At 46.5% G+C, this 53,867-nt stretch carries 72 protein-coding genes (2 of these 72 only partly in view); 39 read left to right on the top strand and 33 right to left on the bottom strand.

Going from position 1 to position 53,867, the window contains the following annotated elements; genetic code table 11:
- Nucleotides 1-247: the 5' portion of a hypothetical protein gene (locus N179_RS05310; RefSeq protein WP_075642439.1), read on the bottom strand. The gene continues 110 nt to the left of window position 1, outside the view; only the first 247 of its 357 coding nucleotides appear in the window; it begins with the start codon at nt 245-247; its stop codon lies off the left edge, out of view.
- A gap of 74 nt (nt 248-321) precedes the next feature.
- On the opposite strand from N179_RS05310, the gene N179_RS05305 reads away from it, so the two are divergent.
- The 5 genes from N179_RS05305 to N179_RS05285 are packed head-to-tail and all read left to right on the top strand — an operon-like array spanning nt 322 to nt 2,148.
- A complete protein-coding gene (locus tag N179_RS05305; RefSeq protein WP_075642438.1) occupies nt 322-726 on the top strand; it encodes a MarR family winged helix-turn-helix transcriptional regulator in 405 nt (134 codons plus the stop codon).
- The gene (locus tag N179_RS05300; protein ID WP_035397105.1) at nt 707-1,051 is read left to right on the top strand and encodes a DUF3147 family protein; all 345 of its coding nucleotides are present in this window, start codon (nt 707-709) and stop codon (nt 1,049-1,051) included. Before N179_RS05305 ends, N179_RS05300 begins: the two co-directional genes overlap by 20 nt.
- A 19-nt stretch (nt 1,052-1,070) precedes the next feature.
- On the top strand, nt 1,071-1,526 hold the full coding sequence (locus tag N179_RS05295; protein WP_075642437.1) for a GNAT family N-acetyltransferase: 456 nt from the start codon (nt 1,071-1,073) through the stop codon (nt 1,524-1,526).
- 56 nt (nt 1,527-1,582) lie between these two features.
- Nucleotides 1,583-1,798, top strand: a complete 216-nt coding sequence (locus tag N179_RS05290; protein ID WP_035397109.1) for a helix-turn-helix transcriptional regulator — start codon at nt 1,583-1,585, stop codon at nt 1,796-1,798.
- Entirely contained in the window at nt 1,795-2,148 is a 354-nt protein-coding gene (locus tag N179_RS05285) for a hypothetical protein (RefSeq protein ID WP_075642436.1), read from the top strand. Before N179_RS05290 ends, N179_RS05285 begins: the two co-directional genes overlap by 4 nt.
- 50 nt (nt 2,149-2,198) lie before the next feature.
- Here the strand turns inward: N179_RS05285 and N179_RS05280 are convergent, their stop codons facing one another.
- The 3 genes from N179_RS05280 to N179_RS05270 form a co-directional block, all read right to left on the bottom strand.
- Nucleotides 2,199-2,543: a DUF1048 domain-containing protein gene (locus N179_RS05280; protein ID WP_338083375.1), complete on the bottom strand. Its 345-nt coding sequence runs from the start codon at nt 2,541-2,543 to the stop codon at nt 2,199-2,201.
- Nucleotides 2,540-2,881: a PadR family transcriptional regulator gene (locus N179_RS05275; protein ID WP_023468462.1), complete on the bottom strand. Its 342-nt coding sequence runs from the start codon at nt 2,879-2,881 to the stop codon at nt 2,540-2,542. The genes N179_RS05280 and N179_RS05275 overlap by 4 nt, the downstream gene beginning before the upstream one ends.
- 122 nt (nt 2,882-3,003) lie before the next feature.
- Complete coding sequence (locus N179_RS05270) at nt 3,004-3,402, bottom strand: VOC family protein (protein WP_075642435.1); 399 nt, start codon at nt 3,400-3,402, stop codon at nt 3,004-3,006.
- Between the two features lie 101 nt (nt 3,403-3,503).
- On the opposite strand from N179_RS05270, the gene N179_RS05265 reads away from it, so the two are divergent.
- The gene (locus N179_RS05265) at nt 3,504-4,478 is read left to right on the top strand and encodes a phosphotransferase (protein ID WP_158024753.1); all 975 of its coding nucleotides are present in this window, start codon (nt 3,504-3,506) and stop codon (nt 4,476-4,478) included.
- A 46-nt stretch (nt 4,479-4,524) separates the two neighbouring features.
- Here N179_RS05265 and N179_RS05260 read toward each other — a convergent pair whose 3' ends face one another.
- The gene (locus N179_RS05260) at nt 4,525-5,388 is read right to left on the bottom strand and encodes an NAD-dependent epimerase/dehydratase family protein (RefSeq protein WP_075642433.1); all 864 of its coding nucleotides are present in this window, start codon (nt 5,386-5,388) and stop codon (nt 4,525-4,527) included.
- A gap of 288 nt (nt 5,389-5,676) precedes the next feature.
- Here N179_RS05260 and N179_RS16930 point away from each other — a divergent pair, with 288 nt between their 5' ends.
- The gene (locus tag N179_RS16930) at nt 5,677-5,826 is read left to right on the top strand and encodes a hypothetical protein (RefSeq protein ID WP_023468457.1); all 150 of its coding nucleotides are present in this window, start codon (nt 5,677-5,679) and stop codon (nt 5,824-5,826) included.
- 44 nt (nt 5,827-5,870) lie between these two features.
- On the opposite strand, the gene N179_RS05250 is transcribed toward N179_RS16930, so the two are convergent.
- Entirely contained in the window at nt 5,871-6,569 is a 699-nt protein-coding gene (locus N179_RS05250; protein ID WP_075642432.1) for a DUF3169 family protein, read from the bottom strand.
- Nucleotides 6,566-6,772: a helix-turn-helix transcriptional regulator gene (locus N179_RS05245; protein WP_023468455.1), complete on the bottom strand. Its 207-nt coding sequence runs from the start codon at nt 6,770-6,772 to the stop codon at nt 6,566-6,568. Before N179_RS05245 ends, N179_RS05250 begins: the two co-directional genes overlap by 4 nt.
- 159 nt (nt 6,773-6,931) lie before the next feature.
- Here N179_RS05245 and N179_RS05240 point away from each other — a divergent pair, with 159 nt between their 5' ends.
- The 5 genes from N179_RS05240 (at nt 6,932) to N179_RS05220 (ending at nt 11,024) form a co-directional block, all read left to right on the top strand.
- Nucleotides 6,932-8,530: a M3 family metallopeptidase gene (locus N179_RS05240; protein ID WP_075642431.1), complete on the top strand. Its 1,599-nt coding sequence runs from the start codon at nt 6,932-6,934 to the stop codon at nt 8,528-8,530.
- A gap of 55 nt (nt 8,531-8,585) precedes the next feature.
- Nucleotides 8,586-9,026, top strand: coding sequence for an NUDIX domain-containing protein (locus tag N179_RS05235; RefSeq protein ID WP_083639916.1), 441 nt, complete (start codon nt 8,586-8,588; stop codon nt 9,024-9,026).
- Between the two features lie 96 nt (nt 9,027-9,122).
- Nucleotides 9,123-9,824, top strand: coding sequence for an ABC transporter ATP-binding protein (locus N179_RS05230; RefSeq protein ID WP_075642430.1), 702 nt, complete (start codon nt 9,123-9,125; stop codon nt 9,822-9,824).
- A complete protein-coding gene (locus N179_RS05225; RefSeq protein ID WP_075642429.1) occupies nt 9,821-10,591 on the top strand; it encodes an ABC transporter permease in 771 nt (256 codons plus the stop codon). Before N179_RS05230 ends, N179_RS05225 begins: the two co-directional genes overlap by 4 nt.
- Before the next feature lie 10 nt (nt 10,592-10,601).
- On the top strand, nt 10,602-11,024 hold the full coding sequence (locus N179_RS05220; protein ID WP_075642428.1) for a cytidine deaminase: 423 nt from the start codon (nt 10,602-10,604) through the stop codon (nt 11,022-11,024).
- 64 nt (nt 11,025-11,088) lie between these two features.
- Here N179_RS05220 and N179_RS05215 read toward each other — a convergent pair whose 3' ends face one another.
- Entirely contained in the window at nt 11,089-12,657 is a 1,569-nt protein-coding gene (locus N179_RS05215; protein ID WP_075642427.1) for a serine hydrolase domain-containing protein, read from the bottom strand.
- Between the two features lie 183 nt (nt 12,658-12,840).
- Between N179_RS05215 and N179_RS05210 the strand changes: the two genes are divergently transcribed.
- From N179_RS05210 to N179_RS05190, 5 genes are all read left to right on the top strand, one after another.
- A complete protein-coding gene (locus N179_RS05210) occupies nt 12,841-13,584 on the top strand; it encodes an ABC transporter ATP-binding protein (protein ID WP_075642426.1) in 744 nt (247 codons plus the stop codon).
- Nucleotides 13,581-16,025, top strand: coding sequence for an ABC transporter permease (locus N179_RS05205; RefSeq protein ID WP_075642425.1), 2,445 nt, complete (start codon nt 13,581-13,583; stop codon nt 16,023-16,025). The genes N179_RS05210 and N179_RS05205 overlap by 4 nt, the downstream gene beginning before the upstream one ends.
- 29 nt (nt 16,026-16,054) lie before the next feature.
- Nucleotides 16,055-16,372: a hypothetical protein gene (locus N179_RS05200; RefSeq protein WP_075642424.1), complete on the top strand. Its 318-nt coding sequence runs from the start codon at nt 16,055-16,057 to the stop codon at nt 16,370-16,372.
- A gap of 31 nt (nt 16,373-16,403) precedes the next feature.
- A complete protein-coding gene (locus N179_RS05195) occupies nt 16,404-16,874 on the top strand; it encodes a hypothetical protein (RefSeq protein ID WP_075642423.1) in 471 nt (156 codons plus the stop codon).
- A gap of 105 nt (nt 16,875-16,979) precedes the next feature.
- Complete coding sequence (locus tag N179_RS05190; protein WP_075642422.1) at nt 16,980-17,903, top strand: DMT family transporter; 924 nt, start codon at nt 16,980-16,982, stop codon at nt 17,901-17,903.
- A 53-nt stretch (nt 17,904-17,956) separates the two neighbouring features.
- Here the strand turns inward: N179_RS05190 and N179_RS05185 are convergent, their stop codons facing one another.
- Nucleotides 17,957-21,190 (bottom strand): FtsX-like permease family protein, encoded by a 3,234-nt coding sequence (locus N179_RS05185; protein WP_075642421.1) that lies wholly within the window; start codon nt 21,188-21,190, stop codon nt 17,957-17,959.
- Nucleotides 21,191-21,260: 70 nt separating this feature from the next.
- Nucleotides 21,261-21,848 (bottom strand): hypothetical protein, encoded by a 588-nt coding sequence (locus N179_RS05180; RefSeq protein ID WP_075642420.1) that lies wholly within the window; start codon nt 21,846-21,848, stop codon nt 21,261-21,263.
- A gap of 166 nt (nt 21,849-22,014) precedes the next feature.
- Between N179_RS05180 and N179_RS05175 the strand changes: the two genes are divergently transcribed.
- Genes N179_RS05175 through N179_RS05165 form a run of 3 tightly spaced genes read left to right on the top strand, consistent with a single transcriptional unit; the run spans nt 22,015 to nt 24,228 of the window.
- Nucleotides 22,015-22,998 (top strand): quinone oxidoreductase family protein, encoded by a 984-nt coding sequence (locus N179_RS05175; protein ID WP_075642419.1) that lies wholly within the window; start codon nt 22,015-22,017, stop codon nt 22,996-22,998.
- Complete coding sequence (locus N179_RS05170; RefSeq protein WP_244150212.1) at nt 22,991-23,521, top strand: nucleotidyltransferase family protein; 531 nt, start codon at nt 22,991-22,993, stop codon at nt 23,519-23,521. The genes N179_RS05175 and N179_RS05170 overlap by 8 nt, the downstream gene beginning before the upstream one ends.
- 20 nt (nt 23,522-23,541) lie before the next feature.
- Nucleotides 23,542-24,228, top strand: a complete 687-nt coding sequence (locus tag N179_RS05165) for a hypothetical protein (protein WP_075642418.1) — start codon at nt 23,542-23,544, stop codon at nt 24,226-24,228.
- A 274-nt stretch (nt 24,229-24,502) separates the two neighbouring features.
- Here N179_RS05165 and N179_RS05160 read toward each other — a convergent pair whose 3' ends face one another.
- The gene (locus N179_RS05160) at nt 24,503-25,378 is read right to left on the bottom strand and encodes an alpha/beta hydrolase (protein ID WP_075642417.1); all 876 of its coding nucleotides are present in this window, start codon (nt 25,376-25,378) and stop codon (nt 24,503-24,505) included.
- Nucleotides 25,379-25,522: 144 nt separating this feature from the next.
- On the opposite strand from N179_RS05160, the gene N179_RS05155 reads away from it, so the two are divergent.
- Complete coding sequence (locus N179_RS05155; protein ID WP_075642416.1) at nt 25,523-26,137, top strand: histidine phosphatase family protein; 615 nt, start codon at nt 25,523-25,525, stop codon at nt 26,135-26,137.
- A gap of 36 nt (nt 26,138-26,173) precedes the next feature.
- Here the strand turns inward: N179_RS05155 and N179_RS05150 are convergent, their stop codons facing one another.
- The gene (locus N179_RS05150; protein ID WP_035397151.1) at nt 26,174-26,752 is read right to left on the bottom strand and encodes a hypothetical protein; all 579 of its coding nucleotides are present in this window, start codon (nt 26,750-26,752) and stop codon (nt 26,174-26,176) included.
- Nucleotides 26,753-26,869: 117 nt separating this feature from the next.
- Here N179_RS05150 and N179_RS05145 point away from each other — a divergent pair, with 117 nt between their 5' ends.
- The 3 genes from N179_RS05145 (at nt 26,870) to N179_RS05135 (ending at nt 28,868) form a co-directional block, all read left to right on the top strand.
- Nucleotides 26,870-28,150: a right-handed parallel beta-helix repeat-containing protein gene (locus N179_RS05145; RefSeq protein WP_075642415.1), complete on the top strand. Its 1,281-nt coding sequence runs from the start codon at nt 26,870-26,872 to the stop codon at nt 28,148-28,150.
- Between the two features lie 2 nt (nt 28,151-28,152).
- Nucleotides 28,153-28,371, top strand: coding sequence for a hypothetical protein (locus N179_RS05140; protein WP_075642414.1), 219 nt, complete (start codon nt 28,153-28,155; stop codon nt 28,369-28,371).
- Nucleotides 28,372-28,457: 86 nt separating this feature from the next.
- Nucleotides 28,458-28,868: an SRPBCC family protein gene (locus N179_RS05135; protein ID WP_075642413.1), complete on the top strand. Its 411-nt coding sequence runs from the start codon at nt 28,458-28,460 to the stop codon at nt 28,866-28,868.
- On the opposite strand, the gene N179_RS05130 is transcribed toward N179_RS05135, so the two are convergent.
- The 7 genes from N179_RS05130 to N179_RS05100 form a co-directional block, all read right to left on the bottom strand.
- Nucleotides 28,843-29,070, bottom strand: a complete 228-nt coding sequence (locus tag N179_RS05130) for a helix-turn-helix domain-containing protein (RefSeq protein ID WP_075642412.1) — start codon at nt 29,068-29,070, stop codon at nt 28,843-28,845. The two genes, N179_RS05135 and N179_RS05130, sit on opposite strands and share 26 nt — an antisense overlap.
- 23 nt (nt 29,071-29,093) lie before the next feature.
- Nucleotides 29,094-29,924 carry a carbohydrate ABC transporter permease gene (locus tag N179_RS05125; RefSeq protein ID WP_058704674.1) on the bottom strand — a complete coding sequence of 277 codons (831 nt, stop codon included), beginning with the start codon at nt 29,922-29,924 and terminating at the stop codon, nt 29,094-29,096.
- Nucleotides 29,921-30,919, bottom strand: a complete 999-nt coding sequence (locus N179_RS05120) for a carbohydrate ABC transporter permease (RefSeq protein ID WP_075642411.1) — start codon at nt 30,917-30,919, stop codon at nt 29,921-29,923. The genes N179_RS05125 and N179_RS05120 overlap by 4 nt, the downstream gene beginning before the upstream one ends.
- A gap of 17 nt (nt 30,920-30,936) precedes the next feature.
- Nucleotides 30,937-32,187 carry a type 2 periplasmic-binding domain-containing protein gene (locus tag N179_RS05115; protein WP_075642410.1) on the bottom strand — a complete coding sequence of 417 codons (1,251 nt, stop codon included), beginning with the start codon at nt 32,185-32,187 and terminating at the stop codon, nt 30,937-30,939.
- Nucleotides 32,188-32,242: 55 nt separating this feature from the next.
- On the bottom strand, nt 32,243-32,566 hold the full coding sequence (locus N179_RS05110) for a hypothetical protein (protein WP_075642409.1): 324 nt from the start codon (nt 32,564-32,566) through the stop codon (nt 32,243-32,245).
- 105 nt (nt 32,567-32,671) lie between these two features.
- Nucleotides 32,672-33,376, bottom strand: a complete 705-nt coding sequence (locus N179_RS05105; protein WP_075642408.1) for an AAA family ATPase — start codon at nt 33,374-33,376, stop codon at nt 32,672-32,674.
- A 10-nt stretch (nt 33,377-33,386) separates the two neighbouring features.
- Nucleotides 33,387-34,094, bottom strand: coding sequence for a hypothetical protein (locus N179_RS05100; RefSeq protein ID WP_075642407.1), 708 nt, complete (start codon nt 34,092-34,094; stop codon nt 33,387-33,389).
- Nucleotides 34,095-34,256: 162 nt separating this feature from the next.
- Between N179_RS05100 and N179_RS05095 the strand changes: the two genes are divergently transcribed.
- A complete protein-coding gene (locus N179_RS05095) occupies nt 34,257-34,919 on the top strand; it encodes a Type 1 glutamine amidotransferase-like domain-containing protein (protein WP_075642406.1) in 663 nt (220 codons plus the stop codon).
- A complete protein-coding gene (locus N179_RS05090) occupies nt 34,916-35,473 on the top strand; it encodes a histidine phosphatase family protein (protein ID WP_075642405.1) in 558 nt (185 codons plus the stop codon). The genes N179_RS05095 and N179_RS05090 overlap by 4 nt, the downstream gene beginning before the upstream one ends.
- A gap of 5 nt (nt 35,474-35,478) precedes the next feature.
- Here the strand turns inward: N179_RS05090 and N179_RS05085 are convergent, their stop codons facing one another.
- Nucleotides 35,479-35,751: a hypothetical protein gene (locus N179_RS05085; protein ID WP_075642404.1), complete on the bottom strand. Its 273-nt coding sequence runs from the start codon at nt 35,749-35,751 to the stop codon at nt 35,479-35,481.
- A gap of 147 nt (nt 35,752-35,898) precedes the next feature.
- Between N179_RS05085 and N179_RS05080 the strand changes: the two genes are divergently transcribed.
- Together N179_RS05080 and N179_RS05075 are read left to right on the top strand one after the other, a co-directional pair.
- Nucleotides 35,899-36,435 carry a PadR family transcriptional regulator gene (locus N179_RS05080; RefSeq protein ID WP_075642403.1) on the top strand — a complete coding sequence of 179 codons (537 nt, stop codon included), beginning with the start codon at nt 35,899-35,901 and terminating at the stop codon, nt 36,433-36,435.
- Nucleotide 36,436: 1 nt separating this feature from the next.
- Nucleotides 36,437-36,901 (top strand): DUF4188 domain-containing protein, encoded by a 465-nt coding sequence (locus tag N179_RS05075; RefSeq protein WP_075642402.1) that lies wholly within the window; start codon nt 36,437-36,439, stop codon nt 36,899-36,901.
- Nucleotides 36,902-36,936: 35 nt separating this feature from the next.
- Here the strand turns inward: N179_RS05075 and N179_RS05070 are convergent, their stop codons facing one another.
- The gene (locus tag N179_RS05070) at nt 36,937-37,095 is read right to left on the bottom strand and encodes a DUF1272 domain-containing protein (RefSeq protein WP_075642401.1); all 159 of its coding nucleotides are present in this window, start codon (nt 37,093-37,095) and stop codon (nt 36,937-36,939) included.
- 136 nt (nt 37,096-37,231) lie between these two features.
- On the opposite strand from N179_RS05070, the gene N179_RS05065 reads away from it, so the two are divergent.
- The 3 genes from N179_RS05065 to N179_RS05055 are packed head-to-tail and all read left to right on the top strand — an operon-like array spanning nt 37,232 to nt 39,070.
- Entirely contained in the window at nt 37,232-37,657 is a 426-nt protein-coding gene (locus tag N179_RS05065) for an Lrp/AsnC family transcriptional regulator (RefSeq protein ID WP_075642400.1), read from the top strand.
- Nucleotides 37,654-38,412 (top strand): aminoglycoside phosphotransferase family protein, encoded by a 759-nt coding sequence (locus N179_RS05060; protein ID WP_075642399.1) that lies wholly within the window; start codon nt 37,654-37,656, stop codon nt 38,410-38,412. Before N179_RS05065 ends, N179_RS05060 begins: the two co-directional genes overlap by 4 nt.
- 25 nt (nt 38,413-38,437) lie before the next feature.
- Complete coding sequence (locus tag N179_RS05055; protein WP_075642398.1) at nt 38,438-39,070, top strand: Type 1 glutamine amidotransferase-like domain-containing protein; 633 nt, start codon at nt 38,438-38,440, stop codon at nt 39,068-39,070.
- Here N179_RS05055 and N179_RS05050 read toward each other — a convergent pair.
- Both N179_RS05050 and N179_RS05045 read right to left on the bottom strand, forming a co-directional pair.
- Complete coding sequence (locus N179_RS05050) at nt 39,063-39,524, bottom strand: VOC family protein (protein ID WP_075642397.1); 462 nt, start codon at nt 39,522-39,524, stop codon at nt 39,063-39,065. The genes N179_RS05055 and N179_RS05050 overlap by 8 nt on opposite strands.
- Nucleotides 39,521-39,892: a winged helix-turn-helix transcriptional regulator gene (locus N179_RS05045; RefSeq protein WP_075642396.1), complete on the bottom strand. Its 372-nt coding sequence runs from the start codon at nt 39,890-39,892 to the stop codon at nt 39,521-39,523. The genes N179_RS05050 and N179_RS05045 overlap by 4 nt, the downstream gene beginning before the upstream one ends.
- 119 nt (nt 39,893-40,011) lie before the next feature.
- Between N179_RS05045 and N179_RS05040 the strand changes: the two genes are divergently transcribed.
- From N179_RS05040 to N179_RS05025, 4 genes are all read left to right on the top strand, one after another.
- On the top strand, nt 40,012-40,692 hold the full coding sequence (locus N179_RS05040) for an NAD(P)H-dependent oxidoreductase (RefSeq protein WP_075642395.1): 681 nt from the start codon (nt 40,012-40,014) through the stop codon (nt 40,690-40,692).
- A gap of 192 nt (nt 40,693-40,884) precedes the next feature.
- Nucleotides 40,885-41,319, top strand: a complete 435-nt coding sequence (locus N179_RS05035) for a MarR family winged helix-turn-helix transcriptional regulator (protein WP_075642394.1) — start codon at nt 40,885-40,887, stop codon at nt 41,317-41,319.
- A 59-nt stretch (nt 41,320-41,378) separates the two neighbouring features.
- Nucleotides 41,379-42,362 (top strand): ring-cleaving dioxygenase, encoded by a 984-nt coding sequence (locus N179_RS05030; RefSeq protein WP_035397186.1) that lies wholly within the window; start codon nt 41,379-41,381, stop codon nt 42,360-42,362.
- 54 nt (nt 42,363-42,416) lie between these two features.
- Nucleotides 42,417-42,959: an NADPH-dependent FMN reductase gene (locus tag N179_RS05025; protein ID WP_075642393.1), complete on the top strand. Its 543-nt coding sequence runs from the start codon at nt 42,417-42,419 to the stop codon at nt 42,957-42,959.
- Nucleotides 42,960-43,018: 59 nt separating this feature from the next.
- Here the strand turns inward: N179_RS05025 and N179_RS05020 are convergent, their stop codons facing one another.
- From N179_RS05020 to N179_RS05015, 3 genes are all read right to left on the bottom strand, one after another.
- Complete coding sequence (locus tag N179_RS05020; protein ID WP_075642392.1) at nt 43,019-43,228, bottom strand: hypothetical protein; 210 nt, start codon at nt 43,226-43,228, stop codon at nt 43,019-43,021.
- A 75-nt stretch (nt 43,229-43,303) separates the two neighbouring features.
- Nucleotides 43,304-43,474, bottom strand: coding sequence for a hypothetical protein (locus N179_RS16925; protein ID WP_158024752.1), 171 nt, complete (start codon nt 43,472-43,474; stop codon nt 43,304-43,306).
- A 12-nt stretch (nt 43,475-43,486) separates the two neighbouring features.
- On the bottom strand, nt 43,487-43,831 hold the full coding sequence (locus N179_RS05015) for a DUF2200 family protein (RefSeq protein WP_075642391.1): 345 nt from the start codon (nt 43,829-43,831) through the stop codon (nt 43,487-43,489).
- An 82-nt stretch (nt 43,832-43,913) separates the two neighbouring features.
- Between N179_RS05015 and N179_RS05010 the strand changes: the two genes are divergently transcribed.
- Nucleotides 43,914-44,618, top strand: a complete 705-nt coding sequence (locus N179_RS05010) for a hypothetical protein (protein WP_075642390.1) — start codon at nt 43,914-43,916, stop codon at nt 44,616-44,618.
- On the opposite strand, the gene N179_RS05005 is transcribed toward N179_RS05010, so the two are convergent.
- Together N179_RS05005 and N179_RS05000 are read right to left on the bottom strand one after the other, a co-directional pair.
- Entirely contained in the window at nt 44,619-45,647 is a 1,029-nt protein-coding gene (locus N179_RS05005; protein ID WP_075642389.1) for an ABC transporter permease, read from the bottom strand.
- On the bottom strand, nt 45,647-46,363 hold the full coding sequence (locus N179_RS05000) for an ABC transporter ATP-binding protein (RefSeq protein WP_075642388.1): 717 nt from the start codon (nt 46,361-46,363) through the stop codon (nt 45,647-45,649). Before N179_RS05000 ends, N179_RS05005 begins: the two co-directional genes overlap by 1 nt.
- 154 nt (nt 46,364-46,517) lie before the next feature.
- On the opposite strand from N179_RS05000, the gene N179_RS04995 reads away from it, so the two are divergent.
- Together N179_RS04995 and N179_RS04990 are read left to right on the top strand one after the other, a co-directional pair.
- Nucleotides 46,518-47,105: a TetR/AcrR family transcriptional regulator gene (locus tag N179_RS04995; protein ID WP_075642387.1), complete on the top strand. Its 588-nt coding sequence runs from the start codon at nt 46,518-46,520 to the stop codon at nt 47,103-47,105.
- A complete protein-coding gene (locus N179_RS04990; protein WP_075642386.1) occupies nt 47,102-47,632 on the top strand; it encodes a nucleotidyltransferase domain-containing protein in 531 nt (176 codons plus the stop codon). Before N179_RS04995 ends, N179_RS04990 begins: the two co-directional genes overlap by 4 nt.
- Before the next feature lies 1 nt (nt 47,633).
- On the opposite strand, the gene N179_RS04985 is transcribed toward N179_RS04990, so the two are convergent.
- Nucleotides 47,634-48,893 (bottom strand): hypothetical protein, encoded by a 1,260-nt coding sequence (locus tag N179_RS04985; protein WP_075642385.1) that lies wholly within the window; start codon nt 48,891-48,893, stop codon nt 47,634-47,636.
- A 265-nt stretch (nt 48,894-49,158) separates the two neighbouring features.
- Here N179_RS04985 and N179_RS17230 point away from each other — a divergent pair, with 265 nt between their 5' ends.
- The gene (locus N179_RS17230; protein WP_276327333.1) at nt 49,159-49,281 is read left to right on the top strand and encodes a hypothetical protein; all 123 of its coding nucleotides are present in this window, start codon (nt 49,159-49,161) and stop codon (nt 49,279-49,281) included.
- A gap of 201 nt (nt 49,282-49,482) precedes the next feature.
- Here N179_RS17230 and N179_RS04980 read toward each other — a convergent pair whose 3' ends face one another.
- The 4 genes in view from N179_RS04980 to N179_RS04965 are tightly spaced (at most 52 nt apart) and all read right to left on the bottom strand, a layout consistent with a single transcriptional unit that may run on beyond the window.
- Nucleotides 49,483-50,010 (bottom strand): HAD-IIIA family hydrolase, encoded by a 528-nt coding sequence (locus tag N179_RS04980; protein WP_075642384.1) that lies wholly within the window; start codon nt 50,008-50,010, stop codon nt 49,483-49,485.
- 17 nt (nt 50,011-50,027) lie between these two features.
- Nucleotides 50,028-52,664, bottom strand: coding sequence for an ABC transporter permease (locus tag N179_RS04975; RefSeq protein ID WP_075642383.1), 2,637 nt, complete (start codon nt 52,662-52,664; stop codon nt 50,028-50,030).
- A 14-nt stretch (nt 52,665-52,678) separates the two neighbouring features.
- The gene (locus N179_RS04970; RefSeq protein ID WP_075642382.1) at nt 52,679-53,095 is read right to left on the bottom strand and encodes an NUDIX hydrolase; all 417 of its coding nucleotides are present in this window, start codon (nt 53,093-53,095) and stop codon (nt 52,679-52,681) included.
- Nucleotides 53,096-53,147: 52 nt separating this feature from the next.
- Nucleotides 53,148-53,867: the final stretch of an ABC transporter permease gene (locus N179_RS04965; RefSeq protein WP_075642381.1), read on the bottom strand. It continues 1,923 nt past the right edge of the window; only the last 720 of its 2,643 coding nucleotides appear in the window; the start codon falls outside the window, past its right edge; the stop codon is at nt 53,148-53,150.

Below are 53,867 nucleotides of genomic sequence, written 5' to 3'. Positions count from 1 at the left end.
TTGCCATGCCGTCCTTGAGCGTCTTTTCGGATGCTATTTTTTGAACACGTGGTCCGGGAGTCAAAGAAAGACTCGAGACGGTTACGACCTGATCTAGTCGATACACGCGATCGTTCAAGCGGATGACGTCTTGATCTTGTTCAATGAATTCCGCCGCGATGAGGTCCGTCGTTGTCAACGTCGTCTCCGCTAAGCATCCACTGAGAAAAAGAATGACCAATACGATAGTAGCTAACACTTTTTTCATGAAAATACCTCTTTCTCTGGTTATATATCGTAATTTACGATATATTCGGATTATACGATATAAGGGGGAGCATTATGATTTCAGCTGATTTTGCAAAAATTTATTATCAACTACATCCACGGTTCGAAGAAAACCTGTCTCACCAAAGTGTGCGTATTTTGCAATACATTCAATTTGCGGTGAATCCGACGATCAAGCAGGTTGCCGAGGCATTTCGCCTCTCACATAATACGACGTCTGAGCACGTCAAAAAGTTGGACAGATTAGGCTATATCGAAAAAAAACGGAATCCAGAAGACCAACGCCAAGTGACGATTGGTTTGACAGACTTAGGAGATACAATCGTTCGTCGTCATACGGAACTCGATCCTGAACGGTTAAATCAAGTCCTTGCTACGATGTCAAAAACAGAACAACAGACGATTGAACAGGCGTTTCGATTGTTGCGGGAGGCGGCAGATGACTGCTTTTCTCGTTAAGGTGCTGTCGAGCGCACTGGTCATCGGTCTCGTCACGGAAGTCGCCCGGCGTTCACCGTCACTGGGTGGTGTGTTGTCTGCATTGCCCGTCGTCAGTCTGATCAGCTTTGCCTGGCTCGTTAAACAGGGAAGTGAACGGGCAGAACTGAGTACATTCTTAAAGAGTGTGTTACTCGGATTACCAGCGACGTTCTTATTGCTTGCCGTCTTATATGGGTTAATTCGCTTAGGGATTCCTGTTTTTTACAGTATACTTGGTGCAACAAGTTTTTTTATCGTTTGTTGGTATGTTCAACGTCAACTACAACATTGGTGGCAAACGTAATCAAAAAGGAGCGAAAGCGATGGTAATCCTTCAAACGGAGCGCTTGACGATTCATCCGTGTACGGCGAATGACGTGACACGGCTACAACAACAGCACTACGATAACGGACCGGAAGTTCAGCATCATTTGATGTCAGTAGCGTCAGATCCTTCGATGCTATACTGGGGCAGCTGGCTCGTCATGACAAAGGATGGTCAGGTAATCGGGGATATCGGATTCAAGGGGAAGCCGGACATACGACAAGCGGTCGAAATCGGTTATGGTCTGTTACCAGCGTATCTCAATCAAGGGTTTGCGACGGAAGCAGTTCAAGCATTGATCGAATGGGCGTTCGAACAAACGGAAGTGACAGGAGTACTTGCGAAGACGGAGTCGACGAATCAAGCATCAATCCGAGTACTCGAAAAAGCGGGATTGATTCAGGTCGGGAGAGACGATCGGTATATCATGTGGGAGCGTATGAAGAGGGTGTAAAGGAAACTTGACAGGTAGAGTGTTATTTACATATAGTGGAAGCGTGAGGTGGGATCATGAAAAATAAGGTCAGAGAGATGCGCGAAGAACGTGGCTGGTCGCAAGGCGAACTGGCAAAACGATTGAACGTGTCGCGTCAGACGGTCATTTCTATCGAAAAAGAGCGGTACAATCCGTCACTCGACCTCGCGTTTACACTAGCTGATCTGTTTGAACGGCGAATCGAAGACATCTTTACACCGAATCGAATGAACGAGGAGGGAACAGAATGAAGCGAGTCAATGTGTTACTAGACATCATTTTAATTGGAGTAGGTCTGTACTTAACGATGACAGATTCGGCGGCTAAAACTCTCGGGATCATCCTCGTTTTAGCTGGCGTCACGTCACGTATCACAGGAACGGTATTCTCGCCAACGGAACCGTATGATGAGCGCCAAGGAATTGTTAAAATTCGTAGTGGACATATCGCTTATCTCGTAAGCATCGGATATCTTTTCTTAATCTTGCTACTCGTTAATCTGTCGATCATAAAAGACATTCAATTTGCTCTGTTGCTAGCATTAGGAGGGCAAATCCTGTTCTTTCCAATCGTATTAATATTTATCAATCGACGGATTTGATGAATACAAAAAAGGGATGTGTCTGACACATCCCTTTACTCCATACGTCATCATGAATTCTGACGAATGGTTTCATTCAATTTATGACGGTACGATGTTTGCCAAGACTGCTCGTCCTTCACTAACTCATCACAAAACGCAGCAACATCCTCTCCAGTGAAATCTGTCACTGGTTTTTGCTCGAAGGCGGCTTGTTCCATCAACTCGAGGACGACGGTCAGTACACGATGACTACTTTGCCAACTCGTTAGTCCACCCGTGACATTTAAATAGCGTTGAATCGCTTGATAAGCCTCATAGTAGCGAGGAGGAAGAGATTTAGCCCGCTTCTCCATCGACCGCCATTCTCTTTTAGCTTCCATACTACCGGTGATCCGCTCGAATATTCCCATCATCTCGTACTCCCTTCTTGTTTTAACTGCTGCAGTTCTTGCATTTTGTCAGATACGAACGCCCATTTTTCCCAAAAGATACGTAAACGATCGTGGCCTGCTTCGTTTAGCGTATAAAATTTTCGAGGAGGTCCCATTGTTGATGCTTTTTTTTCGATATGAACGAGCTGCTGCTTTTCTAAGCGCATCGTGATTGTATAGACTGTACCTTCCACGACATCTGAGAATCCGAGTTGACGTAACTGTTGAGTGATTTCATAACCATAAGTTTCACCGCGGCTGATGATCTCAAGTACACATCCTTCAAGTATACCTTTGAGCAATTCTGTGATATTTTCCAAATTATTCACCTCGATACTTAATAAATCAGCTACTTAGTATTAACGACTACCACTATATAGTAACACAAAGTACTGGTTTGGACAATATAAAAACCGCCTTATTATGGGCGGTTGAATGGAAATTAAGAGATCGCAAACGTATCCCGTAGTTCAATGATTGTTCCTTCGGGTGCTTTTAATTTGCTAAGATGACCATCGACGACGAAGTAGATGTTTCCGCCGTGTTTCGGTAGGAAAGGCATCCCGAGTCGTTCCAAGCGTGCTACTTCTTCTTGCAAGTCGTCAACGTAAAGTGCGAAATGGACGGGACCCGCTGCTTGTTTCGTATAATCGGTGAACGGCTGACCCGATTTGGGTGTTTGCAATTCGATATAGAAATCACCGAGTCGTAACCAGCTGTTAAAGGCGCGGTCGTGAAAACCAGGTGATTCTTGAACGAGGGAGAACCCAAGCTGTTCATAAAATTGTTTAGACGCAGCGTAGTCCGTCGTCTGAATACAGATGTGATGAATTTGTTTCATACTAAAACCTTCCTTCGTGTTCAATGAAATCATGCAAAACTAGTGTAGCATTTCATGGATCGGTTGGAACGAACGAAATGGAGAATAGGATGCAACAAACGATGAATTTGATTTGTGAACGTTTTTTATTAGGGCAAATGATTAGCGAACCTGTACGATTGACAGGGGGACTCCTGCATGAGACATGGCGACTACATACGACGACTGGATCATACGTCTTAAAACGATTGAATCCCGACATCATGCGACGACCTGAAGCACGAAATAATTTTAAGATGTCAGAAGAGGTCGCCATGCAAGCGTCATTTCACTTAGCAGCATTACCGGCACGTCGCGTAAACGATCAAGCGGTACAAACGATTGACGGCTCGGATTACCTTTTATTTGATTGGATCGATGGCAAGACGTTATCAACCGATCAACTTCGACCGGCACATGCACGACAAATCGGAGTTCAATTAGGACGGTTGCACGGTCTTTCTATAGCGACGACTGACTTTATAAAGCCGGATACCTCAAGTACTTCAATCGATTGGAACGGTCATGTAGAAGAAGGAAATCGGCAGCAAGCAAAGTGGCTGCAGCTATTCATGGAAGAGCAGGAACAGCTGCAACGAATTGAAAGATTAGCACAGGGAGCGCAAAAACAATTGCCAGTAGACTGGATCGTCAGTCATCGTGATCTCGATCCAAAGAACGTCCTCTGGACACCAACGGGTCCAGTCCTGATTGACTGGGAGTCTGCGGGTCTGATCCATCGAGCCGTCGACGTGTTCGAGACAGCCTGTTATTGGTCGAAGCTGAAAAACAATACGTTTGACCGCGTTCGATTTAACGCATTTCTTGACGGTTACGCGACAAACCAACGTTTGCCTGATGTCCACTGGACGCACGTCATCGATAGCAGTATTCAAGGAAAGCTGGACTGGCTGGATTTTAATCTCAATCGCTCACTTGGGAAAAGTGGGATCCCTGAAGCGGAACGAGTACTTGGAACAGAACAAGTCCTTTTAACAATAAAAGAATTACGAGCGCACGACCGGAATCTCTGGATCAAGTGGATGTCGGTAAGATAAGCATAAAAAGAGGCACCGAATCACTCGATTCGATGCCTCTTCGTTATTAAAACGATTTGACCAACTGTTCAATAGTTGATTCAGGAGTACGAATCGGAACATATCCGAGTCGTTTGATTCGTTCGTTTGAGAAAGTAGCGCATTCCGCCGGACGATTCGGTGTTTGGTACGGCTTGTCACTTGCTGTGATCAACTTCATCCGGAAATCCGTCTCAGGTAGATTCGCATCAATCGCATTGAAGGTGTCTCCATTATGCGCATTCTTTGCGGCGATGACGATCATCTCGACTAGATTATCCGTATGGACCCACGGGACGACATCGTCCGGATGCACCCAGGTAATCACATCCGCCTCCTTCATCCGCTCGACTTGACGATCTCCCCAGTAGGACTGCTCCTCGGCACAAATTGATCCTGGACGTAAGATGATTAAGTCGGAAGCGGGTGTGTTTTCCTGTAACAGTCGTTCGGATTCCTGTTTTGTATGGATATAGACGTGTTCGGACGGTAGGAGTGGTGACGTTTCCGTAAAATGTCCACTCACGACTTCGCCGTACACGGAAGTCGTCGAGATGTGAACGATGCGCTTGACACGAGCTTTTGTCGCAGCATCCGCGAGATGTTGTACACCAGTGACATTTGCTTCCTGTGCTAAATCGGGATCATCTCCGAGATAGGCAGCACAGTGAATCAACAGATCGACGCCTTGAAGTGCTGTAAGAAGCGAATCCGGATCACCGAGCTCACCGATGACTGCGTGGACATCTTTGAAAGCGTATTGATCCGCTTGTTCCTGAGAGCGATACAAACCGCGCACTTCACGCGCTACTTCTAGAAAACGTCGCGCAACACGAGAGCCAAGCGTTCCGGTCATTCCTGTAACTAAAATCGTACTCTCTTTCAGGTTCATAAGTGCTTACCCCTTTGACTCTGTCTTTTCTGCGAAACATTGCTCACAAATGAAACGTCCTTCGCTTTTTAGGTATGCTTTGACTTCGGTCATCCCGCGATGTTTCGGATAGCGCATCTGGATGTAGACTTTTTCGTTTCCTTCAATCGTTTTCCGCAATGCATACATGTCGGTTCTTTGCCGAACATCCTAACGCCCCCTATAAATTAATATCTTCTATCTTATCGTAAAGGAAAAACCAGGGTGTTGGAAGAATAAAGTAAAAAAGGAATCTAAAGGAGGGTGTCTATGATCTTCATTGCTATTTTTCTCGCCGTTGGTGGAGTCGTTTGGTTCATTTCAGCGCGGAGTCAATCGAAACATCGCTCGCTCGACGATCAGGAATATACATTGAATCAACATGATGTCCATCAGCAACAAAATCATCGGGATTTTTGAAGGCAAGTAAAGGAGCATCAGGTCGAGGGACCGGATGCTCCTGTTTAGCGATTGCGTACATGGAGAAAATATTTCGCATTGCTCCAAATCAAGGCGATAATCAATAAGCTGATCGCAAAGATCTGAGATTGACCGGTCTCATACGAATACACGACCAATACGACGATGATCCCCATCAATAGGAGTTGCAAAGAAGACTGTGAACGGATGAGTCCCTCTAACACGACGTGTCGCTCGCCGTCATCTGAAGCAGCGAACAGCTTTTTGATATAGTTTGTTTCCGAGTACTTCGGGAACTGACGGTCCGGATATATATGATGCATGAGATTAAGATAAAAAACAGAGGCAAGACTACTGATGATAAAAAAGAGTCCGCTCAGTATCAAATGAAGTCCGAACTGGTTTTCAATGATGCTAAACGATGCGAGCCCGATGCTGAGAAGAGTAGAAACCTGAACTATCATCATGCCATCTGCATAGTAGCGATTCACTTGATCGTCAATCGCGTCCTCTTCGTCGGAAGAAACAGAGTGTTGAGTCAATTGACGAATTTGCGAATAGCGTACGATGTAACTGAGAGTCAAGAGCGTCAAGATAACGAAAAGACCAATAAATATGTAATCAAGATAGAGCGATCGTTCAAACTGTGACAACTGGATATTTTTTAGGACAAACATGACGAAATAACTGCTAATAAAACCGAGTAACGCTGCGATGATGACCTTGACTGCTTCCTTGTTCATGTTAATTCCTCCTCATCGAAATAAAAGATGTCTTCTAGCGGTGTGTCAAACACACGAGAAATTTTGACAGCGATCAATAGCGACGGCATGAATTCTTCGCGTTCGATTAAGCTGATCGTCTGGCGCGAAATGTTCGCACGCCGTGCCAGTTCAGACTGATTCCATCCGTGACGGGCACGTAATTCTTTTAAACGGGATTTCATATAGGGATTCACCTCCTATATAATGTAACTTATCATTGTCTTTATGACAATGATAATAGTCAAAAAAGACAATATAATAGTCAATTATTCGTAAAACGATCATATCGTTGGCATAAACTGTATACTAGAATAAGTTGAAAGGAGATGTGAAATCCGTCGATGAAATCTCAGTCACGTGTAAATAACGTTATTTATCATGATGAGAATGTTACGCACCAGATTGCTTCGATTCTCCAAATGGAAGAGACATTGCTCAAACAAAAAATCGCGTATCTCCAGGACGTCACAGACCCCGGTACCACTTCTGAATACGAACAAGGGCGTCAGCAGCTATCGGATAAGCTCGATACGTTGAGACGTTCCGTAAAAATGGATCTCGTCTCGCGTGATGACGTCACACTTCGAACGAGAGCACGTTTTGAACAATCACTCAGAGCAACAAGTGTGACAGAAGAGGAAGCTTGTCTTATTCAAGACTATCTCCGAATTGAGGCGACGATGCTGACAAAGTCGGGAGAGTCGGTTTCGGATCTCTATGCTGCTTTATTTGACGCGGATGAATCCACTCGAAAACAAGCGCTCTTATCGATTGAGGAAGCGTTCCGCACGAAAGAATCCGTCATTCAACCGTTGTTTTCACGACTCGTTGAGTTACGACAAGCGCGTGCCACTGCAAGTGGTAAGATCGGATACGAGGAACTAGCTTTTGCAGAACTCGGACGCGTCGATTATACGAGTCAAGATGTCGATCATTACGCCACCATCATTCAATCTGACTTTCTACCAATCAAACGGCGATTTCAGCGCGAACAACAAACGTTTCTCGGCAAACAGGCGCTCCATCCATGGGACGTCCGGCAATCGGCCTATACACAGATTGATCATCACGTGACCGGTTCTGATACTTCATTCTTAGATCAGACTCAAGCCATCCTCGAGAGCGTTCACCCCTATTTTGCGGACGTATTAAAAGACATGCGACAGATGAATCATCTCGATATCGATGCCCGGTCAAACAAAGCGGGCGGAGGGTTTTGTGAGTATTTACCGGTCGAACAACAATCGTTCTTATTCATGAATCGTATCCATACGTTTGATGATCTCGTCATCTTTATGCATGAGATTGGTCATGCCGTCCATCATGATGCGATGAAAGAAACGTACGACGGACTACAACCGATTCCGCTTGAAGTAGGGGAGTTCGCTGCCATGTCGCTCGAGTTGTTGACGATGAACGAATGGCATCAGGTGATTTCGGATAAAAAAGACGTTGCCCGGGCAAAACTCGAACAGATTCGTTCCATTGTCGAGTTCTTACCCGAGACGATCATCGTCGATCGTTTTCAATCATGGCTCTATGCTCACCCGGGTCATGATCCAAAAGAACGACATGCCTATTATGCCGATCTCCGAGAATCATACGATACGGACGTCATCGATTGGTCGGAAACACCCGATTGGAAAGGTCATGCATGGATGAGTGTCATCCATCTCTTTGAGACACCTTTTTATTACATCGAGTACGCGATTGCTCAAATCGCCGCTCTCCAGGTTTATCAACATTTCACGAAAGACCCTGACCAAACGCTGAAAGATTTCATCGCAGCCTTGGCGCTTAGTCAAACCCATTCGATCCAAGACGTCTATGCGAGAGCGGGCGTATCCTTCTTACCAAGTGATGCGGAAATGAGAGAGTTGATGGCGTTCCTAGAAGGTCAAATTGAAATTTGGACAAATGAGTTAGAAAAGGCATATTAAAAACAACACGCTTTGATCAGAAATAGCAGATGTACAAAACGATAGGAGGACGAACATGAATATCCGTAAAAACATCGTCTATGCGACATTATTTAACGAAACAGGCGATCAATTATTGATGGTCGAGAATCGTGGTGATCACGGTGACTACCATACATTGCCTGGTGGGACAGTCGAACGTGACGAAACTTTACATATGGCAATCACGCGTGAAGTTTTGGAAGAGACAGGATTTACTATTATTCCAGGTGACATCGTCCATGTGGCAGAAGCATTCTTTCCGCAAGCGGGGGAACATTGTCTCTTTTTCTTCTTCGTGGGAGAAATCACTTCTGGTCAATTAAAGACGAATGTTCCGGAAGAAATTTCCGGACTCGTCTGGATGGACCATGAAGAAGCGTTCAAACACCTCAACTTACCGGAAGCATCAAAAGAAGCGTTCTTTGCTGGTCGAACGGTACCGTATGATTTTGCTGGAGAAATCATCCATACGTAAGGAAGTGTTGCTTGACGTAATAAGGTGACGAATTTTCGGGTACAACTTTACAGGAGTATTACTCGAAACTTGTAGAAAGTCAGGTGAACACACAGTATGTCGATTCTTACGTTTCACGAAGTCAGCTATCAACACATCTTACACGAAATAACAGGTGAGTTCCGCGAAGGTGTCATTACGACGCTCGTCGGACCAAGTGGTGCCGGGAAATCCACGACCTTGAAGCACATCAATGGACTGATCTCTCCCGATCGCGGCGAAATTTGTTTTCGAGGCGAACCACTTGAACAGATGGATCTGCTCGAGGTCCGCAAACGAATCGGGATGGCGTTCCAAAGTGCGCCGATGATTCCGGGTACCGTCTATGATAATATCAATTTGCCGAAATCGATCTTCGGTGAATCGTTGCCACGCGAAGAGGCGAAACGTTTGCTGCAACAAGTCGATCTATCGGTCGAACTTGAGCGAACGGTCAAAGATTTGTCCGGTGGTGAACGGAGCCGACTCGGAATCGCACGGACACTTGTCAATCGACCAGACGTCCTGTTGCTTGACGAAATCACGGCAAGTCTCGATTACCGGATGGTACAGGAGATTGAGAAGCTGATTCTTGATTTGCAGCAGGAGTTACAGACGACAATCATTTGGATTACACATGACTTAGAGCAAGCCAAGCGGGTCAGCGACGACGTCTGGTTTTTAAAAGACGGTCGATTGATCGAGTCTGGTGCTTTTAAAGAACTCGCTTCAAGTGATCAAGCCGAGACACAAGCGTTCTTGAAGGGGGAATCGATATGAGTTACCTCCAACTGGCAACTTCGCTCATCTTCATTCTGATCCCTCTTGTCTTAGCGCGGACGTTACGGCTGGGTCTAGAGAAGGACATCATCATCGCAACCATTCGATCGATTGTACAGCTGTTGATCATCGGTTATATTTTGACGTTCGTCTTTGAAAACGGAAGTCCAATTTTCATGTTATTGATGATTCTGTTGATGATCGGCGCAGCGACACTGAACGTCATCCGTAAAGGGGACGGAATTCCCGGGATTCAGTGGATCATCTTGTTCACACTGATTGCGGTTGAAGCATTGACGATGGGCATTTTGCTCGGGCTACAGATCATTCCGTTCGAAGCCCAGCAAGTCATTCCAATTAGCGGGATGGTCATCGGAAACTGTATGATCTTGTCCTTATTGTTTCTCAATAAGTTCAAGGACGAGGTCGAACGAAGCGACGAGGTCATCGAACTGATTCTTTCACTCGGTGGAGATGCGAAGACAGCGATTGATACGAGCTTAAAAGGCGCAATCCGGACAAGTATGATTCCAACGATCGAAGCGCAAAAAACGATGGGGCTCGTCCAACTGCCTGGGATGATGAGTGGGTTGATCATCGGTGGCGCGGATCCAATGGAAGCGGTCCTTTATCAACTATTGATTCTATTCCTGATCTTGACGACGGCGGCGATGGCATCGGTCCTCGTTGGTTTTCTATCCTACCGTCGACTATTCAATGAAAAAGCACAATTCATCGGTTTGACCTATAAGAAAAAAGACACGTAAGGAGCACATTATGCAGACTTATCCGATTACAGAAGCCGACCTGCAACTGGTCGAACGAGCAACTGAAACGATTCAAAGCCGTTACGCTGACGATAAACATCACGTCGCAGCTGCGTTGCGGACAAAAGATGGCGCGACGAAAACGGGTGTTCATGTCGAAGCCTATATCGGACGGGTGACGGTGTGCGCGGAAGCCATCACGATCGGTTCCGCCATCACGGATGGATTGACGGATTTTGAGACGATCGTCGCCGTCCGACATCCCTATTCGGATGAGACGGACCGAACGATTCGCGTCGTCAGTCCGTGCGGTATGTGTCGCGAATTGATTTTCGACTATGCACCGGACGCATTTGTCCTCTTGACGATCGACGATCAGTTGACGAAAGTCCGGATCGCGGATTTGATTCCATTGAAATATGTCCGACAGTAAACAGGACCTCCTTATCATTCGGTAAGGAGGTCCTTTCGTATTTACGAGGTAAAAGACGATTGACTTAGATAAGGCTCGATTTGTTTCCGAGTTGTTCGAACTCCCAATTGCCTTGGACAATCAAGATATTGCGATGTTTGTTCTCCCTTATTTCGAGTAACCCCTGTTCTTTCGTAAAGAAAAGTGGTCCAAATAAGGGATGACAGGCATATTCCTGATCTTCATCGAGCATGAAGAGTTGGTTGTTGACGACTTTAAGTCCAAAGGAAATCGAACCATTGGAATAGATTCCTTCAATCTCAGACCACTCGATATTTGGTTGAGAGACACGTTCCTGTTCAATTCGTTTGCAGGTTTGTCCATTTAGAATGATATAATAAACATCTTTGTTATCATCCTCTACGAAACCAACTGTCACAGTAGGATGCCCATCCGCATCCTGCACGAAATAGAGTTTTTCCTGATGCGCATGCAGCGTCATCTCTGTTCCGTTTAGATACATCTTAAGTTGTTGACTGTCGATGATAATCTGCACCAGCCCATTTTGATTTCCTAAAAAGTAGCCTGTATATCGCTCCAGATCAGAACGAATCGGAACCATTTGTTCCGGTTTCACAGGATTGTTCGTAGTATCCATGAGCTGATCAAAGATTTCATAAGCGAGATCGATTCCATAATCTTGGCTTGCGAGCGTCACGATAGCAAGTTGTTGCTCTGGAGCAGCTAACATGAAACTCGTATACGTTCCGATTGCGCCACCATGACGAATCGTTGGTGTTCCATTGTAGTCTTCCGTGATGAACGATAATCCACATCCAAGTTGTTGCAGATTGTAACGGCTAACTTGCAATGTGTGCATCTCGCGAATCGCTGTTGTTGACAGGAGCGTTGTAGTGTTCAAATGCATCAAGAGAAATTTGGCATAATCCGTTGCGGTCGACATCGCAAACCAGGATGGATAATTCGCCGCATTCTCATAAAACGGTCTGACGACGGTGTGACCAGTCTCTGTTTTTTCATGACCTAACGCGAGTGGGAAGGTCATCGCCATGAGAGGATCGTAAAACGTACGTGACATTCCTAACGGTTTGAACAAAAGATTTTGCATAAGCTCTGGAAAATAGGTTTGAGTCACGTATTCTGCAACGTATCCCGCAATATTAAATCCGTGGTTACTGTACGAAAAGAGGAGACCCGGAGGAGCAATCAATGATAACTCTAGCACGTCACGGCGGATGTATTGTTCTAATGCGTCGACGTTACGACTACCGGTGAAATCCGTCCCGTCAGGAAGCCCAGACGTATGACTTAGCAGCATACGAAGAGTGATTTTACGCGCAGCACCTAGATCTTTTAAAGAAAAGAACGGCACATAGTCGATGATGGGAACATCTAAATCTAACTTACCTTGATCGACAAGAATCATAATCGCTGTTGCGGTCAACGGCTTGCTTAATGAACCAATTCGAAAGAGTGTATTCGCTGTGACGGGAACCCCGCCATCTTCGAGATGTGTTACCCCAAAGCCATTGGAGTAGACGATTTTCTGACCTTTGATGATCGCTAACGAAAATCCGGGGACCGCCTGAGAAACGACTTGTTCTTGAATGTAGTGCTCTAACGTAGAAATCATCTGTTCACTCGCTTCCTATTTTGTATATTTTTCCTTTTAATTTGTAGGACTAGTTCGTTGAAATGATTATAATCCCTTTTATTCCCTTTGAAAAGTGTGTATATCCGCTATTTTTATGTATTTACTTCTAAAAAAACCTTATATTGGTTATCATAATGACATTAAGTTGCAGGAGGGGTCTAAATGGACAGTTTATTAGAAATAGAACGATTATCCAAAACCTATACGCGGGGAACAGAAACGGTCGAAGCATTAAAACAAGTCTCCTTCACGTTAGAAGAGGGTGGTTTCATTGCCATCATGGGAACAAGTGGATCCGGAAAAAGTACCTTATTAAATATTTTAGGGGCGCTTGACGTACCAACCGGCGGAACGTTGACGCTAAAGGGGAAACGACAACGCGACATTTTTACGGAACCTGCAGCGACCTTATACCGACAACAGCACATCGGGTTCATCTTTCAATCGTTTCACCTGCTCGATGATTTGACGGTTCAGGAGAACATCGCTTTACCGTTGATGCTGAAGGGGATGGATGATAAAACGATCAATCAAGAGGTAGACACTTGGCTCAAACGAGTCGGACTGACGAAGTGGAACAATCATCGACCGCAAGAGCTGTCGGGAGGACAACAACAACGTGTCGCCATCGCACGTGCCTTGATCAGTCGACCACCGATCATCTTAGCGGATGAGCCGACGGGGAACCTCGATTTCAAGACATCTGCTGAAATCATGCAGTTGCTTCAAGAACTCAATCGCGAACAATTAACGAGCATCCTGCTCGTGACCCATGATGCGACCGTAGCTGCTCATGCGAAGCGGGTGCTGTATTTCCATGACGGACAGATTGTTGCCGATCAGCTGTCGACCGGAGACGTGGCGCCGATCTTAGAGACATACGAGCAGTTCGTGGGGGCTGTATGAAACGACAACATCTCTTCCGTCTTTCCCACCGACTGTACCGTAAAAGTCCGATGATTTTAGTGACCTCAATCGGAAGCGTCATGATTTCGATTGGTCTTGTCTTAACGATGGTCATTTTTTTATTACATAATCAAGCCGCTATCGAGACAGATCGTGTACAAAGATATGGTCAAGTCGATCTGACGGTCAAATATACACCTGAAGACGAGCGGACGGATCAGTCCGTGTTTGAGCAACTTAAAAAGGATCACGATGTCTTGGGCGCAGAGTCGATCATACAGACGACAGCGCGCGTCGCTGGTCAAACGATGGTCGACGTGGAGACGATAGGAGTTCATTCGGATGCCCTGACGAAAAGTCGGTATCATTTCACGAACGATTTGAAACAGGGAGAAGCGATCGTGTCAGCTAGACTCGCGACGTCGCTTGATCGTAGTGTCGGGCAAACGCTTCGCGTCGGAGAAGCGACGTATCGAATCCGTGAGATTTTACCAAGTGCGACAACATCTGAAGCTACGCAAGATCAAGTCTTTCTTTCGTATGCTGATCTGAAGAAGTATCATCCGATCGAAACGAAAGCCGTCTTGCTCAATCTAAAAAAAGAGGCGGATCTCGTCCACTATGCCGATACACTCGTCAAAGCGAATCCGAAGCTCCGGATTGAACTTTCGGAAGGGCAAACGCTCTCACCGGCGCTGAACGGTTACATCGGAATCTTGTCAGTACTGATCCTTGTCGTGTCCGCCTTCATCTTGATGGCGAATTTCGACTTGTATTTACGTAAACATGCTGTCCAATTTGCCATCATGCGGACGCTTGGGGCGACGACACGGCAACTGTTTCAGCTGTTCTTCGTTCAATCTGGATTGATTGTCTTAGCGGGCACGGTGCTTACGATTCTAGGCAGTATTTGCTTCCCGTTACTCGGTCAACTCGTATGGCCGACAGAGGGTAAAATGATCGTCTCCCTCATGATCGAACAGGGAGCGTTCTTGGTGCTCATCACGACCGGTAGTGCCTTGTTGATTCTGCTGTTGCTCGCGAGTACGGCTTATCGAAAACGGGATGTGTTACCACTCCACGTCTTGCGAGAAAATCTGAAAACGGCGTCACGACCGACCCGGCGAAAACGTCTCGTCCTGTTCAGTAGTGGATTGACCGTCAGTTTGGTGTTGTTCGCTGAAGTGATTGCCAGTACGGAGGGGGCACGGGCAATCGCCTGGCTCGGTGCAACCGTCGCCTTTTTACTGACGATGTATCTTGCGACGCCACTCCTCTTGAAGGGAGTGCTGCATCGAGCGGAACCGATCGTTCGTCGGTTAGCGGGACCGACAAGTTTCGTCGCCTTCCGGGGCGTGTTACCGCAACTTCGGAAAAATGCCTGGTTGATGCTGATTGTTCAGGTCTTGATGATCATCGTCGTCATCGGCTCGACGTTCCTTGAGACGGTGCAACAAAACGAACGGAAGTACATCATCAGCCAATATCCGACGGAGGTCGTCTTAAAGAGTCGTTTAGATGAAGGATCGCAAGGAGACCCGCTACAATTGATTCGACAAATTGAAACGGACCTACCTGGCGCAAAAGCGACCTTCCTGTCGTCTCGAAATTCACTCGAATATCAATCGTCTCAAGAAGATGTCTCGATCGAATACGAAGTAACGGACTATCGTCGTCTTGACGTCTTAGAGGGAGAGCAGACGAGTGACACAGAAGGAATCATCGTCTCACGGACCTTCGCTAAAAAACATAGTCTCGAAAAAGGTGATACGTTGCCGCTCGGGCGATGGGACGGGGAACAAGAACGAAGCGTTTCGGTCGGTCAATTCCGAATCGTTGGAATTGAAAAGAAGATAGCACCAGACGTCCTCGTGGATTGGCGGAACGAGCTACTGCGGCAACCAAACGATCACATCTTGAATGTCTTTATCGACGTTCCGTCCGAGTTAAAAAAGACTCAAGTGACCACAACATTATTAGAGATCACAGAAAGTTATCCGACATTGCAAGTGAATCGACTATCTGACGCGCTTCGCGATGCGGAGCAACAAACGACGGAACGCTGGTTCGTCTTCTTGATTGCGCTTGTCGTCATGAGTGGATCCGTCTGGTTCGGACTTGCGAACGCCTTACTCAGTTTCGTGAGTGGAAAACGAGGCGAGTATGCCTTGCTACGAACGATTGCGTTGACACGGAACAAGCTCCGGCAGCTGACACTCATTCAAATGCTCTTATTCGTTGGGAGTGGCATCACCTTTGGGCTGATTAGTGGTCTTGGTGCGACTTTCTTCGTGACACGGATCGATGATAGGGGGGCATTTTACTTTAACGGACCGACGATTGCCGGAACCATTGCCGGTTTGATAGTGCTTGTCCTAAGCATTGCTTGGTTCGTCACCCGACGAAAGCAGGAAAACCTCGTTCACGAATTGAAACAGTAAGTAAGGGCACGAGAACCGGGGGGATCGAAATGCGAAAAACGATCGGGGCGATTCTATTACTCATAGTAATTAGCGGTGTCGGCTGGTGGATGATCGCAGATGAACGGGATGCGACCTATGAACAGATTGTTGAAGTGCAAGTCGTAAGACACGTGACGAAGCAGTTCGGACGTGATGATATCGTGTCAGTCAAACCGTACTTCGTAGCGTCCGAATCATCGAAATCACGACGTCATCAGATTGCCGTTCAGCTGAAGTCGACACCAACGGGAGAATACCGGATGTATCGTGTACTTCAAAATAAAGTCGAGTACATCGGTCGATCACGGACGGTTCGATCAGATTAAAAAGATACGTCACATCAGTTGGGGGATTTAGATGAAAACGAAAGCCGAACGCATCACGTTCATTCAAGAAGAAAAGCGTCAACTCGTCAAACCACGTTTATACAGCTCGTTGCTGTACGGGGTCAGTATCTTATTAGTCGTCGCCAATCGGGACGTGTACTGGCCATTGTTCTTTTTACTTGTAGCACTAGTGTGGATTGCGCGGATTCACTCGCAAGAAGTCGAACGTGATATGGCATTAACGGTAGAACCACAGATGAAAAAAATCATTCAATGGCAGTATGTGACCGATTTTTTGTTCGTCATCTTAATGGGATTATTCTTCCCGCTGATCATCGTATTCGACTTGCCATTCTTCCTCAGTTTTACTGTCTATGTCGTTCTTGCGATTGTTTTGCTCGTATCCGATATGTTGCTTGAACGAAACGGAAAACGTCTCGATGCTGAGCATCCAACGAAGAAGGAACTGCGGATGTATCCGAAGTCGTGGAAGAAGCTCTAATCCGTGGAGCCGGTCGATGCACCGGCTCCTTTTTGAGCATTCCGGTCGCTTCAGCGTGTTCGACTGCCGTATGATGAAGGGGCACATGAAGAAGGAGGTCCTCGTATGCTTGCTATCATCATTGGATTTATCATCGGTCTGCTCGTACCAGTTCAAACGAGTGTTAATACACGGCTGCGGGGCGTTGTCGGTTCGCCGTTCCTCGCTTCGCTGATTTCCTTTTCGATCGGCTCACTCTTCTTACTGATTCTGGTGTTGGTCGTCGATGGGAATCTCACAGGTCTTATGGCTACTGCCGATGAACCGTTCTGGATTTGGGTTGGGGGACTGCTTGGCGTCATCTATTTGACTGGGAACATCCTGCTGTTTCCGCGACTCGGAGGCGTACAAACGGTCATCATGCCCATTTTCGGTCAGGTCATCATGGGACTGTTGATCGATCATTTCGGATTGTTTGAGTCAACGGTCACCTCACTCTCACTGACACGAGTCATCGGCGCAGTGCTTGTGTTACTCGGTGTCGTTGGAACGGTCGCGCTTGGTGACTATTTCGCACGACGGCGCAAGCAACAGATGACATCATCAGAAAACTCATTGTTTATCTGGCGTCTGCTCGGAATTCTAACCGGTATGATGAGTGCTGCCCAGACAGCGATCAATGGTCATCTCGGTAGTGTTCTCGGGTCAGCCGTCAAAGGTGCCTTGATTTCATTCGTCATCGGTACGATCACCTTGTTATTACTGAATCTGATCCTCCGAACGAAATGGCACATCGATCGTTCGCAACCCTTACCTGCTTGGATTTGGATCGGGGGATTGATCGGTGCGTTGTTCGTTGCCGGTAATGCCTTCATCGTTCCGCTCGTTGGTACAGGACTCGCTGTCGTCATCGTCACGATCGGTCTTCTGACCGGCAGCCTATTGATTGACCGTTTCGGCTGGTTCGGTGCAAAGAAACAACCGGTCACAGGTGTGCAGATCGTCAGTCTACTTGTCATGCTTAGCGGTATTGTGTTGATACGCATTTAAAAACAGCTCGTTCGAACGTATGGTGGCATACGTTGAGAACGAGCTGTCTTCGGTCATTTCTTTAAATCAATTTTAACGGTAATCGTCTTTGCGAAAATAGCCCCTGAGACGAACATGACGAATTCTGTCTCATCTGCAGGTACTTGATAGACAAGGTTCACATGTGACCGACCCGGTGCAACATACTTCATACCCTGTTTCCATGTTTTTTCGTTTTTGTTTTCATAATCAATCGGTTCATAGACACCACTGACTCCCGTCACTTGGAAACGATTCGGGAAATAGTAACTTTCCTCCCCAGCATCTCGATAGTAGAGATCTTGATAAAACGTCGGAACCGTGATGTACTGATACCCCTCTTTCTCTTTTAGTTTCAGGGAAGCAGGCGGTTGCTTCAACAATTTTCCGATCCAGAAACTTGTATCTTTAACAGCCGGATCTCCTGGGAACGTCTTAATCGTTCCTTTTGCCATCGTCTCTTCGATGACACCGGATGATTCTTTTTTCGTCGTCTCGAGCTGTCGCTTTGCACCCGTAAGACCATCGGAAATTTTGCTTCCCGTCGTGATGACTTTTGGAGCTTTCGCAACAGACTTCTGTTTGGCAGGTTGTTCATTCGTTGCAAACAGGAAGAGGGAAAGGACACCGACGAATAACACGGCTCCGATAGATGAAAGAGCAAGTTTAAAGCGTCGTTCGGTTTCTTTTGAGTTAGCATTGACGCTGCTGATTGCAGCATTCGGAACGATACGGACAGCGCGCTGTGCTGGTAAAATCGCACCGATGATCCCTGTCAGCAGGGGAATGAGAATCGTTGCAGACAAGAAACCGAGTTCCGTCGTCGGGAATTGGCGGTATACTTGCCAAATCATCACTAGCGCAAACAGAAGTCCGACGATTCCAGCTAGTAACCCTGTCAGCAAACCTTCTAATAAGACGAGGCGTCGAATCAACCCGTCTTGCCACCCTGTCGCTTTTAAGACAGCGAGTTGACTGCGACGTTCATTGACGTTTTGCCAAAGAATTTCCGTCGTCGTCAAGATGGCGATCAATAGGGCAACACCCATCGCGACATAATGCATCGTGCCGACTTCTAAGGCGACATATTCACCAAGCCACGTCGCATAGAGCACCCCTTTTAAGCGGAATGTCACGAAGAGGAAGAAGATGAACAGACTCGTCGGCAAGGCGATCGCGATAATCGAAAGGATTGTTCGTTGCCAGTACGTAAAGAGTTGGTTCATGCTCATACCAAGAATCGATTGTGACCGAACGAATCGTCGCGAACGTGAGACTTCACCGGATCGCATGCTCTCATATGGTTTGATTCTACGAATCAATGCCATCGGAACGAGCGTCCCACCCCAGTAAATGAGTAGACCAGCAAGACCGATTAACAGAATTCGTCCTAAAGCGATCGGATGATCAGTCGTTAACCAAAACGTACCGAGAATCGACCAAGCGATTAACGCTACGAGAGATCCGAGTAGCGTCGCTTCAAGGAACAGCAACTTCGAGAGTTGACGCGGACGCCAGCCGAGAGACAATAGAATCGCGAATTCCTTTTTGCGTGCATAGAGTAGAATGATATTTGAACTAAAGACATAGACGAGCGCAACCGCGATGACGCTAGCGATGACGCCAGACATACCGACCTTCGCCTCTTGGAAAATCGTCATTGAAGAACCGAGTTTGATCCACGGTTGTTGGACCCAACCGAGGGCCGATTGTTTTTCAAGTCCTGGCAAGTACGTCAAAGCGAGCTGCGGAGAGGAACCAAGTGTGATGTCCGTGATCAGACCGGTCTTCTCCTCAATTTCGTTCGCGACGTCTTGGAGCTTTTGCTCACTCGCTGCATTCATCTGATCGACGCCTTTGACATTGACGCGGATGACAGAGATTGCTTTTTCGCCACGAATCTTGAAGGCGGCATCAAGCGTCGTCAACATCGAAGGGGGTTTCGTCAGGAAGTCATACGGATCATTCGTCGGTTTGACATCCTTGACGGGGTTAACCGGACGATCATTCTTATCCATGACCCATTGCGCCTTTGCAGGGAAATACGTTTCCATCGGTAGTTCCGTCAAGGGATCCTTCGATATATTCAATTTCTTTGGATTGAAGACTCCGATGTAGTTTAAGCGAACTCTTGGCCAATCATCACTCGTCTTCCCAAACATGCGTGCTTCCCGGTACATCGTCCGTTTTGCTAGTAACGAATCCGGATCGACTTTCTTCGGTTCAACTTGGTAACTGAACGGCCAGCGCGACGCAAAGGGGCTGGAGATGGACTGATAACTAATCGGTGACGGCTTTAGGATCAGCCATTCGGAATTTCCTGACGGCAGCTCAGGAAACGAGTCCGTCATGATTTGTTTTAGCAGTGTTTTTTGAACGTCCTGCGTTGTGACTGAATACGTCTTTGCAGGATCGTCAGTCGTCTGTAGCGTATTTAGAAACTTTGCACCACCACGCTTCGTAACATCTTGAATCGTCTCTTGAATCGAGTCATTAATAAGCGGGAGGTCTATTTTCTCATACGTATACGTCCGTGACGCATCGACATATTCCCGTTCGCTCATCAAAATGGGCATCTCAACCGTTCCGAGTTCAGGATCGACGACGTTTGCTTTGTCTTGTTTGTTAAAGTAGCGACTATGTTTTCCGCTGATCGTCGCGTTATCTAGTCCGATCAAGCGGGCTTCTGCTTCGGGATCAATTCCGGCAACCATCGTCGCACTTCCGAATTCTAATAACGGATCTTCACCTAGAACAGCAGGTGAGACGCCGGAACGTGTTGCATTTTCATCTGGTGTCCATCCGGCAGCGAGATAATTAACGGTAGAGTACTTTTCGACGTTCAAGCCGGTATTCTGTTTATCAGTGATCGTCAGTTTATAGACACCGTAATCATCAAACCGATGCGTACCAACAGGTGCATTTGTAGAGTGGTTTCCAATCATCGCAATCGGAGCTGCGACTTCGACGTCCGAGATATCTTGGATCGTCTTATATTGCTTCATCGTGATTCCACCATCTAGACTACTCATATAGTTCGGTTCGAGTAGTTTGAGGTCTTCCGTCACGCTTCGGCTATTTGGGGGACGCACGACGATATCGTAAGAAGACTTCCAACGTTTTTGCAGTTCGTCGACGACTGTTCCGTTATTTGCTTGTGTCGTCCCGATCAAATAACTCAAACCGGTACTGACGACGAGAACGCCGACGAGTAATAAAATGAATCGTTCCTTGTTGCGCCACCACGAATTCCAGATGAAACGTAGCATGATACCATACATCCTTTCTCATCGTATTCTTATGTAAAAAACGCCTGCACATTCATGCAAGCGCAATGGATCACAGTTCGATTTTAATCGTATGCGTTTTCGGGAATGCATCGGAAGCAGCGAATAAGACGAACGTCTTCGCTTCTTCTGGTACTTGATAGACTAAATCGATTTGAGCGCGATGTGGAGAATAATATTGATGACTGTTCTTCCACGCCTTCGGATTATGATTGACGTAATCGACGACGTCGTACTCGTGTCCTTTGCCATCATTGAGAACGAATAAGTTTGGTTTATAGACACTGTAAGCTCCGAAATTATCGGACGTGTCATGCATGACGAGCGGAATCGTGACATAACGATAACCTGGTTTATCTTTCAGGTTTAATTCTTTTGGAGGAGAGGAAAGAAGTGCCTCGGCACGGAATGTCTTCGCTTTTAGTTTAGGATCACCCGGATATGTCTTGACGAGTCCCTGTTTCATCAATTCGTCAATGTTTAAGATGCGATTCTCCTGCGTCTCGTTTACACCAGCTAATTTTGTTTGTGATGAGACATTGATAGGTTTCTCCTGATGGGATGACCAATACCAGCCTCCCCCACCGATCAGGGCAAGAGAAGTAATCACTAGAGGAATCGTTTTACGAGCTTTTGACATAAAAACACTCCTTTTTGATGTAATAGTCAGAATATTTATATAAAATATACTATTTACAAGGAATGGAAACAAGCTAAATGGAGAAAATAGTGTAAAAATAAGGAAACGGTTACCCGATTGATAAAATAAGGTAAAATAACCTTAGTGAAGTGAAAGGGGAAGAATTATGAGAGCAGTCATTCAAAAACAATACGGTGATGTAAACGTGCTACAGATGGATGATGTCGTGATGCCGATTCGACAATCTGGAGAAGTCTTAATTCGTGCGGTATGGACCGGAGTCAATTTCACGGATATCAAACAACGACGTGGTGGCAAGGCGACTGGAACCTTTCCATTTGTTCTCGGAGTGGATGTGTCAGGTATCGTCGTCGATGCGGATCCATCTTCCTCGATCAAAGTAGGGGATCGAGTCATGGCATTTGTATTAGATGGATCATATAAGGAAGTAGTCCGTGCCGACGAACGGTTAGTTTACAGTTTACCTGAAACGATTTCATTACGTGATGCTGCTGCAGGAATGTTGACTTCGATTTTAAGCGAGATATTGTTGACGCAGATCGCACAAGTGAAACTGAAGGATACAATCGTCATCCACAGTGCCGCTGGAGGTGTCGGATCGATGTTGATTCAATTGGCGCGATTAAAAGGAATGACACGATTGATTGCTACTGTTGGACATGCTGATAAAATACCTTATGTTCATGCACTTGGTATTCAGAATGTCTTTACATATAATGATTTTTCTGAAAAAGTGAAGGAATTGACGGTTGATAAGGGAGCAGATGTTATCTTTGACTCTGTCGCGGGTTACGTGACACGAAAAAGTCTTGACTGTCTCGCGTATTACGGAACACTCGTACAATTCGGTAATAGTAGTGGAGAAGCGGGTGAACTCTCGACGACAGACGTTCATGCGAGTTGCCGGACGATTCGTGGATTTAGTCTTGGCACGACACGTCAACTGGATCCAGAACGTATTCGAACTGCTGCGTCCTATGTCTTGACGTTGTTTGAAGAAAATAAATTGAAGATGCCAATGATTCATGAGTTCCCATTAGAGGAAGTGCAAAAAGCGCATCGGTTGATGGAATCTCGACAGTATCAAGGAAAAATCGTCCTACGAATCGGAGGAGACGAGATTGAGTGAAGAAGAGATTAATCAACGACTACGAGACGATCTTGAGTTACAAGAGATGTTAACGCTAGTGGCAACATTAGAATTACCTGATTGGTGGATGTGCGCGGGATATGTCCGCTCTATCGTATGGGAGGAGAATCGATATGAACGACCGGATATCGATATCGTTTATTTCGATCCTATCGATCTTTCGGAGGTAACGGAAAAGCGTCATGAAGGGCAGCTAAGACGCTTATCGGATATACCGTGGTCCGTTAAAAATCAAGCGCGCATGCATCTGATCAATGGATTACCACCATATAAGTCCGCGAAGGATGCGATTTTACAGTTCCCCGAGACCGTCACGTCGATCGGAGTGACGAAACGACCAGACTTCGAATTGTATCTTCCTTATGGTGCGAACGATTTCGCTGATCGCATCATTCGACCGACGCCACTTTTTCAAATCGGTACCGCGCGTCATTCGTTTTTTCAGCGACGTGTGATCGAAAAAGGATGGCAAGACGACCCAGGTCTACATATATGTACATGAAATAAGAGGGAGCTTAAACGATGAAACGAATCAAACCTAAAAAACAGATCACTCTTTTCATGTTAGGACTCCTTTTTCTCAGCGGGTGCGCACCGGAAAATAATGTCGAGGTGAAAGAAAAGATTCACGTTGATGGTACGAGTTTGTTCGACAGTGGCTCTTATCCGACTGCTGTAGAGACGGCCGAACATCAGTTTAAATATGACTTGAGTGACAAGTCCACCTATACGTTAAAGCAAGACGATTTCCGAGTGGATGCGCGATTCGGTGACTATAATTTACTGCTAGCAAGCGTAATCGATGGACGATACGATTCGCTGATGATTTATGAAAAGAAGTCGAACTGGATGTTACGCAGTTCGATGGATCTCATTCGAGATCAATCCACGAAAGGCGAGTCGATCGAAGGGAGTCTAGCGTGGGAAGGAAACAAGAAAAGAATGACGACGCAACTTGTAACGAATCGTCATTATACGGTAATGGAGACACGACTGAAAAGTGAGCAGATTCCGGCACGATTTGGAAAACGGGTACGTACCATCAACGGACTGAAGGTACACGTTCAAAAGCAAGGGAAACAGCTCAATCTTGCCTACCAAAACGGAACAGACGTGATGTGGATCGTCAGTGATCGACCGGAAGAGACAACCATGCGGTTGATTCAGCGATCACCAGAAAGTCCGATTGACTCGCTTCTCACTGAGTAAACAATTAAGCAGACTGAATAGACAAAGAGGCTGACTCCAAAAAAGAACGACGCGTCTGTTCACGCCCTTCCCTCAGGCGAGACACAAGGAGCTTTTCTGCCTTATTCAAGCAAGAAAGCAGATCTTATTTGTCTCTGACAGCGCAAAGAGGCGCATTTTCCTGTAGGAGTTGCGTGAAACGCGTCATTCTTTTTGTTACGAGGTAAGGGTGGCAGATCATCATTCTGCCACCCTTACCTTTATGGAAACGGATTTTTGAGTCAGCCTCTTATACTTACGAACGATAGACGGACTTGAGGTAATCCGCGATACGGTGCCAAGCCTGAAACGCTACGTCTAAGTCACCGTGGTGTGTAAAGGCATGAGCTTGACCAGCGAATTCCTGGTGCTCAACAACGACACCTGCCGCCTGAAGGCGATTCGCATACTGCCGGGCCTCCTGCGCCAGCGAGTCGTGCTCCGCTGTCAGGACGAGAGTCTGTGGTAACGCATCGAGTTGAGCCGCATAGAGTGGCGAAGCGAGGTGATGATACGCGTCTTCCGCACGAGCGATGTACATCGCATTGAACTGCCGTGCCTGTTCAGCGGGGATCGCTTCCTCAAAGAATGGTTTATCCGCGGGATCCGTCGCGAGATCAAGCGGAGGGTAGTCTAGAATTTGAGCGATGAGCGGCACAGGATCTGTCTGATCAGCGTTCCATAACGATACGGCAGTCGCGAGATTGCCACCGGCACTATGCCCTCCGATTGCGATGCGTGAAGCATCGAGGCGTAGCGTATCAGCATGTTGGAAAATCCACTGAACGACTTCATAGGCGACGTGAACCGGAACAGGAAATGGATGCTCCGGCGCTAACGGATACGCGACATTGAGAACATGACAGTTGGCGGTCTCGGCGAGAAACAGATTCCATGGTTCATCCATCTCTGGTGTTCCGGTGATGAAACCACCACCATGGAAACTGATGAATCCAGATAATGGTTCTACTGCATCAATCGGTGAGTGGCACAACACTCGGACATCTCCGACTGAAGTCGGCACGTGTAGCGTAGTCGTTGTCGCTTGCGGTGGATGAGGAGGTGTGACTTGAGGACGTTCCTCATCCGAGCGGATTTGTTTGGCAAGGTCAATCATCTCTTGGCGCTTCATCGAATTCCTCCTTTAGGTCTATCTTCATCATACCGAACGGATTGGTGAATTGCTCTTCTGGATTCGTTTTCTCTAGTTGCAGGAAAAAGCAGCCAGAGTTTGATACACTTTTGAAAGAAACTAGAAATCGAAAGGATGGAACAGATGCCAACACTTTACATTACGCGTCATGGCGAGACGGAATGGAACTTAGAAAAACGAATGCAAGGCTGGGAAGACTCTCCTCTGACAGCAAAGGGCAGACAGAATGCGCGGGACCTTGGTCACCGCTTACGTGAAATTCATCTGGATCATCTCTATATCAGTCCGATTGGTCGCGTCCGAGAAACAGTTCGAATGATGGATCTCGATCCAGCGATTCCGGTCACCATCGACGATCGATTGCGTGAAATGCACATGGGGGCCTGGGAAGGGCGGACGGCGGCGGAAATTGAAGTCGCGCACCCGCTTGCTCATGCTGCATTTTGGCAAACGCCGCATACGTACATACCGGAGAGTGGAGAATCCTTTGACGCGGTCCGGGAGCGTATTCTATCGTTTTTGGAACGACTGGCAGATCATGAAGAAGACGAAAACATCTTAATCGTCACCCACGGCATCCTCCTTAACATCTTGCTGACATATCTTCAACGTAAGCCGTTCGCGACCTTATGGGATCCGCCGTTCATTCATGGAACGAGTTTGACGATCGTCGAATACAGGGATGGGGAAGCCGTGATTCGATTAGAAGCTGACATGTCGCATGTCATAGCGGACTAAAAAAACGGCGGACTTTTTCTCGGTCCACCGTTCTCCTTATCGTGATTTCGCCAAATAGATCAAAATCGCGCCTTCTTGTTTTCTGACCTTTAGGTGAGGAGAGGATATCGTGTCGATTGAGCGACCGATGATCGATTCTCCTGTCGTATAGCGTTTGAGGAGTAAGGGATAGAACGAAGCATTCGTCTGTTTTTGATCATTGAATTGACCGCTGTCAGTCTGGACGTTTTGAGGTAAGGTATAGGCCGTTTTCGTCTCAGGAATACCATTCTTCGCATCAAGCGAATAGGTGAAGGCATGCGAATCGTTGAGTAGGTTCAAATCATACGTCAACTGGAACGGCGTACGATCATATGTACCGGCAGGAATCGATTTGTCGATCAGCACCTCTGGTGGTTCTGTATCGTCAAATTGAATCGCTTTGAGCTGGAGGGGGCGATCGAGTGTACCAGTTAAGAAAAATGTCTGCTGTTGCTGCGACTCGTCCTTCGCGGTAGAAGGTGTGATCGAAAAGGAAGACTTCTTGATCTTGACGGTTTCTTTTGGAAGGACGGTTGCTTCCGTTGTGCAACCAGCAAGCAAGAAGGGAAGGGTGAATAAGAGCGCATATTTCATGACGTGTTCCTCTTTTCCATAGTCATAGTGAATCGGGATAAAATTAAAATATTCAAAAAATTAGAAATGATACCTAGATTATACCAACAATGTTCTCGCTAAATAAAGGAGGAAATCATGAAAGGCAAATGGTTATTAGCAACCGTCCTGCTCGTCGGTTGTGCCTCGACGGGTGAAGAGGCCGAATCGACGGCAAAATCGTTATACGTCGCACCGAACGGCAGTGATAAAAATACGGGCACGTTGAAGCACCCGTTTAAAACAATCCGGCAAGCGACACTAAAAGCGACTGCGGGTACGACGGTCTACTTGCGAAAGGGAACGTATCACGAGGCACTGAACGTTAGACAGAGCGGAACGAGAGAACGCCCGATCTCCTTCCGAAACTATCAAGACGAGCAGGTCACGTTAAGCGGGAAAAACATCAAAGATCGGGACGCCACCTTACCAATCATCCAGATCAAGGATCGGAAATACGTAACAATTCAAGGTCTGACGATCGAAGCCGTTCAGTCGAAACGAACGGACGCGACACCGATCGGTATTTTGATTACAGGATCAGGATCACACATCACGTTGAAGAACAATACGGTCCGCCACATCAAGACGCTCGCGAAAGACGGGAATGCACACGGAATCGCCGTCTACGGAACGGGAGCGATTCGTCACCTGACGATTTCCGGCAACCGAGTCGAGCAAAATCGTCTCGGTTTCAGCGAAGCCCTCGTCTTAAACGGAAACGTCAAACATTTCCGTGTGTCGAAGAACATCGTACGGGATAACGACAACATCGGCATTGATTTGATTGGACACGAAGGGATTGCCCAGTCGAAAAAAGACGACTACGTCCGTGAGGGCGTCGTGTCGGAAAATCATGTCTACCAGACGTCGAGCTACGGCAATCCTGCTTACGGGAAGGAATACAATGCGGCCGGTATCTATGTCGATGGTGGGAAGAATTTGACGATCGAGAAGAATCTCGTCGAAGCGAGTGATATCGGGATTGAAGTGACGAGTGAACATGCCGGGCGGTACGCAGAAGATGTCATCGTCCGTCAGAATGATGTACGGCAAAACGTCTACACCGGAATTGCGATCGGTGGGTATGATACAAAGCGGGGCGGTACAAAACGTGTCCGGATCGAGCAAAATCAGCTGATCGGGAATGATACGAAAGGGCTCGAGGGTGGTCAATTGCTCGTCCAGCATGATGTCCATGACAACAAAATCATCGGGAACACATTCGACGGTTCGTTAAGTGTCGCTCACTACTTCAAGACGAGTTCTGGCAACCAGTTTGAAAAAAATACGTTCAAGCATACGAAACGTTTCATGTGGCGCGACGCCTCCTATAAAACGGAACAAAGCTTCTTGAAAGCCGTTCGAAAGGTGGAATGAGAATGTATTTATCGGAGCGACTCCTCGCTTACTGGATCCGGATTCCGAGACGCTGGCGGCTTGCAGCGCTGACCGCCTGTATATTAACGATTTGGACAGTGGAAGGCGTTCGCTTTTTAACAAGTCCGGCGTTACGACTGCCGACCGTTACCGATGCAATCATCTGTCTCGTTCCAGCAATTCTAATGTTCATGGTATGGAAAACAAAGCGTTCAAAATAACACTTGAATTAATCGATAATAACAAGGAATTCATTTAATCGTCCTCGAAATAGGGAGGGAACTTCAATTAGTAAGGAGGAAGAAAGATGACGAAACTAACGATTCAAGCCGTGATTGATCGTCCGGTCGAGACCGTGTGGGAGATCTGGAACGCACCGGAAGACATCAAACGCTGGAACGCAGCGTCTGACGATTGGCATACGACGGCGTCAACGAATGATTTGAGGATTGGTGGTCAATTTACGAATCGAATGGAAGCAAAAGACGGTAGCATGGGGTTTGATTTCACGGGTACATACGAGACAATCGTTCCTTACGAACGCATTGCGTATGTCCTCGAGGATGGTCGTCAGGTGACGATCGATTTCTCTCGGAACGGGGAACAGACCGAAGTCGTCGAATCGTTTGATGCCGAAACAAACAACCCGCCTGAAATGCAACAAGCGGGTTGGCAGGCGATCCTTGATCGTTTTAAGGCGTATGCTGAGTCGAAGTAAGTCGTTCGCTTCGTAATTTGCGACCACGGCGATCGGTCAGGGCAGGAATACCCCCGCTTTCATAGCGCTGAACCCAGTTGTACAATTGTTGATACGATACATCATGCCGTCCGGCGATACGTTGGTAGTCTTTTGCAGCTGCCAAACAATCGAGGACGGCATTCATGCGTTGTTCCATGTTTACATGTCGTAATGCTCGCATGATGTAGCAACTCCTCTTTAAGGTCATTTTAGACCGGAATGGGTGATTCCCTTGACGAAATAACGATTTGCCCAGATGAAGAGTAATAGCGCGGGCAAGGTTGCGATGACAGTTGAAGCCATCATGGCTGCTGGATTGACAAAGTTTGATCCTTGGACGAGTGTAGCGATGCCAAGTGTCATCGTTTTCATTTCTGCTTCATTCGTTACAAGCGATGGCCACAGAAAATCATTATAGATCGCAAGGAAAGTGACGATTCCAAGCGTCGTGATGATAGGGCGCAAGGTAGGTAGAATGACCTTCGTCAATACCTGCCATTGATTCGCTCCATCGAGATAAGCGGCTTCTTCTAAATCTTTCGGAAATGTCCGTAGAAAGTTGTAAATCAAAAAAACACCCAGTGTTCCTGCAGCATAGGGCACGATGAGAGGAACATAGGAATCAAGTAATTCTGCTTCTCTAAAGAGATAAAATGCTGGAAACAATGTCACGATGCCTGGAATCGTCAAAGCGATGACAACGATGGCAAGAATGATTTTACGACCTGGGATCTGAAGGCGTGCTAGAGCGTATGCAGCTAAAACGTCGACAAATAAAACAAGTAATGTTCCTAGGACAGTAACGATTGTCGTGTTTAACAACCATCGAATTAAGGGAGACTCGCTACTAGCATTTAAGATGAGACGATAATTTTCAAGCGTCCAAGATTTCGGTAGTAGACTGGCGCTTTCCAGCGAATCACTTAACGTTTTAAAAGATGTTAATATCATCCAGACAAGCGGAAGTAAAAAAATGATCGATAATAAGCTGGCTACGATCAACAACAAGATCGTCGTCGTTTTTTTGTGTCTCATGTGATCTTCCGCTCCTTTTCAGCATCGCTCTTGAGGGTAATGTCTGTGGCTGAAGATGTTGTCTTCTTTTGGGTAACGGATTTCGCTAAGACGGGTTCCTTTTTGGTTGCCATATAGGATACAAAGAACTGCATACCGGTGATGATCATCATAATGAATCCCATTAGTAATGCCATCGCTGCTCCCATTCCTAACTGATTCTGACCGAATACAGTCGTATTGATTCCCATGATTAAAGAGGTCGTCGATTGCTCTGGTCCTCCTCGGGTAATCAATAGTGTCTGTCCATACAAATTAAAAGAAGCGATTAACGTTGTAATGAGGACAAAAAAGGTAATCGGTCGAATCGTCGGTAACGTAATCCTTAAAAACTGCTGCCAGGGAGACGCGCCGTCTAAGCTAGCTGCTTCGTATAATGTGTTATCCACTTCTTCCAGTGCATTTAAGAAGAGTAACATGTTGAATCCGACCGTCCACCATACGGTCGCAATGACGATGACGACCCAAGCAAACGGTTGATCACTCGTCCAGTTGACTGGTGAGTTGATGAAGTGGAGATCAAGTAACAATCGATTGATGAATCCACCATTCGTTGCAAACAACCAAAGATAAATGGCAGAGACTGCTGTCACCGAGATTGAGTAGGACATGAAAAAAATCGTTCGAAAGAATGTTTTAAATCGTCGTGGAAGATGACGGATTAATAACGCAAGCAATAAACTACAGATAACAAGTAACGGTACGCTGTACAACATGAACCATAATGTGTTCGTTAATGTTGCTAAAAAGAGACGTTGATGTACGGTTTCATTAAAAAGTAAATCACGATAGTTCGAGAGACCGACGAAACCATTTTCTCCAAAAGACAGTCTGAAATCGTGTAGACTCATCCAGATGCCATAAACTAACGGAAGTAACCAAAATAAAACGAAACAGATGAGGAATGGAAGTAAAAATAGCAATCCGAACCAACGTGAACGTCGTGTCAAATACATCGGTCTCCTCCTTTAGCTTATTTTGATTGAGCAATCTCTTGAGCATGTTGAGTCGCTTTTTTCAGTTCTGTCATCAATGCATCTTTAGTCAGATTACGATCACTCGTTAATTTTGCGAAAACGACTTCGTTCATATACCGCATTTGTTCATCAAATTGATAGACTCGGGGTGCACGAACATAATCCTTTAACTGCTTTTGATTTTCAGCAGCCAAAGCATAACGAGATGGATCTTCAGAAATTAATTTTAACGTCTCTTTATGAGAAGGGGTTTGTCCCGATTCTGCCCAATTGGCTAAGTGTTTTGGAGTGTAGAGATAATTGAAGAAAGAAGAGATTCCTTTCTTGACCTCTTGATCCTGAACAGAAGAACTGACGGCGATCGTATGGGCATTCCCTGTCGTAGCTTTTGATTTGAATAAGAGGGGCATTGGTCCAATGCCTAATTGATCTTTGTATTTATCCTTGACTGCCGAATAATACCAAGGACCCGTAAATGATACGGCGGTCTGATTGGCGTTATTCGATGCTGTTTTCATGAAAGATTGGAATTCACCATCTAGACCTAATTTTTTTGGTGAAATTTGATCGACGAATACCATATCATGATATTTCATCAACGCATCTGCATAGGCAGGTTGCGCAAAATCAAGGTAGCCATCACGTTCGAGTTGAATGTCATTTTGTGCAGCCGCGACAGTTAGATAGAATGGTGTCAGTCCACTTGATGGAAGACCGAACGCGTAAAGATGATCATCTTTCTTTTGAAGTTGTTCATTCAATTGTGCGAGATCAGCATATGTTTTAGGCATAGATTTAACTAAATTTTTGTTATAAAACATCGTGAGTGGATGAATGTCTAACGGAAGGGCGTACATTTTATTGCCGACTTTGGCAGAGTCCACTCCAGATGTTAAGAAGTCATCCTCTTTAATCTTTGCTTGTTTCATATAATCGGTAACGGGTTGAATCATTTGATCAGACTGATACGTTCGTAAACTTGCTTCATGAATGACAACTAAATCATATTTTCCTGATTTGAATTTTGTATAATGGTCTTTCTCTTGCGATTGGACCAATTTATACTTTTTCTGACTTGCATTGAATCCTTTGACGATTTTCGTCATATATTGACCATCGCCACCTGTGAATCCATTGATAAATTTAATCTCAATCTTGCCATCTGCATTCTTACCGTCACCACATCCGGTAAGCGGTAACAGTAAACCGGTTAATAAAAGAAGCGGAAATATCTTATGAGTACGCATGTTTAATCACTCCTTTTACATAATAAAAACAAACATAATTAATACATGTTTTTAACTAATATCGATGGTGTTGCGCGATGTCATGCAGAAGTTCCGTGAACTCCTGCATGGACTCACCTGGTCCAAGAAATAGCTGGTAAGTCCGAATGTAAGGACCATGAATCAATATACGTTTTTCGAGTGTTGGTAAATGGAGTTGATAATGAATTTCTCCAACCTGATTGACCGACGCACTGTTCATCGGAGTTACCGTCTCTTTAAAAGTAAGCGTCAGTTTAGCGGAATTGGCAGTGATGTAATCAATTTCCATTCCGAAATTCTCTGCTGAGAAATGGTGCTCGACAAGATTGACAAAGTGGGCACCACTAAAAAACTTCATAAAACCCCACACCTCCTTTAACTATGTATATCCTATACATGTTTAACGAAAACCTATATTTCAAATATTACAAAAAAACCACCTCCAAAAGAGAGGTGGTTTGCATTACCCTGCTAGTTCGAGCATCTGGACGAATGCGACGTCCGGATCGGTCGTCTCGAATCGGTTCAACCAATCCTTGAAGTCGCCTTCGTACAAAATACGACCTTGATGAAGGAAGATGACATGGGCGTCGGTATGCAATAGATCGTGTAATTGATGGGTCGAGAAGAGGCACGTTTGACCGTTTGCTGTCATCTGCTCGAAGCGTCGCATGATATGAAGCCGTGTTGCCGGGTCGACCCCGCTCGTTGGTTCATCAAAGATGTAGAGCGAACGTGGTACTGTCGTCAACAGGGTGACGAACAACCATTTCTTTTCGCCAGCGGACATCTTACCGATTTTCATCTCCCAAAGATGAGCGAATAAATCGAGTTCACGTGGCTGTTTCAGATGACGCGTATACGTCTCTTGCTTGCGATATGCTCTCAAACGGGCGAGCCGACCGACGAAGACGGCGACATCCTTGCCCTTTAATTCATCCGAGTAATAGATGAATTGCGTCAAATAGAGAATGTCCGAAATATCGGGTAATTCCAGTTCTCCGGACGTGATCGGTAAAGCACCAGTCATGCAATCAAACAGTGTTGTTTTCCCGGCACCGTTCATCCCAATCAAGACGTTCAATTTTCCGGGAATGAGTGAAAAGGAGACATCGTGTAACAGGTCAGGTGATTTCGGATAGTTAAAGCGTATGTGTTGGACGTGCATCTGAATCCTCCTATCGGGTCAGCAATGACATGAGATTAAAGCGTTTGACAGAGAGTAGACCAAGTAACAGATAAACGACGAGTACGACGGTCAAGATAAGTAACGATGCTCCCGTTACGTGCTCAGAGACGGCGAGACCAAGTGTTTTCATGACATAAAAAGGATTCAAGTAACTGTACCAGCGATCCAGTTGGCTATTCGCGAACAAGAACAGCGGATACATGACGATGTTGATTAATGTCGACATGCTCGAAATCTTTGCCGGAAGCATCGTCAAGGCGATACTTGCAAAAGCAAGCGGGATACTGAGCAACAAGACGAGATAAGCGAGTAACAACGTCAAAGGTGAGAAGAAGCCGAATACAAGCATCAAGATCGTCGTAAAGACCGTCAAACTAACGGCTGCAAACACGAGCTGAACGAGTACGAGTGCGAGAATACAACCAATCTTACTACCGGAAATCATGATATACGTCTTCATCAAACCATGCTCCCGCATCCGGGCAAGTTGGAGTCCGATGCCATTCACGTAAATCGAAAGTAAGATATAGCCCCAAAAGAGCGCGAGGAATGAGAGGAAACTGTTCTCGGTGAAGTCGAGGCGTGACCCGAAGACAAAGGCGAGAATCAACGGGAAAATCAACGACCAAAAGACCGGAATCTTATCGGTTAGCATGATTTTTAAGTAGAGTGTGAAATAGCTAGGAATCGAATACATATGTGCCTCCCGTTCGCTAAAATTGATCAAAATATGATCCTGTATGTATTTATACGATAGAAATTGGAGAAAAGTTCTTGATAAAATGATTTGTTAATAAAAGTAAGGATACCAGAAACGCACAAATATTGTAAACTGAAGCAAAGGACAGGAGGTACAATGATGGACTATTTATTAACGTCCGGTGGGATACAGAATCCATCGATTCACAAAGCGTTACGCGAGATGCTCAGAAAACCGATTGAGGAATGCCATGCCATCGCGATTACGACAGCTTCCTACGCATTAGGCAGAGGAACGGACCTCGCTGTCAACTTCATTCAAGGAAAAGATGAGGCACCGATGGTCGATTTAGGATGGAAGTCAGTCGGTCTGTTGGAATTATCAGCGGTCTCGATAATTGATCCAGCAATTTGGCAACCAGCGGTCGAACAAGCAGATGTCATCCTCGTCAATGGTGGTGATCCACTCTTTTTACATCACTGGTTCGTCAAATCGGGCTTCGATCGACTATTACCGCAACTGACCGGTGTTTATGTCGGGATGAGCGCCGGTAGCATGGTGCTTACGCCACGAATCGGAACGGATTTTGTTGAATGGAAAAAGACGCCGGAGCAATCGGACGCAACATTAGGTCTCGCTGATTTTTCAATCTTCCCGCATCTCGATCATCCGCAGTTACCAGACAATCACTTACAAGCTGCCGAATCATGGGCTGAGACATTGACGAATCCAGCTTACGCGATCGACGACGCGACAGCGATCCGTGTCATCGGTTCGAACGTAGACGTGATTTCTGAAGGAAAGTGGGTCCAGTTGCGATGAGTACGATTTATTTCATTCGCCATTGCGAATCGATTAAAACAGGCAGTGATCGAGGGCGGGGATTAACGGATGCAGGTCAAGAACAAGCACAGGAACTCGTGGCGTTCTTTAAAGAGATACCGATTGACGCCATCTACTCGAGTCCAATGCGACGAGCGATGGACTCCGTTCGCCCACTTGCTGAGCAACGAGGTTTGCGAATCTACGAGGCAACGTTTCAAGAACGGTGTTTTCAGGAAACAGACGAACGTTTATCACCTAAACGGCTAGAAGAACTGTTGAAGCGATCATTCCAAAATGATGATTACGCGCAAAGTGGTGGTGAGTCGAATCAAATAGCACGCAATCGTGCTCTAGTAGCCATCGATCAGCTACGTAAAACCCACCCGCACCACCGATTGGTCGTCGCGACGCATGGTCTCGTGTTGGCGTTAGTGCTCGAACACTACACTGGACGACCGGCAAATGAGTGGCTGGGCGCGATGGGGAGTCCAGCAATCCATCAGCTGACGTTCGATGCAGGCGGGAAAACGTCTCATGAACAACTCTTGTAAAATGATTAAATCTGCCCGCTCAAGATGAAACCGAGAAAGAGCAGTAGTAACACACCAAGTGGAACGGCACATGCGAGACTAACGTATTTGAGAATTCCCGGTTCGCGTCGTTTGATGGCGACGATCCCGAGTCCGATTCCAAACAGATAAATGACAAGTCCGATCGGTATCGTAAGCATCGAGTTTGGTCCGAACGACCAGTTGAGCGGCGGGAAAATCATAGAGGCGATGAGCAGACCGAGCAAACTAAAGAAGAGAGAAGTTTTAGCATATGTCATGTGAGAACTCCTTTTAATTAAGTATGTGAACAAGAATTCGGATTTAAAATGAGAATTCCTGCTTCATCCAGTAAATTTTCTGTTTGGCATTTGAATGAACGGGAACTATATCTAAAAGATACTATCTTTTAGATATAGGAGGGACCGATGCCAAAAGAAAACATGACCCGTTATGCGATTCTCGGACTTCTTGCAAGCGGATGTACGTCTGGTTATGAGATGAAACACACGATCGATACGAGCTTGAATCACTTTTGGAAAATCAGCTTCGGACAAGTCTATCCGACGCTGAAACGGTTAGAGGCGGAAGGTTTGATCGTTGAAGAGGTCACGGATGGGGAACGGAAACAATTCGCCCTGACGGAAAACGGGCATGCAGAGCTCGAGAGGTGGGTCGCTGAACCGTCCGTCGAACTGCCAGTGCAACGGAACGACCTGTTGTTGAAGCTGTACTTCGCTCGACATGCTTCAAAAGAGGTCACCTTGCAGAAAATTCAGGAGCACGCGCGATTGCTCGAAGAACGACTTGAGACGTATCAAGCGATCGATGCGATGATTCGTTCTTATCCGGACTCGAATGATGCCGTCTATTGGTTATTGACGCTTGATTATGGCATTCGGAAGACACGTGCGTTACTCGATTGGTGTGACGCTTCCCTTGAGACCCTTGAAGGAGGAAATTGACATGAAACGGATCATTGCGACTCCGAACAAAGACGTCGTCGTGTTCATCATCGGTTTACGGATCAATCGTCTGCGTTCCGTCCGGCAATGGTTGCCGACGGTCCAGGCGATGGGACCGATGCTACAAGAGTGTTATGCAAACGATGTCGGTCTGATTTCGCATGAGTCACTTGTCGGTTGGCGTTCCGTGACGTTGATTCAATATTGGCGTTCGACGGAAGAATTGATGGCATATGCCCATGGTTCCCGTCATTTGACGGCGTGGAAACGATTCAATCAGAAGGCACGGACATCAGAAGCGGTCGGGATCTTTCATGAAACGTTCGAAGTCAGCAATTATGAGTCGATGTATGTCAATCTTCCAACCCGAGGTCTAGCGAAAGCACTCGGGGAGTCGGCGATTAAGCCGCATCAAGAAAAAGCAAAAGAGCGCTTAGCCGAGCGACAATCACAAGAGACGATCTAAATAGACAAAAGACGGGTGCCGAGGCATCCGTCTTTTTATGTCGCGACTGGCGTGACGGGTTCAAGCATCTCCCCGCAATTTTGGCAAATATGATCGAGCGTTTTCGTACACGGTTCGCAAAATGTACAAGCGTGAGAGCACTGATAGACTGTCGTTTCAATCGTTTCTTGGCACCGGACACAGGTTGATTCCATATGTATCACCTCCTGTAATTAGTATAAGAAAAGCATCTTGAGGAGCACAGTAGGAGAACATAGGAAAAGGCTATATTTTCCTTTGATTCCGTGTTAATTTGAAGAAAGTGGTTTTAATTCGAAAGGGAGATGAAAAATGGACCAAATTGATCAACAGATTATCCGGATTCTGCAAGACGATGCCCGGATTCCATGGTCGGAACTCGGACGACAGATCGGATTATCGGCACCTGCCGTCATCGAACGGGTCCGAAAAATGGAGGACTCAGGGATCATCGAAGGATTCCGCGCTGTCATAAATCCGGAAGCACTCGCGCAAGGGTTACTCGCGATCGTCATGTTCGAAGAGACACGCTGCGCAGGCTTGATTGAATTTTGTAAAGGACATCCAGAAGTCGTCGAGTGTCATCGCCTGACCGGTAGCTATAACTTCATGGTCAAGTTGCAAACGGCGTCCGTTACAACACTGGAACGTTTTCTTGATGACGCATCGGTCTACGGAAAACCGTCGACCTGGATTCGACTGTCGACGCCAGTGCCGTTCACGGGATATACGGTATGACGGAAGCAACCCGTGTACGGATCGAACAACTGACGGGGGATATCGAGTACATCGAACAACTCGGTGAGCAAGGGGGAACAGCGACGGTCTACCGGGTTGAAACGAAAACAGGAAAATACTTACTCAAGACTGCTACGAAAGCGAGGTACCAGGAATGGCTCGCAGAAGAAGCAGTCGTCTTAGAAGAATGGATGCAACGAGAACCGGGGTTCCTACCTGAGTACGTCGGCTTTTTAAAGACGGAACAGCAAAGCCATCTCTTGATGCAGTGGCGAGACGGGATAACGTTGACGACAGCTTTAAGACAGGCGACAAGCGAGCAACGGATCCAGCTGTGGCAAGCGTTCGGAACGTATCTTTTCCAGTTTCATCAACGCACGACAGGGGGAACGTCACAGGAATGGTTAACGGAACGACTTGTGACAGCGGAACGTTATGTCACATCTGTTTGGACGTCCGGCACGATGGATTTACTGAAACAACTAAAGTCCTCCTGTCCGGAGCCGATAACTGCCAGTTGGATTCATGGCGACTGTACGACAGACAATCTGTTGGTCGCGACGGACGGAAAGCTGTCGTTCATAGATGTCGGAGCGATGAGACCGGGCGATCGGCGGTATGATATCGCTCTCGCCATCAGTCCAATCATCAATGATCCGGTAGCACTCGATGCCTTTTATGAAGGCTACCGTCTTGAGCGACTGACTAAACGAGAATTTGATTATTATGAACATGGTCTATATACCTTTTTCTAAAAAGTCGCTACAAAGGAGAAAAAAGATGAACCTCATGCTAATCGGAGGCGGTCAACTGGTTGCTCCGTCTCATCAATTCATCAATCGGCATGTCGTTCAACTGACGAAACACGCGCCACATATCGTCTTCCTGCCGACGGCAAGTCGAGATGAATCGTTATACCAATACCAATTTCGAAATACATATGAAGCACTTGGCGCGATCGTCTCGGTCGTCACGCTGTTTGACGACGAACAATCCATGGCGACGCAACGACGATTAATAGAAAATGCCGACATTCTTTATGTCGGTGGTGGCAATTATCCGTTACTCGTCAAGACTTTTGCTGTAAAAGGCATGGATGTATTGCTTGAACAAGCCATCAAGCGTGGAACGTGGTACGTCGGTGTCAGCGCTGGAGCGATTTATGCGATGGAATACGGAATCCGTACGAGTGAGGACGGAACGGACTATTACCTGGATACGGGGCAAGGTTGGCTGAGTGGTTGTCTCTGTCCACACTTGAACCAGGAAAAACGGGCAACCCGTTTTCAGGAACACGTGTCTCAAATGAATCACGCGATCGGATTACCTGACGATACGGCGTATATTCTTTCTGGGACCGATTACTATCGATTAGGCGAAGGACACGCGTTGTATGGATGTTACATTAAGTGAACGTTAGCGTCTCGAACTCTAGGAGTGTCATCTTCTTCGATAGTCGTTTCGGATTCGGTAAGTGACAGATGAATTCAAGACTATTGCCATCCGGATCATTGAAATGCAGTTTGGCATGGGCGTAATCCGTATGTGTCATCACGAAGAAGGGCTCATCTGGTCCAAATCCAAATGCAGCGCGTGGTTCGATTTGACGCTCGCGCAACCAATTCGGAGCATTTCGTAAAAAGTCGATATCAACAGTTAAAGCGATGTGTCGGATGGAAGGATGATACGGTGTGTTCGTATGCTCGCTAATCCAAAGTCCATTCCAACTTTTTCCGGGTTCAATCCATAAAAATGCGATTCGATCGTCAACGGTATGATCAAAGGTTAATCCGAGTGATTCGTAAAACTCAATCGATCGATGTAAATCAGATACCGGTAGATGCGCTTCATATAGTGAGAACGTCATTGAACGAGTTCTCCTGCAGCACGATGTTCGAGCACGCTTGACATATGATCGGTCGCCCATTGTTTCATCATCAGGACGAGCGGACGAAGTGTCTCACCGAGCGAGGTCAGCGAATACTCGACACGAGGAGGCACTTCTGCGTATGTCACACGATGGATCAGCCCATCGTGCTCGAGTTCTCGCAGTTGTAAGGTCAAGATACGCGGACTGATGGATTCAGAGGTCTTCAACAGTTCTGAAAAGCGAAGCGGACCGTCAAGTAGTTGATAGAGTAAGATGGCTTTCCATTTTCCACCGATCACTTCGACCGTCGCTGCTGTCGCGCAAGAATAGGTATTTAGAAACACACAACTGTCTTCGATTGGCATATGGATCGTCTCCTTTAGTTACATGATTGATAGTATGTCACTTCAAAGTGCGTACTTGTCGCTTGATATGAAGCGGCATACACTTCAGATGTCACTATCATACGAAATGAGGCTAGAACATGTTAACTAAAACGACTACCGATTTACGAAAACAACAGATTCTCGAGGCATTCGGCTTCCGTCACGCGACAAAACGATTCGCGGACAAACAGATTCCGGAAGATGATTTTGCTTTCATCCTCGAAACGGGACGTCTTTCACCGTCATCGTTTGGCTACGAACCGTGGCGTTTTCTCGTCATTCAGGATGAGTCGCTTCGTGCGCGACTTGCACCGTTTGCGTGGGGCGCTGCCGGACAACTTGAGACAGCGAGCCACTTCGTCATCCTCTTGGCTCGAAATGAACAGGACATGCATTTTGACGCACCTTACATCCATCATATGATGCAAGATGTGATCGGATTAACGCCTGAAGCACAGCAAGGTCGTCATTCATTTTATCGGCAGTTCCAGGAAGCCGACTTCGATCTTGTGTCATCCAAGCGCGCCATGCGGGATTGGTCGGCAAAACAAACATACATTGCGCTCGGCAACATGATGACCAGTGCGGCACAGATCGGGATTGATTCGTGCCCGATGGAAGGATTCGACCAACAAGCTGTCGAACAGCTGTTACGTGATGAAGGACACCTGACGGATAATCTGAATGTCGCCGTCATGGTCGCATTTGGTTATCGAAATGCAGCACCGGCGCATCCGCAAACACGCCAAGCCCTCGTTGATCTCGTTGATTGGGTCTAACATTTAAGCGATTTTAAAACCATGTAATTCATCGCATCTGAGTCGATTTTTTGTTCGACTCAGTTTTTTTAGTTTGTTATGTATCAAGTTTATATAAATAATAGTCAAAACAGTTGACGAACAAAAATCAGGATGGTATATTTATCTCGAATTAAAGATATATGAATTGAAGATACAAAAGAGGTGAACGAAATGACTCCACCGAATCCGAACTTGAAAGCATTGACGGTCATGGTGCGCGCAGTTGATGCGTTACATGAAGTCATCAAGAAGGATGTTGCGCAATGGGGATTGAACCCGACGGATTTTTCGGTTCTTGAGTTGCTGTTTCACAGGGGCAGGCAACCGATTCAATTGATTGGGAAAAAAGTCTTGATCACGAGCAGTAGCATCACCTATGTCATCGATAAGCTCGAAAAGAAAAATTACGTTGTCCGAAAAGCATGTCCAGAGGATCGGCGTGTGACATTTGCGGAACTGACCTCTGAAGGGCAACAATTGATGGAAACGATTTTTCCGGAGCACGAGCAAGCAATCAATCAAGTATTTCAAGGAATAGCCCCGTCAGACCTCGAAGCATTCATCGAGACAGCCAAAACGATCGGCTATCAAGCAAAAAAACAATAAAAAATTTTTAGGCTGATATCTCGAATTCGAGATAATATTCATTAAAGGAGCGATTTTTCATGAATGAATTAAAAGGAATCCACCACGTGACAGCGATTACGAGCAGTGCTGAAAAAAACTATGACTTCTTTACGAACGTCTTAGGAATGCGATTGGTCAAGAAGACCGTCAATCAGGATGACATCCAGACGTATCACTTATTCTTCGCCGATGATAAAGGATCTGCCGGCACGGATATGACGTTCTTTGATTTCCCTGGTATTCAAAAAGGGTCACACGGAACGAATGAAATCTTTAAGACAGCGTTCCGTGTTCCGACGGATGCCGCACTCGAATACTGGATTAAACGCTTTGACAAATACGACGTCAAGCACCGTGGTATCAAAGAACAATTCGGCAAGCAGACGCTCTCGTTCGTCGATTTCGATGAGCAACAATACATGTTGATCTCTGACGAGCATAATCAAGGTGTCGCTTCCGGCACACCGTGGCAAAACGGTCCGGTACCCCTCGAGTTCGCGATCACGGGACTCGGTCCAATTCACATCCGGATCGCGGAATTCGACAATTTAAAAGCGGTACTTGAACAAGCGATGTTGATGCGCGAAGTCGATCAAGCTGGTTCCCTACACTTGTTCGAGATGGGCGAGGGCGGAAATGGTGCCCAAGTCATCGTTGAGCATAACGTCGTTCTACCAAGCGGACGTCAAGGATTCGGAACGGTGCACCACGTCGCCTTCCGCGTTGAAGATACGGCTGCCTTACAAGAATGGATCGAGCGGATGCAACAGCTGCGCTTCAACACATCCGGTTACGTCGATCGCTTCTTCTTCGAGTCCCTTTATGCCCGTGTCGCGCGCGGTGTCTTGTTCGAGTGGGCAACGGATGGTCCTGGTTTCATGGGGGACGAGCCATACGAAACGGTCGGGGAGAAATTGTCATTACCACCGTTCCTCGAGCCGCAACGAGCACAGATCGAACAAATGGTCCGTCCAATCGATACGGTCCGGAGTACGCGCAAGATCGAAAAAGAATACCTTTAAGAGAACGTTACGATAACGTAGCTAACCGCATCTAAATTAGAGGAGGAAATGAAAATGGAGAAATTAAACATTGGTATCGTCTTAGGATCCACACGTGAAGGACGTCTCAGCCCACAAGTCGGGAACTGGGTCAAACAACTCGCCGATCAACGAGGGGATGCGAACTATACGATTCTTGATATCGCCGACTACAAATTACCGCTTCTAGGTGAAAAGTATGGGGATGCGTCGGGTGCTGCTGCTTGGTCGAAGGATGTCGCAGCACAAGACGGCTTCGTCTTCATCGTCCAGGAATACAACCATTCGATTGCAGCGTCACTCAAGAACGCGCTCGATTATCTACGTGTCGAATGGAACAACAAAGCGGCAGGGATCGTCTCTTACGGTTCTGTCGGTGGGGCACGGGCAGCCGAACATTTGCGCGGCATCTTAGGTGAGTTATTGATCGCCGACGTCCGGGTGCATCCGGCGTTATCCTTGTTCACTGATTTCGAGAACGGATCGGTCTTAAAAGCGGCAGCCGTTCAAGAAACATCGGTCAACCAAATGCTCGATCAAGTCATCCCGTGGGCAACAGCATTAAAAACAATTCGCTAAATCGTGATTGATCAGAAACCCCCCTCATTTCGCTGAAATGAGGGGGGTTTCTATCGTTGTCATGTACAACACGACGTGACGCGGCGCAGATCCTTTTCTTGAACGTAAAGCGTGTGTTGGCGGACTTTGTATGGAATGTCAGCCGCTTGAAGACGTTCTAGATAGTGCCCCGTTGGAGCGACCGTCCATTTAACATACGACGTCGCAGCATTCGGTGATGCGAGACAGGTGAGCAATAAAAGTGGAAGAATCCATTTTCGAAGTTGCAATCGTATACCTCCTCTATTATTTCAAATACTGTATTAATAATTTTATTGTTTAAGTCAAAAACTAAAAATCACGACTCACGTCAGCAAAAAATAACTGACCATCAAGCCGACCAACAGACCACTAAAGACAAGTCGATAGACGGGGGAACGATGGGTTCCTTTGTTTCGTTTGACTTGATAGACGATGAAATAGGTTACACTGGTCACCATGACAAGGATCGCCAGTGTACTGAGTAAAGTAGACATCAGCATTCCTCCTTATCGTAAGATTTTAGCTAACGCTTTTCCTTTCGCCAACTCATCGACGAGTTTGTCGAGAATCCGGATGTTACGAATGTGCGGATCCGTTAGGTTCTCTACTCGAATACCGCAGATGACACCAGTGACTAAAAAGCGGCGTTCGTTCAGATCGGGTGCGTGTTCGAAAAAGGCTGCGAAGTTTTGGGTTTGTATGGCTTGTTCAAGAGTAGATGGCGTGTGTCCGGTCAACCAGAACAGTACGTCATCGAGTTCCTCTTGTATCCGTTGCTTACGCTCGACTTTTTGACGGTATACCTGATACAGCTGCAACATCGGCATTTGAAATACTTTTTCGTAACTCATCTGAATCGCCTCCTTTCATGGTAACATATGGGAAAAGGTTTTGTGTCACGGAGTTCAATTCGGTTTGGAGGTACAGGATGAAATGAGACATCGAATCATTGGAATGACTTTTTTGACGTGCCTAGTCCTATTTTTAGGCGTCCTGGGTGTAAAACTATCGTATCAAGCATTGATCGATCCACCGATTGATCAATCGACAGGAAACTGGGTACATATTCCGAGCAAGATCTTACCAACTAATAAAGTCATCTATGTGAAAGAAGAACAAATCATCAAACAACCGGATTCTTCAAAAAGTGGGCACGAAAGATATCGGAAGGAACCTAAAAAGAAAAAACCGATTGAGCTTGGGAAAGGTTTCTTGACAGATGCGATCAATCAAATCGCACGTATGACTCCTTGGATGGTCTCTTTAGTGATCATTTTCTATCTGTATCGTCGACAACGATTCAACCGTATGCAGTGGTCATTCCCATCAAGGCATCAACCGAAACGAACCGCTCTATCGCTTCCGCTTACGCCTGAAGTCCAGTCCTCATCTAAAGACAGTATTCTTGATTCAAAAATTCGTGAAGCGGTGCGCGCGTTCAATCGGTCACTTGCTCCAGTGCAACAACGGCGGACATATGAGACGCTGACGGAGTGGTTTACACGCTTAGAGGTCACGGTCCCGCATGAGATCTATCAACTCGTTCGATATGCTGATATTCCGGAACAGACACTCGATCCCTCTCGACGGACTGCTTTCCTCGAACAGCTTGAGCAAAATCAGACACGGCTTGTGTAATCAGCCGTGTCTTTTTTGGTGTCCGCGATACTTATTAAGAGCAAGCATGTTCAACAAGAACAAGGCTGCTCCATAAAGGAATAGTCCGAGCCAGTACGGCCAGATGCTCGACCACCCGTTGCCGTAGACGAGTACTTCCTTGATCGCACTCGCTCCGTAGAAAATCGGGGTGATATATCCGATGTTACCAAGTCCATACGGGATCAGATCGAGCGGAATCAAACCCGAGAAGAAGATCTGTGGAATGATCGTAAAGGGAATCAACTGGACGACCTGCAGCTCAGACTGGGCAAAAATCGAAATCGTTGCTCCGAACAAGACCGCGACGACGGCAAGTCCAAGCATCGTCAGGAAGACCCAGATGATCGAACCTTCAGACGGTAAGTCAAGAACGGTTGTTGCGTACAGGACGACAAGAATTGCCTGGATGGAAGCGAAGACGCTATAGCCGAGCGTATAGCCGAAGATGACGTCGGTTTGGCGAATCGGTGTCATCATCAACCGCTCGAGCGTGCCGCCACTGCGTTCCTTGACGAGTGCCATTGCTGACAAGATAAAGACGAAGAAGAATGAGAACAGCGATAAAAAGACGAAGCCAAGCGCATCAAAGGTCGATTGATCAACATCTCCGTACAGATAGTTCGTCTCGAGTTGCATCGTCGGTTGCAGTGACGCAAGTCCAGCTTGAATCTCGCGTAGTGCTTTCGAACTTTTCGTCGATGGTTCGCGGAGACTTAAGGACAGCTGATTGTCGCTCATCTCTAAGACGACGTCGACCGTTTCATGATCTTTGAGATAGGCGTCCGCATCACTGCCGTTATACGTTTTAAGCGACAGATCCTGTTTTTCGATCGCTTGCGAGACCGGAGCCGGTACATCTTGACTGATGGCGACGACAGGCGTGTAGTCATCGTTTCCAAGTAAGAAATAGATCAAGGTGAAGATCAATAACGGAGCAAGTAAAATCAGTCCGACGCTTCGTTTATCGTTCAACGTTTGACGGATGACCCGTCGTGCGAGTTGCCACATCACGTCACGTCCTTTCCAGCGAGCAGGAATAGTTCCTCGACCTGACCGTTTTCAGTCTGTGCGAGCAAACGGTCGAGCGGATCGTAGGCGATGATCCGACCGTTATAAATCAGTGCCGCCCGGTCGCATTCGTTGATTTCATCCATGACATGGGTCGAGACGACAATCGTCGTGCCTTGCGCACGAATCGCTTGGAATTGATTCCAAATCTGGCGGCGTAATACGGGATCGATCCCAACGGTCGGCTCATCGAGGAATAAGACGGTCGGACGATGCAGGATTGAGATGGCGAGGGACAATCGTTTCTTCATCCCACCGGAATAATGGCGAACGAGCTTTTTTTGATCGGCTTTCAAATCGACGAGTGTCAAGACCTCTTCGATACGTTTTGCTAAATCCTGACGGGACATGTTGTATAAGGAACCGAAAAATTGCAGATTCGCAAGACCCGATAAATCCTCATACAAAGCATCGTTTTGTGGCATGAAACCGATCTTTGATAACATCTTGAAGCTTGGCATCGAAGTGTCACCAATCTGAATCGAACCTGCGTCTGGCTGGATTGCACCAATCATCAAACGAATCAGTGTCGTCTTACCAGAACCTGACGGACCGAGTAACCCACAAATCTCACCGGACGGAATTAAAAGATCAATCTGTTGGATGACGCTCTGTTGATGAAACGATTTTGATACACCGTGCAATTGTAAATCCATCGTATTCTCCCTCCTTTTATGAAATAATTATTGAACAACGTGTTGATTAATTTCATTATAAAAGGGAGAGAAACTGGGAGCAATGACCAGTTGACGTCCATCTGTCGCTTAAGCGACACATCCTTCTAAAATGTTGAAGAAAGAGGCGATTTCAATGAAAAAACAGGATTTACGCGTTATCCGGACCGACCGGAGGATTCGTGAGACGTTCCTTCAGCTGATCGACGAAGTTGGATTTGATGCTGTGACGATCAAGTTATTGACGGATCGGGCGGAAGTCAACCGCGGGACGTTCTACCATCATTACGCGGATAAATACGAACTGCTCGAGCGGATGACGAATGAGATTTTTGAAAAGATCGAAGCGACGTTTGAACGGGAGATTCCGTTCGTCTTGATCAACAAAACGGAGGACTCACCTTACCGACGCATCATCCCGTTTCTGACGTTTCTTTATGAACACCGGACGCTGATGCGGATCCTACTCAGTCCGACGAGTGACGGGATGTTTCGGAACCGGGTCCGTGATTACATGCAACAGATTCTGTTCTCGGGACTACCGGAACAAGGAGAACGGCTCGTTCCAGAAAATTATCTCATTGCCTATCTCTCGGCCGCTCATCTCGGTGTCATCGAATCCTGGTTGCGCCATCCAAACGAGACATCACCGGAAGAAATTGCCCGGATCATCTTTACGATTTCGATGGAAGGTCCGTTTCGAGCAGCGGGGTTCCGACGATGAGTATTGAGCAAGTCTTAGAAAAAGTCGTCGCGTGTTTGCAGCATGAACAGATTCAGTTTGCGATCGGTGGTTCATTATTGTTACACCATCATGGACTGCCTGTTACTGCTCGCGACATCGACCTCGTCGTCGCGTTAGCGGACGCCGAACGGGCACTCCTATTGTTATCTGAGATGGGAACTGTCCTTGAACAAGACGAGACGTCACTTTACGCGACGGAAGTGTTCCAGGAATTCATCATCGAAGGAATCGATATCGATCTGATGAGCGGACTGCAGGTTCGCCATGACGAGGGCGTGTTCGTTTATCCGTTTGCTGAACAAACGATTAATGAGACTGGACTTCCATTTATGTCACTCGTCGATTGGTATGTCATCTATCAACTGATTCCAGGACGAGAACAAAAAGTCACGATGATTGAAGACGTATTTACGAAACAGGAAGTCGATCGTGAGCGTCTCGAACAGCTGAGACGACGCGTACTTCCAAAAGCCGTAAGAAATCGGATAGATCAATGGCTGAACTGACCTATAAGTCGCGTAATAAGACGACTTCGTTCGTTGCCGGTAAGTAAGCATGATTTGAATCGAGCAAGCCACAAAGAACGTAGTGACCTTTTGAGACATCGAACACATAACGCGGCGTGAGCAAAAGGTACGGACGTAATGCATTGAAAATGACATCTTGCTGCTCGTCCTCGAGCTCCGGTGGAGTAACGGATGCGAGCGCGGTATGGAGTTCCTGATCGTCGGTCAAGCTAATCCAGTCAAGTGTCTTTTCGTCAAGGAGAATCGTGACGCGTCGCTGCTGATCAACATAGGACGTCGGATGCGCGCGTGACAACGTGACAGCAAGGTAAGGGTGTTGCCGGTAAATATACCGAATCATCCATTGTCCGGAATCGGCAGGGTACTCGTTTTGAATGATGTCTTTGATTACGGTATGACAAGCGTTCACCGTCTCCTGCGAAATCGGATGAAAATCAGGATGTTCGGTCTGCGTGATCACGTCATTCGCCGTCACGGTTTCTCCAGATTGAAACGAATACCGTTCATACTTCTTAGAAGACGGTAAACCTGTCCAAGATAACACATCATTCACTTCGATAGAGGAAGTGAAATCTGGTTTACTTGGAACAAGAATAGACCCTTTTTGCGTCACGAACGTCTCGGAGACGGTGTGCGCGTATTGATGTCCTGTTTTAGGGTAGGAAAACCATTTTATTTGTTGTTTGGTTAGCAAGTCGATGTCCTCGAGCGTTAAAGCGAAAACTTCCTGGTTCACATGATGATCAAGCGGATGAGGACCGTATAGGAACAACTCATCGAGTTGACCATTTTCCGTTAATGTCAGATGAATGAAGCAACCGGGAGTCAGCCGAATCCCTTCGTAACAACTCACATAACTGAAAAAAGTTTCGTTTTCTTCTTCGAGCATGAAATGCGTACCATGGATCATATCGGTTTCTGATTCAATCCAAGCGATCCGAGTGGTTGGATCACGTAAATCGTTCGGCACGGAATAAATCGAGCTCGGACCCTGTAAGGATAACGTCGTCGTTCGTTTCGTGACAGGGTCAATCGAAATCTGCACGGTTCCTTCAGGAAGCATCGTGCCATTCTCTTCCTCGATGACCGATGCACCTCGCGGAATCCAAAACGTCTCAAACGAGTAGACGGTCTGATCGTTCATTTTGTCTCGAGCGTAGGATGAATCATAGAGAATGTAATCATTTAACTGATACTTCTCGATAATGAATTCGACTAATTGGTTAGTTAAGATATGCACTACGTTCACACCTTTCGATTACGATTAGCTGATTTGTAATAACGTTTGGTTAAAAATAGGTGTACAAAATTAGCTGATTGTTTAAGGAAAAGAGAAGAATTTTAATGGTTACGTTCTCTTTCTCATACGTTCAGTGTAACGTGAAGTATTGGAAAAAGAATGTGAATTGAAATTTATTACATAATTGTAAGGCGTTGAACACAGTTTAATGTATTATTCTAGAAGAGTAACTAGAAGTAGTATTAAGCTGTAGGAGGAAACAAAAGTGTCAGATTTTAGTCTAGCAATGAACGTGTTATTCGGAAGTGTCCATCTCATCCTCATGGCGATGGCGATCCCATCGATCATCTACGCGTTGTATCTATTGCGGAAAATCGCTAATAAATGATTGCAGGAATTTTTTGGTGATTAAAAGAAGATAGTATAAATACTCACGCATTAACTAAAGGAGGCGATGACATGTCATTTTGGACATGGTTTGCAATCTTATTTGTGTTAGCGGTTAGTGTCTACGCATCTTCTCAACCAAAACGTTCGAAGCAATAACAAAGGCGCGACTTCCGTTGTGGAAGCGCGCCTTTTTGTTTGTTCAGTTTTTCGTATCGAGCCAAGCGATCGCGTCCGTTAAGTCGTCGGCAATATAGTCGACGTTTGCTTGTTCCACGCGATCAGCGTAATCACGAATGGAGCTCTCTCCGGCACCGGTTCGAACTAAGATTTTGATACACCCGGCGTGCGCAGCTGCCATCATATCACTCCATCGGTCCCCAATGACGACACATTGATCGAGTCGGAGATCGTGTTTTACTTGAGCTTGCCATAATAATTCAGGTGACGGTTTGCGACAAGTGCAGCGATCTTCCGCTGCATGCGGACAAATCAGCGTATCATCAAAGCCGAAGTTCTGTAATTCTGTTCGAAAATCCTCTTCACGGGCCAATCCTTTTGAGATACCAGGTTGATTCGTAAACGCAATCAGTAAAATCCCTTGATTGCGTAAGCGTTCGATTAGCGAAGGAACGTAAGAAAATAACGCAAACGTTCCAGGGTAGTGGACGGTGGCATCTCCACCAATGGTTCCGTCTCGATCAAGAAATATTGCCTGAATAGAATTCATGTGTACAACTCCTTTGATTACGAAGCATCTTTCAGTTCTTGATACGGTTGAACACGTGCGGCCAGTTGTGCTGGGATGAAGGCGGCGATGACACCGAACAAAATCGGTAAGGCAAGCGATACACCAATCAACAACGGTTCATTCCACGGTACGAGATCGTACAAGACATAAATCGTCGTATAGGCGACAATCAGTCCAATGATTCCGGAAATCAGACCAACAAGGAAGCCTTCGAGGACGATCAATTGACGGATCGCGCCGTTCGTCCAGCCGAGTGCTTTTAAGACCGCGAGTGAGGCGCGGCGATCGGTGACGTTTTGCCACATGATCTCTCCCGTCGTTAAAATAGAAATCGTGATCGCAACACCCATCGTCACGTAATGCATCGGACCGACTTGCAAGGCAACGAATTGACCAAGCCAAGACGTGTAAAGCACTCCTTGTAAATGGAACGTCACGAATAAGAAGAACGTCAGCAGTGCTGTTGGTAGAGCGATTGAGAGAACGGACAAACTATTACGCTTCCATTTCCCAATCAGTTCCTTTAGTGCAAGTGTCATCGTCGAACGAAGCTTCAGTCCGACGCGAGCAGCTTTCGCGTATTCGCCGGTCTTGATCGCTTCGTACGGTGAGATGCGGCGAATCGTCCAAGCTGACCAGGTCGCACCAGCGAGGTAGATGACGAGACTGAACAGCGCGATCCAGAGGAGGCTCCAGCCGTTCATCGCTTCATTACGGACATATGAGAAGATTCCTTCGACGATCAAGGCGACCGTTGAGACGAATCCAGCTAGGATTGCTGCCTCGATCAAGACAATTTTATAGAGATCTTTTGTCCGCCAGCCGAGCGCGAGTAAAACAGCGAACTCTTTCCGACGCGCGAGCATCGAGACATAGCTTGTCGCGAGGACATAGACGATTGCGACGGCGAGCATCGCGAAGATGACTCCTGAGAAACCGACACTTGTCTCGCGGAAGATCGTCATCGCGGCGCCGATGTGGATCCACGGTTGTTCGATCCAACCGAGCGTCTTGCCGTCATCGACGACTTTCGTAACGACGGGTTGTGGAGAAGAACCTTTAGTGATGGTGACCATCAATCCAGTTTTCTGTTCAATCTGTTTTTTCACGTCTTGGAGTAGTTGCTCCGAATCTTCACTGACAGTCGAAGCGCCTTTGATTTTAAGACGAATCGAAGAAATAGCTTGTTCGCCATTGACTGCTCGCGCGCTGTCAATCGTCGTCAGGATGTTTGGAGAACTCGTCAACAGTCCGACGGGATTACCAGACGTATCAATCGATTTCGCTGGGTTGACAGGTTCCCCCTTCGCATCTAAAACAAGATCGGCAGACGAGGGACGATAGGTTTCCATTGGTAACTCGTTCAGCGGGTCTTTTGAGACCTTGATGTTTTTCGGATCGTACAGACCAACGACTTTAAATTGTAAAAATGGAAAGCGGACATTAGATGAGCCTGGTTCTGGTTTTTTAACCTTTTGTCCCATCGATGTGAGGGAGCGAAATCCTTTATCTGAAATAAGTTCCTTCTCAATACCGATTCCTGAAATTCGTGTCGACGTCGCGGATACTTCGAAAGCGTTGCTCCATCGGCTTGTAAATGGACTAAGCGTTGATTGGAATTGAAGAGGGCCAGATTGATAAACCAATTGTCCTCCTTCTGCATATTCAGAATCCGTTTGTAAGCTGTTCGTTTTTTCAACCATCGTTCGCAGATAGGTTTCTTCTACTTTAGCGGTTGGGATGGAAAGGTGTTGAATACTCTTAGCGGGATAAGAGGCAAGAGGAGAATTGATAATAGACCGTTTTGGTTGTGTTTTGATGACCTTATCAATTAGTTTTTGCTGGTCTTGTTCGGTTTGATAAGGAGCATCGAGACGTTCGATATCATAGTCGTAACTTCCCTTATTAAAAGAGTTCGGATTCACTAAGATCGGGATGATATTTTGATTATTAGCAGCATCTGATTCGTGATGATCGGACGAATTGAAGTATCGGGATTTGTTCGTCGTACGCACACTCTTGTCCAGACCGACCAACCGTGCTTCTTCTTTTGGATCAATACCGACGATCAAGACTGGATTTCTAGCGACAGCCGTTGAAAAACCATCAATTTGTTCAGAAATGAATGAAGCGTTCTCAGGAACTTGAACTTTTGTTCCTTGAGCAAGATGAAGCACAGTTTTTGATTGTCGCTCTTTCTTGAAGCCGTTTTGAATATAAGTGGTTTCTGTAAAACGATAGATTCCTGGTGTGGAAGGAATTTTAATCGCTTTTTCAAAGGAAACATTAGACATGACATACCCCATGACAGCGACCGGGGCTGCAATATCAACCTCATTCATTTGTTTGATTTGTTGATATTGTTTAAAGGAAATCCCACCGTTAATCCCATTAAGATAATTCGGTTCGAGTAACTTACTCGACTCCGTCGTCATCTGACTGCCTTTCGGTCGAACGACGATGTCATATGCAGACGACCATTTCTTTTGTAACGTCTGTTCGACCGTACCCTGACTTGAATCGGTCAAGTTGAACATCAGACTGAGTCCAGCGCTGATGATGAGCGCACCGACGAGCGTCAAAATGAATTTTCCACGTTGCCGGCGCCATTGATTTAAGACAAAACGGAACATCGTCATTCCTCCTTTTATGGGGTAAAGGCTACGAAAAATGGATGAGACTGTTCATCTAAGATATGTAAGATTCGTTCGCTGAAGTTCGACCACGTTACGCGTCGTAACACTTCTTCGAGCGGGAAAAAATTGACTGCTAAACTTTCGCTGCTCGTCTGCGGTTGACCACCAATCGCTTTTGCAAGCCAACAAGTCGCACAGACATTCGCCTCGAGGTTTTGATATATGCCGCAAAATTTCACGATTTCAATCTCAATTCCAGACTCTTCTTTGACTTCGCGAATGATACCGTCAGCTGCACTTTCCCCAGGCTCGACGATGCCACCCGGAAACTCCCAGCCACGATCCGGTCCTTGGATTAAAAGAATCTCGTTTTGGTCATTCAAGACGACCGCTCCTGCTGATAACGAATAAATCGATGTCGGGAACATAGACTTCCTCCTGTGAAGAGAGGGACAACGTCTGTTGCCCCTCCGCCAAATATTAAGATGCATCTTTCAGTTCTTGATACGGTTGAACACGTGCGGCCAGTTGTGCTGGGATGAACGCCGCAATGACACCGAACAGAATCGGTAAGGCGAGCGATACGCCAATCAACAACGGCTCATTCCAAGGAACGAGGTCGTATAAGACATAAATCGTCGTGTAAGCGACAATCAGTCCAAGGACTCCGGAGATGAGACCGACCAGGAAGCCTTCGAGGACAATCAACTGTCGGATCGCACCGTTCGTCCAGCCGAGTGCTTTTAAGACAGCGAGTGAAGCACGGCGATCGGTGACGTTTTGCCACATGATCTCACCCGTCGTTAAAATGGCGATCGTAATTGCAACACCCATCGTCACGTAATGCATCGGACCGACTTGCAGGGCGACGAATTGTCCGAGCCACGATGTATAAAGCACTCCTTGTAAATGGAATGTCACGAACAGGAAGAAGGTTAAGAGAGCTGTCGGTAAAGCAATCGAGAGGACGGACAGGCTATTACGCTTCCATTTCCCGATCAGTTCCTTCAGTGCGAGTGTCACCGTCGAACGAAGCTTCAGTCCGACACGAGCTGCTTTCGCGTATTCACCGGTCTTAATCGCTTCGTACGGTGAGATGCGACGAATCGTCCACGCTGACCACGTCGCACCAGCCAGGTAAATGACGAGACTGAACAGCGCGATCCAAAGAAGACTCCAGCCGTTCATCGCTTCGTTACG

This window comes from Exiguobacterium indicum HHS 31 (genome assembly GCF_001939065.1).
In the GTDB taxonomy this organism is placed as follows: domain Bacteria; phylum Bacillota; class Bacilli; order Exiguobacteriales; family Exiguobacteriaceae; genus Exiguobacterium_A; species Exiguobacterium_A indicum.
Note: the sequence above shows the minus strand (reverse complement) of the source record. Positions and strands in the feature narration are given on the sequence as shown.

Bases quoted from the DNA above. Each gene is read 5' to 3' on its own strand.
- N179_RS05305 (WP_075642438.1), top strand. From the start codon at position 322: ATGATTTCAGCTGATTTTGCAAAAATTTATTATCAACTACATCCACGG.
- N179_RS05300 (WP_035397105.1), top strand. From the start codon at position 707: ATGACTGCTTTTCTCGTTAAGGTGCTGTCGAGCGCACTGGTCATCGGT.
- N179_RS05295 (WP_075642437.1), top strand. From the start codon at position 1,071: ATGGTAATCCTTCAAACGGAGCGCTTGACGATTCATCCGTGTACGGCG.
- N179_RS05290 (WP_035397109.1), top strand. From the start codon at position 1,583: ATGAAAAATAAGGTCAGAGAGATGCGCGAAGAACGTGGCTGGTCGCAA.
- N179_RS05285 (WP_075642436.1), top strand. From the start codon at position 1,795: ATGAAGCGAGTCAATGTGTTACTAGACATCATTTTAATTGGAGTAGGT.
- N179_RS05280 (WP_338083375.1), bottom strand. From the start codon at position 2,543: ATGATGGGAATATTCGAGCGGATCACCGGTAGTATGGAAGCTAAAAGA.
- N179_RS05270 (WP_075642435.1), bottom strand. From the start codon at position 3,402: ATGAAACAAATTCATCACATCTGTATTCAGACGACGGACTACGCTGCG.
- N179_RS05265 (WP_158024753.1), top strand. From the start codon at position 3,504: ATGAATTTGATTTGTGAACGTTTTTTATTAGGGCAAATGATTAGCGAA.
- N179_RS05260 (WP_075642433.1), bottom strand. From the start codon at position 5,388: ATGAACCTGAAAGAGAGTACGATTTTAGTTACAGGAATGACCGGAACG.
- N179_RS16930 (WP_023468457.1), top strand. From the start codon at position 5,677: ATGATCTTCATTGCTATTTTTCTCGCCGTTGGTGGAGTCGTTTGGTTC.
- N179_RS05250 (WP_075642432.1), bottom strand. From the start codon at position 6,569: ATGAACAAGGAAGCAGTCAAGGTCATCATCGCAGCGTTACTCGGTTTT.
- N179_RS05245 (WP_023468455.1), bottom strand. From the start codon at position 6,772: ATGAAATCCCGTTTAAAAGAATTACGTGCCCGTCACGGATGGAATCAG.
- N179_RS05240 (WP_075642431.1), top strand. From the start codon at position 6,932: ATGAAATCTCAGTCACGTGTAAATAACGTTATTTATCATGATGAGAAT.
- N179_RS05235 (WP_083639916.1), top strand. From the start codon at position 8,586: ATGAATATCCGTAAAAACATCGTCTATGCGACATTATTTAACGAAACA.
- N179_RS05230 (WP_075642430.1), top strand. From the start codon at position 9,123: ATGTCGATTCTTACGTTTCACGAAGTCAGCTATCAACACATCTTACAC.
- N179_RS05225 (WP_075642429.1), top strand. From the start codon at position 9,821: ATGAGTTACCTCCAACTGGCAACTTCGCTCATCTTCATTCTGATCCCT.
- N179_RS05220 (WP_075642428.1), top strand. From the start codon at position 10,602: ATGCAGACTTATCCGATTACAGAAGCCGACCTGCAACTGGTCGAACGA.
- N179_RS05215 (WP_075642427.1), bottom strand. From the start codon at position 12,657: ATGATTTCTACGTTAGAGCACTACATTCAAGAACAAGTCGTTTCTCAG.
- N179_RS05210 (WP_075642426.1), top strand. From the start codon at position 12,841: ATGGACAGTTTATTAGAAATAGAACGATTATCCAAAACCTATACGCGG.
- N179_RS05205 (WP_075642425.1), top strand. From the start codon at position 13,581: ATGAAACGACAACATCTCTTCCGTCTTTCCCACCGACTGTACCGTAAA.
- N179_RS05200 (WP_075642424.1), top strand. From the start codon at position 16,055: ATGCGAAAAACGATCGGGGCGATTCTATTACTCATAGTAATTAGCGGT.
- N179_RS05195 (WP_075642423.1), top strand. From the start codon at position 16,404: ATGAAAACGAAAGCCGAACGCATCACGTTCATTCAAGAAGAAAAGCGT.
- N179_RS05190 (WP_075642422.1), top strand. From the start codon at position 16,980: ATGCTTGCTATCATCATTGGATTTATCATCGGTCTGCTCGTACCAGTT.
- N179_RS05185 (WP_075642421.1), bottom strand. From the start codon at position 21,190: ATGCTACGTTTCATCTGGAATTCGTGGTGGCGCAACAAGGAACGATTC.
- N179_RS05180 (WP_075642420.1), bottom strand. From the start codon at position 21,848: ATGTCAAAAGCTCGTAAAACGATTCCTCTAGTGATTACTTCTCTTGCC.
- N179_RS05175 (WP_075642419.1), top strand. From the start codon at position 22,015: ATGAGAGCAGTCATTCAAAAACAATACGGTGATGTAAACGTGCTACAG.
- N179_RS05165 (WP_075642418.1), top strand. From the start codon at position 23,542: ATGAAACGAATCAAACCTAAAAAACAGATCACTCTTTTCATGTTAGGA.
- N179_RS05160 (WP_075642417.1), bottom strand. From the start codon at position 25,378: ATGAAGCGCCAAGAGATGATTGACCTTGCCAAACAAATCCGCTCGGAT.
- N179_RS05155 (WP_075642416.1), top strand. From the start codon at position 25,523: ATGCCAACACTTTACATTACGCGTCATGGCGAGACGGAATGGAACTTA.
- N179_RS05150 (WP_035397151.1), bottom strand. From the start codon at position 26,752: ATGAAATATGCGCTCTTATTCACCCTTCCCTTCTTGCTTGCTGGTTGC.
- N179_RS05145 (WP_075642415.1), top strand. From the start codon at position 26,870: ATGAAAGGCAAATGGTTATTAGCAACCGTCCTGCTCGTCGGTTGTGCC.
- N179_RS05140 (WP_075642414.1), top strand. From the start codon at position 28,153: ATGTATTTATCGGAGCGACTCCTCGCTTACTGGATCCGGATTCCGAGA.
- N179_RS05135 (WP_075642413.1), top strand. From the start codon at position 28,458: ATGACGAAACTAACGATTCAAGCCGTGATTGATCGTCCGGTCGAGACC.
- N179_RS05130 (WP_075642412.1), bottom strand. From the start codon at position 29,070: ATGCGAGCATTACGACATGTAAACATGGAACAACGCATGAATGCCGTC.
- N179_RS05125 (WP_058704674.1), bottom strand. From the start codon at position 29,924: ATGAGACACAAAAAAACGACGACGATCTTGTTGTTGATCGTAGCCAGC.
- N179_RS05120 (WP_075642411.1), bottom strand. From the start codon at position 30,919: ATGTATTTGACACGACGTTCACGTTGGTTCGGATTGCTATTTTTACTT.
- N179_RS05115 (WP_075642410.1), bottom strand. From the start codon at position 32,187: ATGCGTACTCATAAGATATTTCCGCTTCTTTTATTAACCGGTTTACTG.
- N179_RS05110 (WP_075642409.1), bottom strand. From the start codon at position 32,566: ATGAAGTTTTTTAGTGGTGCCCACTTTGTCAATCTTGTCGAGCACCAT.
- N179_RS05105 (WP_075642408.1), bottom strand. From the start codon at position 33,376: ATGCACGTCCAACACATACGCTTTAACTATCCGAAATCACCTGACCTG.
- N179_RS05100 (WP_075642407.1), bottom strand. From the start codon at position 34,094: ATGTATTCGATTCCTAGCTATTTCACACTCTACTTAAAAATCATGCTA.
- N179_RS05095 (WP_075642406.1), top strand. From the start codon at position 34,257: ATGGACTATTTATTAACGTCCGGTGGGATACAGAATCCATCGATTCAC.
- N179_RS05090 (WP_075642405.1), top strand. From the start codon at position 34,916: ATGAGTACGATTTATTTCATTCGCCATTGCGAATCGATTAAAACAGGC.
- N179_RS05085 (WP_075642404.1), bottom strand. From the start codon at position 35,751: ATGACATATGCTAAAACTTCTCTCTTCTTTAGTTTGCTCGGTCTGCTC.
- N179_RS05080 (WP_075642403.1), top strand. From the start codon at position 35,899: ATGCCAAAAGAAAACATGACCCGTTATGCGATTCTCGGACTTCTTGCA.
- N179_RS05075 (WP_075642402.1), top strand. From the start codon at position 36,437: ATGAAACGGATCATTGCGACTCCGAACAAAGACGTCGTCGTGTTCATC.
- N179_RS05070 (WP_075642401.1), bottom strand. From the start codon at position 37,095: ATGGAATCAACCTGTGTCCGGTGCCAAGAAACGATTGAAACGACAGTC.
- N179_RS05065 (WP_075642400.1), top strand. From the start codon at position 37,232: ATGGACCAAATTGATCAACAGATTATCCGGATTCTGCAAGACGATGCC.
- N179_RS05060 (WP_075642399.1), top strand. From the start codon at position 37,654: ATGACGGAAGCAACCCGTGTACGGATCGAACAACTGACGGGGGATATC.
- N179_RS05055 (WP_075642398.1), top strand. From the start codon at position 38,438: ATGAACCTCATGCTAATCGGAGGCGGTCAACTGGTTGCTCCGTCTCAT.
- N179_RS05050 (WP_075642397.1), bottom strand. From the start codon at position 39,524: ATGACGTTCTCACTATATGAAGCGCATCTACCGGTATCTGATTTACAT.
- N179_RS05045 (WP_075642396.1), bottom strand. From the start codon at position 39,892: ATGCCAATCGAAGACAGTTGTGTGTTTCTAAATACCTATTCTTGCGCG.
- N179_RS05040 (WP_075642395.1), top strand. From the start codon at position 40,012: ATGTTAACTAAAACGACTACCGATTTACGAAAACAACAGATTCTCGAG.
- N179_RS05035 (WP_075642394.1), top strand. From the start codon at position 40,885: ATGACTCCACCGAATCCGAACTTGAAAGCATTGACGGTCATGGTGCGC.
- N179_RS05030 (WP_035397186.1), top strand. From the start codon at position 41,379: ATGAATGAATTAAAAGGAATCCACCACGTGACAGCGATTACGAGCAGT.
- N179_RS05025 (WP_075642393.1), top strand. From the start codon at position 42,417: ATGGAGAAATTAAACATTGGTATCGTCTTAGGATCCACACGTGAAGGA.
- N179_RS16925 (WP_158024752.1), bottom strand. From the start codon at position 43,474: ATGTCTACTTTACTCAGTACACTGGCGATCCTTGTCATGGTGACCAGT.
- N179_RS05015 (WP_075642391.1), bottom strand. From the start codon at position 43,831: ATGAGTTACGAAAAAGTATTTCAAATGCCGATGTTGCAGCTGTATCAG.
- N179_RS05010 (WP_075642390.1), top strand. From the start codon at position 43,914: ATGAGACATCGAATCATTGGAATGACTTTTTTGACGTGCCTAGTCCTA.
- N179_RS05005 (WP_075642389.1), bottom strand. From the start codon at position 45,647: ATGTGGCAACTCGCACGACGGGTCATCCGTCAAACGTTGAACGATAAA.
- N179_RS05000 (WP_075642388.1), bottom strand. From the start codon at position 46,363: ATGGATTTACAATTGCACGGTGTATCAAAATCGTTTCATCAACAGAGC.
- N179_RS04995 (WP_075642387.1), top strand. From the start codon at position 46,518: ATGAAAAAACAGGATTTACGCGTTATCCGGACCGACCGGAGGATTCGT.
- N179_RS04990 (WP_075642386.1), top strand. From the start codon at position 47,102: ATGAGTATTGAGCAAGTCTTAGAAAAAGTCGTCGCGTGTTTGCAGCAT.
- N179_RS04980 (WP_075642384.1), bottom strand. From the start codon at position 50,010: ATGAATTCTATTCAGGCAATATTTCTTGATCGAGACGGAACCATTGGT.
- N179_RS04975 (WP_075642383.1), bottom strand. From the start codon at position 52,664: ATGTTCCGTTTTGTCTTAAATCAATGGCGCCGGCAACGTGGAAAATTC.
- N179_RS04970 (WP_075642382.1), bottom strand. From the start codon at position 53,095: ATGTTCCCGACATCGATTTATTCGTTATCAGCAGGAGCGGTCGTCTTG.